Origin of the sequence: Pseudoxanthomonas koreensis (genome assembly GCF_041890415.1) — a bacterium.
Lineage (GTDB): Bacteria > Pseudomonadota > Gammaproteobacteria > Xanthomonadales > Xanthomonadaceae > Pseudoxanthomonas > Pseudoxanthomonas koreensis_A.
Window position 1 is genome coordinate 1,686,648 of sequence record NZ_CP169056.1, and the last position, 53,637, is coordinate 1,740,284.

Annotated in this window: 58 protein-coding genes (2 of these 58 running past the window's edge); 21 read left to right on the forward strand and 37 right to left on the reverse strand. The window is 70.7% G+C overall.

Annotated elements, in window-relative coordinates:
• The 3 genes in view from ACEJ41_RS07675 to ACEJ41_RS07685 are tightly spaced (at most 17 nt apart) and all read left to right on the forward strand, a layout consistent with a single transcriptional unit that may run on beyond the window.
• Positions 1–741: the 3' portion of an enoyl-CoA hydratase-related protein gene (locus ACEJ41_RS07675; protein ID WP_374011706.1), read on the forward strand. 81 nt of this gene lie to the left of the window's left edge; 741 of the gene's 822 nt are visible here — the last part of the coding sequence; the start codon falls outside the window, past its left edge; its stop codon occupies positions 739–741.
• Between the two features lie 17 nt (positions 742–758).
• Positions 759–2,789, forward strand: a complete 2,031-nt coding sequence (locus tag ACEJ41_RS07680; RefSeq protein ID WP_374011707.1) for a biotin carboxylase N-terminal domain-containing protein — start codon at positions 759–761, stop codon at positions 2,787–2,789.
• On the forward strand, positions 2,786–3,679 hold the full coding sequence (locus ACEJ41_RS07685) for a hydroxymethylglutaryl-CoA lyase (protein ID WP_374011708.1): 894 nt from the start codon (positions 2,786–2,788) through the stop codon (positions 3,677–3,679). The genes ACEJ41_RS07680 and ACEJ41_RS07685 overlap by 4 nt, the downstream gene beginning before the upstream one ends.
• 54 nt (positions 3,680–3,733) lie before the next feature.
• Here ACEJ41_RS07685 and ACEJ41_RS07690 read toward each other — a convergent pair whose 3' ends face one another.
• On the reverse strand, positions 3,734–4,927 hold the full coding sequence (locus tag ACEJ41_RS07690; RefSeq protein WP_374011709.1) for a PLP-dependent aminotransferase family protein: 1,194 nt from the start codon (positions 4,925–4,927) through the stop codon (positions 3,734–3,736).
• Positions 4,928–5,044: 117 nt separating this feature from the next.
• On the opposite strand from ACEJ41_RS07690, the gene ACEJ41_RS07695 reads away from it, so the two are divergent.
• A complete protein-coding gene (locus tag ACEJ41_RS07695; RefSeq protein ID WP_374011710.1) occupies positions 5,045–5,227 on the forward strand; it encodes a hypothetical protein in 183 nt (60 codons plus the stop codon).
• A gap of 18 nt (positions 5,228–5,245) precedes the next feature.
• Here ACEJ41_RS07695 and ACEJ41_RS07700 read toward each other — a convergent pair whose 3' ends face one another.
• From ACEJ41_RS07700 to hrcA, 6 genes are all read right to left on the reverse strand, one after another.
• Positions 5,246–6,382: a prephenate dehydrogenase gene (locus tag ACEJ41_RS07700; RefSeq protein WP_374011711.1), complete on the reverse strand. Its 1,137-nt coding sequence runs from the start codon at positions 6,380–6,382 to the stop codon at positions 5,246–5,248.
• Entirely contained in the window at positions 6,379–7,281 is a 903-nt protein-coding gene (gene pdxY / locus ACEJ41_RS07705; RefSeq protein WP_374011712.1) for a pyridoxal kinase, read from the reverse strand. Before pdxY ends, ACEJ41_RS07700 begins: the two co-directional genes overlap by 4 nt.
• A gap of 177 nt (positions 7,282–7,458) precedes the next feature.
• Positions 7,459–8,577 (reverse strand): molecular chaperone DnaJ, encoded by a 1,119-nt coding sequence (dnaJ, locus tag ACEJ41_RS07710; protein WP_374011713.1) that lies wholly within the window; start codon positions 8,575–8,577, stop codon positions 7,459–7,461.
• A gap of 109 nt (positions 8,578–8,686) precedes the next feature.
• Entirely contained in the window at positions 8,687–10,615 is a 1,929-nt protein-coding gene (gene dnaK / locus ACEJ41_RS07715; protein WP_374011714.1) for a molecular chaperone DnaK, read from the reverse strand.
• Between the two features lie 106 nt (positions 10,616–10,721).
• Positions 10,722–11,234, reverse strand: a complete 513-nt coding sequence (grpE, locus tag ACEJ41_RS07720) for a nucleotide exchange factor GrpE (RefSeq protein ID WP_374011715.1) — start codon at positions 11,232–11,234, stop codon at positions 10,722–10,724.
• 70 nt (positions 11,235–11,304) lie between these two features.
• On the reverse strand, positions 11,305–12,363 hold the full coding sequence (gene hrcA, locus ACEJ41_RS07725) for a heat-inducible transcriptional repressor HrcA (RefSeq protein ID WP_374011716.1): 1,059 nt from the start codon (positions 12,361–12,363) through the stop codon (positions 11,305–11,307).
• A gap of 120 nt (positions 12,364–12,483) precedes the next feature.
• On the opposite strand from hrcA, the gene recN reads away from it, so the two are divergent.
• Positions 12,484–14,217 (forward strand): DNA repair protein RecN, encoded by a 1,734-nt coding sequence (recN, locus tag ACEJ41_RS07730; protein ID WP_374011717.1) that lies wholly within the window; start codon positions 12,484–12,486, stop codon positions 14,215–14,217.
• Between the two features lie 24 nt (positions 14,218–14,241).
• Here recN and fur read toward each other — a convergent pair whose 3' ends face one another.
• Positions 14,242–14,649 carry a ferric iron uptake transcriptional regulator gene (fur, locus tag ACEJ41_RS07735; protein WP_374011718.1) on the reverse strand — a complete coding sequence of 136 codons (408 nt, stop codon included), beginning with the start codon at positions 14,647–14,649 and terminating at the stop codon, positions 14,242–14,244.
• Between the two features lie 161 nt (positions 14,650–14,810).
• Here fur and ACEJ41_RS07740 point away from each other — a divergent pair, with 161 nt between their 5' ends.
• Positions 14,811–15,212 carry an outer membrane protein assembly factor BamE gene (locus ACEJ41_RS07740; protein ID WP_374011719.1) on the forward strand — a complete coding sequence of 134 codons (402 nt, stop codon included), beginning with the start codon at positions 14,811–14,813 and terminating at the stop codon, positions 15,210–15,212.
• Between the two features lie 2 nt (positions 15,213–15,214).
• On the opposite strand, the gene ACEJ41_RS07745 is transcribed toward ACEJ41_RS07740, so the two are convergent.
• On the reverse strand, positions 15,215–15,475 hold the full coding sequence (locus ACEJ41_RS07745) for an RnfH family protein (protein WP_374014093.1): 261 nt from the start codon (positions 15,473–15,475) through the stop codon (positions 15,215–15,217).
• Positions 15,476–15,477: 2 nt separating this feature from the next.
• Entirely contained in the window at positions 15,478–15,906 is a 429-nt protein-coding gene (locus ACEJ41_RS07750) for a type II toxin-antitoxin system RatA family toxin (RefSeq protein ID WP_374011720.1), read from the reverse strand.
• A gap of 47 nt (positions 15,907–15,953) precedes the next feature.
• Between ACEJ41_RS07750 and smpB the strand changes: the two genes are divergently transcribed.
• The gene (smpB, locus tag ACEJ41_RS07755) at positions 15,954–16,469 is read left to right on the forward strand and encodes an SsrA-binding protein SmpB (protein WP_374011721.1); all 516 of its coding nucleotides are present in this window, start codon (positions 15,954–15,956) and stop codon (positions 16,467–16,469) included.
• Between the two features lie 31 nt (positions 16,470–16,500).
• Here the strand turns inward: smpB and hisIE are convergent, their stop codons facing one another.
• From hisIE to hisS, 10 genes are all read right to left on the reverse strand, one after another.
• Complete coding sequence (gene hisIE, locus ACEJ41_RS07760; protein ID WP_374011722.1) at positions 16,501–17,166, reverse strand: bifunctional phosphoribosyl-AMP cyclohydrolase/phosphoribosyl-ATP diphosphatase HisIE; 666 nt, start codon at positions 17,164–17,166, stop codon at positions 16,501–16,503.
• Positions 17,159–17,932, reverse strand: a complete 774-nt coding sequence (hisF, locus tag ACEJ41_RS07765) for an imidazole glycerol phosphate synthase subunit HisF (RefSeq protein ID WP_374011723.1) — start codon at positions 17,930–17,932, stop codon at positions 17,159–17,161. Before hisF ends, hisIE begins: the two co-directional genes overlap by 8 nt.
• Positions 17,926–18,681: a 1-(5-phosphoribosyl)-5-[(5-phosphoribosylamino)methylideneamino]imidazole-4-carboxamide isomerase gene (gene hisA / locus ACEJ41_RS07770; RefSeq protein WP_374011724.1), complete on the reverse strand. Its 756-nt coding sequence runs from the start codon at positions 18,679–18,681 to the stop codon at positions 17,926–17,928. The genes hisF and hisA overlap by 7 nt, the downstream gene beginning before the upstream one ends.
• A complete protein-coding gene (gene hisH / locus ACEJ41_RS07775; protein ID WP_374014094.1) occupies positions 18,681–19,277 on the reverse strand; it encodes an imidazole glycerol phosphate synthase subunit HisH in 597 nt (198 codons plus the stop codon). Before hisH ends, hisA begins: the two co-directional genes overlap by 1 nt.
• A 2-nt stretch (positions 19,278–19,279) precedes the next feature.
• On the reverse strand, positions 19,280–20,356 hold the full coding sequence (hisB, locus tag ACEJ41_RS07780; RefSeq protein ID WP_374011725.1) for a bifunctional histidinol-phosphatase/imidazoleglycerol-phosphate dehydratase HisB: 1,077 nt from the start codon (positions 20,354–20,356) through the stop codon (positions 19,280–19,282).
• A complete protein-coding gene (hisC, locus tag ACEJ41_RS07785; protein WP_374011726.1) occupies positions 20,353–21,459 on the reverse strand; it encodes a histidinol-phosphate transaminase in 1,107 nt (368 codons plus the stop codon). Before hisC ends, hisB begins: the two co-directional genes overlap by 4 nt.
• Positions 21,456–22,787, reverse strand: a complete 1,332-nt coding sequence (gene hisD / locus ACEJ41_RS07790) for a histidinol dehydrogenase (protein ID WP_374011727.1) — start codon at positions 22,785–22,787, stop codon at positions 21,456–21,458. Before hisD ends, hisC begins: the two co-directional genes overlap by 4 nt.
• On the reverse strand, positions 22,784–23,716 hold the full coding sequence (hisG, locus tag ACEJ41_RS07795) for an ATP phosphoribosyltransferase (RefSeq protein ID WP_374011728.1): 933 nt from the start codon (positions 23,714–23,716) through the stop codon (positions 22,784–22,786). The genes hisD and hisG overlap by 4 nt, the downstream gene beginning before the upstream one ends.
• Positions 23,713–24,039 carry a YerC/YecD family TrpR-related protein gene (locus tag ACEJ41_RS07800; protein WP_374011729.1) on the reverse strand — a complete coding sequence of 109 codons (327 nt, stop codon included), beginning with the start codon at positions 24,037–24,039 and terminating at the stop codon, positions 23,713–23,715. Before ACEJ41_RS07800 ends, hisG begins: the two co-directional genes overlap by 4 nt.
• A gap of 240 nt (positions 24,040–24,279) precedes the next feature.
• The gene (gene hisS, locus ACEJ41_RS07805) at positions 24,280–25,713 is read right to left on the reverse strand and encodes a histidine--tRNA ligase (RefSeq protein ID WP_374011730.1); all 1,434 of its coding nucleotides are present in this window, start codon (positions 25,711–25,713) and stop codon (positions 24,280–24,282) included.
• A 138-nt stretch (positions 25,714–25,851) separates the two neighbouring features.
• Between hisS and ACEJ41_RS07810 the strand changes: the two genes are divergently transcribed.
• Positions 25,852–26,595, forward strand: coding sequence for a Crp/Fnr family transcriptional regulator (locus ACEJ41_RS07810; protein WP_374011731.1), 744 nt, complete (start codon positions 25,852–25,854; stop codon positions 26,593–26,595).
• Positions 26,596–26,615: 20 nt separating this feature from the next.
• Here ACEJ41_RS07810 and cydC read toward each other — a convergent pair whose 3' ends face one another.
• The 10 genes from cydC to ACEJ41_RS07860 form a co-directional block, all read right to left on the reverse strand.
• Complete coding sequence (gene cydC / locus ACEJ41_RS07815) at positions 26,616–28,283, reverse strand: thiol reductant ABC exporter subunit CydC (RefSeq protein ID WP_374011732.1); 1,668 nt, start codon at positions 28,281–28,283, stop codon at positions 26,616–26,618.
• Entirely contained in the window at positions 28,280–30,184 is a 1,905-nt protein-coding gene (gene cydD, locus ACEJ41_RS07820) for a thiol reductant ABC exporter subunit CydD (RefSeq protein ID WP_374011733.1), read from the reverse strand. The genes cydC and cydD overlap by 4 nt, the downstream gene beginning before the upstream one ends.
• 82 nt (positions 30,185–30,266) lie before the next feature.
• Entirely contained in the window at positions 30,267–30,827 is a 561-nt protein-coding gene (locus tag ACEJ41_RS07825) for an MgtC/SapB family protein (protein ID WP_374011734.1), read from the reverse strand.
• 337 nt (positions 30,828–31,164) lie between these two features.
• Positions 31,165–31,854, reverse strand: coding sequence for an OmpA family protein (locus ACEJ41_RS07830; RefSeq protein WP_374011735.1), 690 nt, complete (start codon positions 31,852–31,854; stop codon positions 31,165–31,167).
• Between the two features lie 102 nt (positions 31,855–31,956).
• Positions 31,957–33,357: a replicative DNA helicase gene (locus tag ACEJ41_RS07835; protein WP_374011736.1), complete on the reverse strand. Its 1,401-nt coding sequence runs from the start codon at positions 33,355–33,357 to the stop codon at positions 31,957–31,959.
• Positions 33,358–33,553: 196 nt separating this feature from the next.
• Positions 33,554–34,003: a 50S ribosomal protein L9 gene (gene rplI, locus ACEJ41_RS07840; protein ID WP_374011737.1), complete on the reverse strand. Its 450-nt coding sequence runs from the start codon at positions 34,001–34,003 to the stop codon at positions 33,554–33,556.
• Between the two features lie 68 nt (positions 34,004–34,071).
• Positions 34,072–34,302 carry a 30S ribosomal protein S18 gene (gene rpsR, locus ACEJ41_RS07845; protein WP_374011738.1) on the reverse strand — a complete coding sequence of 77 codons (231 nt, stop codon included), beginning with the start codon at positions 34,300–34,302 and terminating at the stop codon, positions 34,072–34,074.
• Positions 34,303–34,313: 11 nt separating this feature from the next.
• Positions 34,314–34,760 (reverse strand): 30S ribosomal protein S6, encoded by a 447-nt coding sequence (gene rpsF / locus ACEJ41_RS07850; protein ID WP_374011739.1) that lies wholly within the window; start codon positions 34,758–34,760, stop codon positions 34,314–34,316.
• A gap of 158 nt (positions 34,761–34,918) precedes the next feature.
• Positions 34,919–36,718, reverse strand: a complete 1,800-nt coding sequence (locus ACEJ41_RS07855) for a DUF885 family protein (RefSeq protein ID WP_374011740.1) — start codon at positions 36,716–36,718, stop codon at positions 34,919–34,921.
• A 79-nt stretch (positions 36,719–36,797) separates the two neighbouring features.
• Positions 36,798–37,121 (reverse strand): HesB/IscA family protein, encoded by a 324-nt coding sequence (locus tag ACEJ41_RS07860; RefSeq protein ID WP_374011741.1) that lies wholly within the window; start codon positions 37,119–37,121, stop codon positions 36,798–36,800.
• A 180-nt stretch (positions 37,122–37,301) separates the two neighbouring features.
• Between ACEJ41_RS07860 and asnS the strand changes: the two genes are divergently transcribed.
• The 11 genes from asnS to ACEJ41_RS07915 are packed head-to-tail and all read left to right on the forward strand — an operon-like array spanning position 37,302 to position 46,737.
• The gene (gene asnS, locus ACEJ41_RS07865; protein WP_374011742.1) at positions 37,302–38,702 is read left to right on the forward strand and encodes an asparagine--tRNA ligase; all 1,401 of its coding nucleotides are present in this window, start codon (positions 37,302–37,304) and stop codon (positions 38,700–38,702) included.
• Positions 38,703–38,706: 4 nt separating this feature from the next.
• Positions 38,707–39,012 carry a hypothetical protein gene (locus ACEJ41_RS07870; protein ID WP_374011743.1) on the forward strand — a complete coding sequence of 102 codons (306 nt, stop codon included), beginning with the start codon at positions 38,707–38,709 and terminating at the stop codon, positions 39,010–39,012.
• Positions 39,009–39,314, forward strand: a complete 306-nt coding sequence (locus tag ACEJ41_RS07875) for a hypothetical protein (protein WP_374011744.1) — start codon at positions 39,009–39,011, stop codon at positions 39,312–39,314. Before ACEJ41_RS07870 ends, ACEJ41_RS07875 begins: the two co-directional genes overlap by 4 nt.
• Before the next feature lie 4 nt (positions 39,315–39,318).
• On the forward strand, positions 39,319–39,954 hold the full coding sequence (locus ACEJ41_RS07880) for an FMN-binding negative transcriptional regulator (protein ID WP_374011745.1): 636 nt from the start codon (positions 39,319–39,321) through the stop codon (positions 39,952–39,954).
• A gap of 47 nt (positions 39,955–40,001) precedes the next feature.
• A complete protein-coding gene (can, locus tag ACEJ41_RS07885; protein WP_374011746.1) occupies positions 40,002–40,667 on the forward strand; it encodes a carbonate dehydratase in 666 nt (221 codons plus the stop codon).
• 29 nt (positions 40,668–40,696) lie between these two features.
• The gene (locus tag ACEJ41_RS07890; protein WP_374011747.1) at positions 40,697–41,263 is read left to right on the forward strand and encodes a 3-hydroxyanthranilate 3,4-dioxygenase; all 567 of its coding nucleotides are present in this window, start codon (positions 40,697–40,699) and stop codon (positions 41,261–41,263) included.
• Positions 41,264–41,285: 22 nt separating this feature from the next.
• Positions 41,286–42,569 carry a kynureninase gene (kynU, locus tag ACEJ41_RS07895; protein ID WP_374011748.1) on the forward strand — a complete coding sequence of 428 codons (1,284 nt, stop codon included), beginning with the start codon at positions 41,286–41,288 and terminating at the stop codon, positions 42,567–42,569.
• Positions 42,570–42,618: 49 nt separating this feature from the next.
• Positions 42,619–44,034: an FAD-dependent oxidoreductase gene (locus tag ACEJ41_RS07900; RefSeq protein ID WP_374011749.1), complete on the forward strand. Its 1,416-nt coding sequence runs from the start codon at positions 42,619–42,621 to the stop codon at positions 44,032–44,034.
• Between the two features lie 14 nt (positions 44,035–44,048).
• Complete coding sequence (sbcB, locus tag ACEJ41_RS07905; protein ID WP_374011750.1) at positions 44,049–45,488, forward strand: exodeoxyribonuclease I; 1,440 nt, start codon at positions 44,049–44,051, stop codon at positions 45,486–45,488.
• Positions 45,485–46,171 (forward strand): DUF2461 domain-containing protein, encoded by a 687-nt coding sequence (locus ACEJ41_RS07910; protein ID WP_374011751.1) that lies wholly within the window; start codon positions 45,485–45,487, stop codon positions 46,169–46,171. The genes sbcB and ACEJ41_RS07910 overlap by 4 nt, the downstream gene beginning before the upstream one ends.
• Positions 46,171–46,737: a DUF2939 domain-containing protein gene (locus tag ACEJ41_RS07915; RefSeq protein WP_374011752.1), complete on the forward strand. Its 567-nt coding sequence runs from the start codon at positions 46,171–46,173 to the stop codon at positions 46,735–46,737. Before ACEJ41_RS07910 ends, ACEJ41_RS07915 begins: the two co-directional genes overlap by 1 nt.
• 57 nt (positions 46,738–46,794) lie before the next feature.
• Here ACEJ41_RS07915 and lolD read toward each other — a convergent pair whose 3' ends face one another.
• Genes lolD through ACEJ41_RS07935 form a run of 4 tightly spaced genes read right to left on the reverse strand, consistent with a single transcriptional unit; the run spans position 46,795 to position 49,471 of the window.
• Positions 46,795–47,514: a lipoprotein-releasing ABC transporter ATP-binding protein LolD gene (gene lolD / locus ACEJ41_RS07920; RefSeq protein ID WP_374011753.1), complete on the reverse strand. Its 720-nt coding sequence runs from the start codon at positions 47,512–47,514 to the stop codon at positions 46,795–46,797.
• On the reverse strand, positions 47,507–48,748 hold the full coding sequence (locus ACEJ41_RS07925) for a lipoprotein-releasing ABC transporter permease subunit (RefSeq protein ID WP_374011754.1): 1,242 nt from the start codon (positions 48,746–48,748) through the stop codon (positions 47,507–47,509). Before ACEJ41_RS07925 ends, lolD begins: the two co-directional genes overlap by 8 nt.
• Before the next feature lie 44 nt (positions 48,749–48,792).
• The gene (locus ACEJ41_RS07930) at positions 48,793–49,245 is read right to left on the reverse strand and encodes a hypothetical protein (RefSeq protein ID WP_374011755.1); all 453 of its coding nucleotides are present in this window, start codon (positions 49,243–49,245) and stop codon (positions 48,793–48,795) included.
• Entirely contained in the window at positions 49,196–49,471 is a 276-nt protein-coding gene (locus ACEJ41_RS07935) for a succinate dehydrogenase assembly factor 2 (protein WP_374011756.1), read from the reverse strand. The genes ACEJ41_RS07930 and ACEJ41_RS07935 overlap by 50 nt, the downstream gene beginning before the upstream one ends.
• A 99-nt stretch (positions 49,472–49,570) precedes the next feature.
• On the opposite strand from ACEJ41_RS07935, the gene ACEJ41_RS07940 reads away from it, so the two are divergent.
• Both ACEJ41_RS07940 and ACEJ41_RS07945 read left to right on the forward strand, forming a co-directional pair.
• A complete protein-coding gene (locus tag ACEJ41_RS07940) occupies positions 49,571–50,932 on the forward strand; it encodes an ATP-binding protein (protein ID WP_374011757.1) in 1,362 nt (453 codons plus the stop codon).
• Positions 50,929–51,507, forward strand: coding sequence for a response regulator transcription factor (locus ACEJ41_RS07945; protein ID WP_374011758.1), 579 nt, complete (start codon positions 50,929–50,931; stop codon positions 51,505–51,507). The genes ACEJ41_RS07940 and ACEJ41_RS07945 overlap by 4 nt, the downstream gene beginning before the upstream one ends.
• Here the strand turns inward: ACEJ41_RS07945 and ACEJ41_RS07950 are convergent.
• From ACEJ41_RS07950 to sdhA, 3 genes are all read right to left on the reverse strand, one after another.
• Positions 51,500–52,324, reverse strand: coding sequence for a YggS family pyridoxal phosphate-dependent enzyme (locus tag ACEJ41_RS07950; RefSeq protein WP_374011759.1), 825 nt, complete (start codon positions 52,322–52,324; stop codon positions 51,500–51,502). The genes ACEJ41_RS07945 and ACEJ41_RS07950 overlap by 8 nt on opposite strands.
• A 77-nt stretch (positions 52,325–52,401) precedes the next feature.
• The gene (locus ACEJ41_RS07955) at positions 52,402–53,184 is read right to left on the reverse strand and encodes a succinate dehydrogenase iron-sulfur subunit (RefSeq protein WP_374011760.1); all 783 of its coding nucleotides are present in this window, start codon (positions 53,182–53,184) and stop codon (positions 52,402–52,404) included.
• 95 nt (positions 53,185–53,279) lie between these two features.
• A protein-coding gene (gene sdhA / locus ACEJ41_RS07960) for a succinate dehydrogenase flavoprotein subunit (RefSeq protein ID WP_374011761.1) crosses the window boundary here: on the reverse strand, positions 53,280–53,637 show its final stretch. Its footprint extends 1,433 nt past the window's final position; the window shows 358 of its 1,791 coding nt (coding positions 1,434–1,791); its start codon lies beyond the right edge, outside the window; its stop codon occupies positions 53,280–53,282.

Consider the following 53,637-nt stretch of genomic DNA (forward strand, 5'->3'; position numbering starts at 1 on the left):
GATCCGGCATTGATCGCCGCGCTGACCGGCGCCCTTGACGCCGCGGCCACGGACACGGGCCTGCGCGCGGTGGTGCTGTGCGGCCTGGGCCCGTCGTTCTCGGCCGGCGCCGACCTGCAGTGGATGCGCGACATGGCGCAGGCCAGCGAGACGGCCAACCGCGAGGACGCGCTGCAACTGGCCCGGCTGATGCGCACCCTGGATACCTTGCCCAAGCCGACCATCGCCAAGGTCCACGGCCCGGCCTTCGGCGGCGGCGTGGGCCTGGTGGCCTGCTGCGACATCGCCATCGGCACGCCACAGGCGCGGTTCGGCCTCACCGAGGTCCGCCTGGGGCTGCTGCCGGCGGTGATCTCGCCCTACGTGGTGGATGCCATCGGCGCACGCCAGGCGCGGCGCTGGTTCACCACCGGCGAGTCGTTCGACGCCGATACCGCGCTGCAACTGGGCCTGCTGCACCGGGTGGTGCCGGCCGACGCGCTGGACGCGGCGGTGGACGCGCAACTGGCCCTGCTCGGCCGCGCCGCGCCCGCGGCGACCGCCGCTGCCAAGGCGCTGATCCGCGCCGCCGGCGATGACCTCGATGCCGATGCCCGGGACCGCAGCAACGCCGCGCTGATCGCGCGGCTGCGGGTATCGGCCGAGGGCCAGGAAGGGCTGGGCGCCTTCCTGGAAAAGCGCACGCCGGCATGGGCCGATCCGGACATCGACGGCGGCACCGGACCCGGCGGCCAGGCATGACGGCGGCGGCGGATGCCATGGCACGGCCTGGCCTGTTCCACACGGTGCTGGTCGCCAACCGCGGCGAAATTGCCTGCCGCGTGATCCGCACCTGCCGCCGGCTGGGCATCGCCACGGTGGCGGTGTACTCCGAAGCCGATGCCGGCGCCCTGCACGTGCGCATGGCCGACCAGGCCCGCTGCATCGGCGGCGCGGCCCCGGCCGACAGCTACCTGCGCGGCGATGCGGTGATCGCCGCGGCATTGCACAGCGGCGCACAGGCGATCCACCCGGGCTACGGCTTCCTGTCGGAGAACGCGGATTTCGCCGAGGCGGTGGAGGCGGCCGGGCTGGTCTTCATCGGTCCGCGCCCGGGCTCGATGCGGCGCATGGGCAGCAAGGCCGGGGCCAAGCAACTGATGGCGCAGGCGGGGGTACCGGTGGTGCCCGGCTACACCGGCGAGGACCAGGCGCCGGACACGCTTGCGCACGAGGCCGCGCGCACCGGCTTCCCGCTGATGATCAAGGCCGCCCACGGCGGCGGCGGCAAGGGCATGCGCGTGGTCCATCGCGCCGGGGCCTTCGCCGAGGCATTGGAGAGCTGCCGGCGCGAAGCGCGCAACGCCTTCGGTCGCGACCGGGTGTTGCTGGAGCGCTACCTGCCCCGGCCGCGGCATATCGAAGTGCAGGTGTTCGGCGACAGCCACGGCAACCTGGTCCACCTGGGCGAGCGCGAGTGCTCGGCCCAGCGGCGTTACCAGAAGGTGCTGGAGGAATCGCCCTCGCCCTACCCTACCGCGCCGCTGCGCCAGGCCATGGCCCGGGCCGCAGTGGATGCCGCGCGCGCGATCGACTACGTCAACGCCGGCACCGTGGAGTTCATCGTCGATGCCGACGGCACGTTCTACTTCATGGAGATCAACACCCGGCTGCAGGTCGAACATCCGGTCACCGAGATGGTCACCGGCCTGGACCTGGTGGAATGGCAATTGCGGGTGGCCGCCGGCCAGCCGTTGCCACTTACACAGGACGACATCCGCAGCCGCGGCCATGCCATCGAGGTGCGCCTGTACGCGGAGGATCCGGATGCCGGCTTCCTGCCTGCCTCCGGCCACCTGCGGGCGCTGGAGGTGCCCGGCGCCACGCCACAGGTCCGCATCGACGCGGGGGTCGAGGCCGGCGACACGGTCACCGTGTTCTACGACCCGATGATCGCCAAGCTCGTCGTCCACGCCGACGACCGTGCGCAGGCCCTGGCCCTGCTGCGCCAGTCACTGGCCCAGTGCCACGTGGCCGGGCCGAAGACCAACCTGGCGTTCCTGGAGGCACTGGCACGGCACCCGGCCGTGGTCGAAGGCCGGATCGACACCGGCTACCTGGACCGGCACCTGGATGAGTTCCTTGACCCTGGCGCGCCGGCGCAATCCACGCTGCTCGCCGCCGGCGCCACGGCCTGGCTGCTGCGCACGCAGGACCTCACCCACGCCAGCACCGGTGATCCCCATTCGCCGTGGGCATTGGCCGACGGCTGGCGACTGCATGGCCGTGCCGCGCGCCAGCTCCGGCTGCAGGTGGGTGAGACCGTCCACAGCCTGGCGGCACGCGGCCACGGCAACCAATGGCAGCTGGCGATCGACGACGCCGCGCCGCTGGACATTACCCACGCCCGCCTCACCGGCACCCGCCTGGACCTGTGCATCGATGGTCGCGCGCGCCGGCTGGCAGTGCGCTTCGACGGCCAGGCGCTGGAACTGCACGACGGCCAGCGGCGCGTGTGGATGCACCTGCTGCCGCCGGAGCAGGCCGGCGCCGGCACCGATGCGACCGGCGATGGCCGGGTACTGGCACCGATGCCGGGCAGGATTGCCATGCTCCAGGTCCAGCCAGGCCAGGTGGTGGCGGCCGGCGAGCCGCTGCTGGTGATGGAGGCCATGAAAATGGAGCTGGCGATCAAGGCGCCTCACCCGGGCACGGTGGCGGCACTGCACGCGGCCGTCGGCGACTTCGTCGAGGCCGACGCGTTGCTGGCCGTGGTCACACCGGCACCGCATGCGGACGGCACGCCGTGAGCGACTTCGTGCGCGTGGTCGAGGTTGCGCCCCGCGACGGGCTGCAGAACGAGGCCACGCCGGTGGCCACCGCCGACAAGATCGCGCTGGTGGACCGGCTCTCGGCCACCGGTCTGCGCAGCATCGAGGCCACCAGTTTCGTCAGCCCGCGCTGGGTGCCGCAACTGGCCGACGCCGCCGAGGTGATGGCCGGCATCGCCCGCCTCCCCGGCGTGTCGTATCCGGTGCTGGTCCCCAACGAACAGGGCTATGCGCGCGCCCGCGCCGCCGGCGCCACCGAGGTGGCGGTGTTCACAGCCGCATCCGAGGCCTTCGTCCAGCGCAACATCAACACCACCATCGACGCGTCGATCGAACGCTTCGCCCCGGTAATGGCGCGTGCCGCCAGCGACGGCGTGCGCGTGCGCGGCTACGTCTCCACCGTGCTCGGCTGCCCCTACCAGGGCGCGGTGCCGCTGGCCGACGTGGTGCGGGTGGCGCGCCGGCTGCACGCGCTGGGCTGCGACGAAATCTCGCTGGGCGACACCATCGGCGTAGGCACCCCGCGCCGGGCCCGGGAGATGCTGCTGGCAGTGGCCGCCGAGGTACCGATCGCGGCCCTGGCGGTGCATTTCCACGACACCTACGGGCAGGCACTGGCCAACGTGGCCGCCTGCGTCGAGGCGGGCGTGCGTGTGGCCGATGCGGCGGTGGCCGGCACCGGCGGCTGTCCGTATGCGCGCGGTGCCAGCGGCAACCTGGCCAGCGAGGACCTGGTGTACATGCTGCACGGCATGGGCATCGGCACCGGCGTGGACCTGGAGGCACTTGCAGCCACCGGCCGATGGCTCTGCGAGCGCCTGGGCCGTGCCAACGGAAGCAAGGTCGGCCAGGCCATGGCCGGCGCCTGAGCGACCTGCGGGACGCGCCGGCCCGCAAGCATCAGCGCCGCCGTGCGCCGGGGGTCAACCGGGCAGCGCGGCGATCGCGGCCTTGAGCAGCTCGCCGAGGACCTTGACCCCGGCGTCGATCTTCTCCCCCGGCACGGTCACGAACGACAGCCGCAGGGTGTTGGTGCGCGGCTCGATCGCATAGAACGGCGCACCCGGCACGAAGGCCACGTTGCGCTCCACCGCCTCTGCCAGCAGCGCGCCGGTGTCCAGGCCTTCGGGCAGCTCGACCCAGATGAACATGCCGCCCTCGGGACGGTTCCAGCGCGCCTGCGCGGGGAACTCCCGCGCCAGCGCGGCCAGCATCCGCTCGCACTGCTGTGCGTAGAGGCTGCGGATGGTGGGGATGTGGGTGTCGAGGAAGCCGTCCTGCACCGCTTCGTGGACCACGTACTGCGAGAACGACGGGGTATGCAGGTCGGCGGCCTGCTTGGCCTGGACCAGCTTGGCGTACACCGGCTCGGGTGCCACCACGTAGCCCAGGCGCAGGCCCGGGGCCAGCACCTTGGAAAACGAGCCCATGTACACCACGCCGTCGGGATTCATCGACAGCAGCGACGGCAGGGCTTCTCCGCCGTAGGACAGCTCGCCGTAGGGGTCGTCCTCCAGCAGCGGCACCCCTGCCTCGGCGGCCAGCGCCACCAGCGCCTGGCGACGTGCCAGCGGCATCCTGCGCCCGGTCGGGTTCTGGAAGTTGGGCAGGCAGTACAGGAAGCGCGCACCGGCCAGGCCATCGGCGTCCAGCGCATCGGTGACGATACCCTGCGCATCGCCCGGCAGGGCCTCGAAGCGCGGCGAAAACAGCGAGAACGCCTGCAGCGCGCCCAGGTAACTGGGGGTTTCCACCAGCACCTTGCTGCCCTCGTCGACCAGGACCTTCCCCAGCAGGTCCAGGCCCTGCTGGGAGCCGGTGGTGACCAGCACCCGCGAGGCCGGGATCGGCGCGCCGGGGCGGCTGAGCCGCTCGGCGATCCACTCGCGCAATGGGCCGTAGCCCTCGGTGGGCCCGTACTGCAGGGCCGCGTGCGGCGCGTCGCGCAGCACCTTTTCGGTGGCCTGGCGCATGCGCTCCACCGGAAAGGTGGCCGGCGACGGCAGCCCGCCGGCAAACGAGATGACCTCGGGTCGCTCGGTGACCTTGAGGATCTCGCGAATGGCAGAGCTGTTCAGCGCCCGGGCGCGCCCGGACAGGACGAATTGGGTAGGCATGGGGCGCATTGTACGGTCCCGCCCGGGGCCCGCCACCAAACTTTCACACTGATTCAACGTCCTTTTACCGCGCAACGGAAACAATCGGTTCCCGTGCACGCTCTCCAGGAGACCGCCATGTCCTTCCGCCAGTTCCCGGCCGTCGGCGACGACGGCAATTCCTACGTGATCATCGAGTTCCACGACGAGCGCGACGGCGAAGTCTCGTTGCGCTACGAGCTTGCAGACGGCCAGCGCCTGGTCCGCAAGGACAAGCGCTTTTCCAATGCCGATGGCACCCTGGTACTGACCTCGGCCTGAGTGGCGGCGCGGTAGCGGTTACGGGTTTCCGAGAACCCTGCCCAGCCCCTCGCCGTCGATCTGGCTGGCGGCCGCGCGCAGCGTTTCCACGTCCGCGTCGGCCTCAAAGCCGATCCGGAAGTGCACTTCGCCGGCCGGGGTGCGCGAGGAGTGGATCGAGGTCAGGCTGATCCCGTGCTGCTCGAACACGTTCAGCAGGCTGCGCAGCGAGCCGGGGCGATCGGCCGGCAGGTGCACGCTCAGGCACCGGGTCTCGGTCAGGTCGGCCAGCAGGTAGCCGACCCGCTCGAAGGTGTAGCTGCCGTCGGCCATCGCCGGCTCGCCCCAGGCCTGGCGGTTGTCTTCCAGGTAATGGCTGCGGAACTCGCTGCGCGCCGCCTCGTCGCCACGCTCCACCAGCCGCTGCAGGCGCCCGATCTGCGCGGCCAGGCGCGCGAGCATCTCGCCGGTGTGCGGGTTGCAGAACTGGATGTCCTCGTAGATCTCGGGGTTGAGCGAGAGGATCCGCGCGATCACCGCCGCATCCATCTCGAAGCCGATAGAGCGGTACGGCATCAGTGCGGACGGGCCGCCCAGTTCGTCGGCAAAGCTGCGCAGCACCCCCGCCTGGCCAAGCGCCGACGCATGGACCATGGCCTGCACCAGCGCCATCACCCGATCGTGGCGCTCCGGCGCGGCGTGCACGTATTCGCCCTGCAGTGCGTCCAGCAAGGTGTGCAGCCATGGCCGCCAGTGCTGCAGGCGCGCCTCGCACACCACCACCACCCGGCCGCGCAGGGTCGGCGTCTTCAACGGCGCGGTCATCGGGTGCAGGCCCACGACCTCGGCCTGCGAGGCCAGCATCGCCTCCACCGGCATCTGCTTGAGCGAGGTGATGTCCAGCCACAGGCGCCTGCGCTCGCGTCCGGCCGAGCGCGCCACATAGTCGGCGATCAACGCCGGGGTGTGCCGGATCGGGGTGGCGAACACCAGTACCTGGGCGCGATCCAGCAAGGCCTCGGGCAGGTCGCTGGCCGGGTCGGCCGGGTCATGGCCGAGCACCTGCAGGCCCATGCGCTGCTCGAAGAAGCGGCGCAGCCAGCGGCCGTAGGCGCCCGCGCTGCCGACGATGCCGACCACCGGCCGGGCAGCCGTGCGCGCATCGGCCGCGTTCAAAGCGCCACCGCCGGGAAACGCGCAGGACCATCGGCCAGCGCCGCGGCGGGAGCAGCCAGCACGTCCAGTTCTTCCCAGCCATGGGCCAGGGTCGATTCCAGCGCTGCATGCACCCCCGCCAGCGCGCGCTCGGCCGCACGCGGCGGTGCCTCGCCACGCAGCAGGAACGCGGCCACCAGCGCGGCCAGCACGTCTCCGGTGCCGGCCACGTCCAGGTCCAGGTGCGGCGAGCACAACCTCCATGCCTGGTGGTGGCCGACCAGCAGGGCGACCAGGCCCTCGCCGACCACGCTGTGTGCGAGCACCCACTCCGGCCCGCGCTGGAGCAGGATCCGCGCCGCGACCAGGGCATCGGCCTCGCGCAGCGCCGGATGCCCGCTCAGGCGCTCCAGTTCGAATGCATTGGGCGTGACCATCCACGCCAGCGGCAGCAGCCGGCGCGCAAACACGTCCTCCAGGCCAGGCTCCACGTAGGCGCCGGTATGGGTGTCGCCGATCACCGGATCGAGCAGATAGCGCGGCATGGTGCCGGCGGCATGGCAGGCCTCCAGCCAGTCGGCGAAGGCTTCGCCGTTAGCCACGCTGCCGAAATAGCCCGACACCAGCATCCGCGCGCGCGCGCTCACGGCGCGCTCGTCCAGGCCATGCAGCAGATCAGCCAGCCAGTCGGCCGGCAGCACCTTGCCGCGCATGCTCGGATAGAAGGGGGTGTTGCTGAGCAGCGTGGTCGGCACTTCGGCCACGCGCACGCCCAGCATGCGCAGCACCGGGACAGCGGCGCTGTTGCCGGCGTGGCCATAGGCCAGCTGCGACTGCACCGACACCAGGTCCACCGGCGTGGGCCCCGACGGGCGGTTGCCGCGCTCGTGGACCAGGCGGCTTTCCAGGGTCTGGCTCATGCGTTCGGCGAAGTCACGGGGCTGAGCATGCTAGCGCGTCGTGCCATTGCCGGCGCGCAGCGTTTCAGGTGGAACTGTCATCGGCATCGCCGCCACTGTCCTGGAGAAACCGGTGCAATGGTGGATGCCGGCGCGTGGCGCGGTTGATCGCGGCCTGGCGCAGCCAGTGCGCGGGCGTCAGGACGAGGTCATCCGGCCCCAGAAGGATTTCACCCCATCGAGGAAGGTGGCCGAGCGCGGCGAATGCCGGCGGCCTTCGTCACCGCTGAACGTGGCTTCGAACTTCTCCAGCAGGTCGCGCTGCTCGGCGGTGAGGTTGACCGGCGTCTCCACCGCCACCCTGCAGTACAGGTCGCCGGGGTTGCGGCTGCGCACCGAGCGCACGCCCTTGCCGCGCAGGCGGAATACCTTGCCGGCCTGGGTCTCGGCGGGAACGCGGATCTCCGCCTCGCCGTCGAGGGTCGGCACGTTGACCGTATCGCCCAGGGCCGCCTGCGAAATGCGGATCGGCACCTCGCAGTGCAGGTCATCGCCGTCGCGCCGGAAGATCGCGTGCTCGCGCACCCGCACTTCCACGTACAGGTCGCCAGGCGGCGTGCCCGGAGGCCCGGCCTCGCCCTCGCCCTGCAGGCGGATGCGGTCGCCGCTGTCCACCCCCGCGGGGATCTTCACCGACAGCACCTTCTCGTCCTCGATCCGGCCCGCCCCATGGCAGCCCTTGCACGGATTGCGGATCACCTGGCCGCGGCCGCCGCATTCCGGGCACGCCTGCTGCATGGTGAAGATGCCGCGCTGGAAGCGCACCTGGCCGCGGCCGCCGCAGGTCGCGCAAGCTTCGACCTTGCCATCCTCCGAACCGCTGCCGTGGCATCCGTCGCACTCGGCAAGGGTGGGGATCTCGATCCGCTTCTCGGTGCCGGCGACGGCCTCTTCCAGGTCCAGCTCCATCACGTAGCCGATGTCGGCACCGCGTCGTGCCGCGCGCGCGCCGCCGGCGCCACCGAAGATGGTGCCGAAGATGTCGCCGAAGATGTCGCCCATGTCCGGGCCGCCACTGCCGCCCCCCATGCCCTGCTCGAACGCGGCATGGCCATGGGTGTCGTAGGCGCGGCGCTTGGCCGCGTCGGACAGTACCTCGTAGGCCTCCTTGCATTCCTTGAAGGATGCCTCGGCCGCCGCGTCACCCGGGTTGCGGTCGGGGTGGTACTTCATCGCGCAGCGGCGATAGGCCTTCTTCAGCTCTTCGTCGCTGGCGGTGCGTTGCACGCCGAGCACTTCGTAGTAGTCGCGTTTCATCTGGCCGGATCGTGGTTCTGGGGTGGGGATGCGCCGCAGCGCGGGAGGCGTGCCTGGACCGTACACGGAAAGGCGGAGCCGCAGCCCCGCCCTTCCGCGTCACCCCGGATCACGCATCCCGGTTCTTGTCGTCCTTGACCTCGGTGAACTCGGCATCGACCACGTCGTCCTGCGCGCCGCCCGGGGCCGCACCGGCGCCATCGGCATCCGCCTGCGCGCCGGCTGCCGCTGCAGCCGCGTACAGCGACTGCCCGGCCTCCTCCACCGCCTTGGCCTTGGCCTCGATCTGGGCCTTGTCGTCGCCCTTGAGCGCGGTCTCCAGCTCGGCCAGCGCGCCCTCGACCCGGCCGATGACGTCGCCCGGCACCTTGCTGCCGTGCTCGGCCACCGCGCTGCGGGTCGCGTGGACCAGGCCGTCGGCCTGGTTGCGAGCCTGGACCAGGTCGTGGAACTTCTTGTCCTCCTCGCGGTTGGCCTCGGCGTCGGCCACCATCCGCGCGATCTCGTCCTCGCTCAGGCCCGAGCCGGCCTTGATCTCGACCTTCTGCTCCTTGCCGGTCTTCTTGTCCCTGGCCGACACGTGCAGGATGCCGTTGGCGTCGATGTCGAAGCTCACTTCCACCTGCGGCATGCCGCGCGGTGCCGAGTCGATGCCGGTCAGGTCGAACTTGGCCAGCGACTTGTTGAAGCGGGCCTGTTCACGCTCGCCCTGCAGCACGTGCACGGTCACCGCCGACTGGTTGTCCTCGGCGGTGGAGAACACCTGCGAGGCCTTGGTCGGGATGGTGGTGTTCTTCTCGATGATCTTGGTCATCACCCCGCCCAGGGTCTCGATGCCCAGGCTCAGCGGGGTCACGTCCAGCAGCAGCACGTCCTTGACGTCGCCGGCCAGCACGCCGCCCTGGATCGCCGCGCCCATGGCCACGGCCTCGTCCGGGTTGACGTCCTTGCGCGGCTCCTTGCCGAAGAACTCGGCCACGGCCGCCTGCACCTTGGGCATGCGGGTCTGGCCGCCGACCAGGATCACCTCGCCGATGTCGCTGGCGCGCAGGCCGGCGTCCTTCAGCGCGATCCGGCACGGCTCGATCGAGCGCTTGACCAGCTCATCGACCAGGGCTTCCAGCTTGGCCCGGGTCAGCTTGATGGCCAGGTGCTTGGGGCCGCTGGCATCGGCGGTGATGTACGGCAGGTTGACCTCGGTCTGCTGCGCGGACGACAGCTCGATCTTGGCGCGCTCGGCGGCGTCCTTCAGGCGCTGCAGGGCCAGCGGATCCTTGCGCAGGTCGATGCCCTGGTCCTTCTGGAACTCCTCGACCAGGTAGTCGATGACGCGCGCGTCGAAGTCCTCGCCGCCCAGGAAGGTGTCGCCGTTGGTGGCCAGCACCTCGAACTGCTTCTCGCCATCGACCTCGGCGATTTCGATGATCGACACGTCGAAGGTGCCGCCGCCCAGGTCGTACACGACGATCTTGCGGTCACCGCCGGCCTTGTCCAGGCCATAGGCCAGGGCCGCGGCGGTGGGCTCGTTGATGATCCGCTTGACGTCCAGGCCGGCGATGCGGCCGGCATCCTTGGTGGCCTGGCGCTGGCTGTCGTTGAAGTACGCCGGCACGGTGATCACCGCCTCGGTGACCGTCTCGCCCAGGTAGGCCTCGGCGGTCTTCTTCATCTTCTCCAGGGTCTGCGCGGAGATTTCCTGCGGGGCCATCCTGCGGCCGTCCGCGGTGGCTACCCAGGCATCGCCGTTGTCGTGCTGGTTGATCGCGTACGGCACCAGGCCCAGGTCCTTCTGGACCTCGGCATCGGTGAACTTGCGGCCGATCAGGCGCTTGACCGCGTAAAAGGTGTTCTTGGGGTTGGTGACGGCCTGGCGCTTGGCCGGCGCACCGACCAGCACTTCGCCGTCCTTGGTGTAGGCGACGATGGACGGGGTGGTGCGATCGCCCTCGGCGTTTTCGATCACGCGGGCCTTGCCGCCATCCATGATCGCCACGCACGAGTTGGTCGTGCCCAGGTCGATGCCGATGATCTTGCTCATGTGTGGGTGCTCCCTCGGGGAATGTGGTGTGGCCGCCTGATGCATCGGCCTTGAGCGCTAGATGAGGTCGCGCCGGCGGCGTTCAAGGGTCGCGGCGCGTGTCGATTCAGTCGTGGCGGGCCACCACCACCAGCGCCGGCCGCAGCAGGCGCTCGTTCAGGCGGTATCCCTTCTGGAACACCTGGACCACGCTGCCCGGGGCGGCCTGGCCCGGGTCGGCCTGGCTGATGGCCTGGTGCAGCTCCGGGTCGAACGGCTGGCCCAGCGGGTCGACCACGGCCAGGCCATGGTCGCCGGCTACTTTCAGCAACTGGCGGTAGGTGAGGTCAAGGCCTTCCTTGAGCGGGCCGTCGTGCCCGTTGGCCGCGGCCAGCCCGGCGTCCAGGCTGTCGAACACCGGCAGCAGTTCGCCCAGCAGGCGCTCGTTGGCGAACTTGCGTGCACTTTCGATGTCGCGGGCCACGCGCTTGCGCTGGTTCTCCAGGTCGGCGCGCTCGCGCAGCGAGTCCATGCGCAACTGCTCGATCTCCGCGCGCAGCGCTTCGATCTCGTCGCGCAGCTGGGACTCGAGCACGGGCTCGTCGTCGTGGCCGGGGGAAGGGGTTTCGTTGTGGGTCATCACGCATCGGCTCCGTGGCGGCGCTCCCGGCCGCCCATCCCGCCCCCTATGGGGATCGCCCCGCAGTGATTCAAGTCGGCGGGCGTTCGCCTCCCGGGGGGCGCAGGGCCTCGCCAAGCAGGTCGGCGGCGGCCTGGACCACCGGGATCACCCGGTCATAGGCCATCCGGGTCGGCCCGATCACCCCCAGCACGCCCAGCACGTGGCCGTCGGCGGCATACGGCGCGGTGACCAGGGAAACTCCGTCCAGCGGCGCCAGCCCGGTCTCCTCGCCGATGAAGATGCGCACCCCCGGCGCACGCTGGGTGCGTTCGAGCAGTTGCAGGATCTCGCGCTTGCGGGCGAACGCCTCGAACAGCTCGCGCAGGCGCTCCACATCGGACAGGTCCTGCAAGCCCATCAGCCGGGTCTGCCCGGCCAGGACCATGTCGTCGCCCGGCGGCTCCAGCGCCTGCTCGGCCAGGTCCACCGACTGGGCCAGCAGCTGCGCCATCTCGTCGCGGGCCTGGCGCAGCTCGTGCAGCAGGGTGGCGCGGATCTGCGCCAGCGGCCGCCCGGCGCAATGGGTGTTGAGGTAGTTGGCGACCCGCTCCAGTTCTGCCGGATCGAAGCTGCGCTGCGGCTCCACCACCCGGTTCTGCACCTCGCCATCGGCAAACACCACGATGGCCAGGATCCGGCGGCCGTCCAGCGGCACGAAGTCGATCTGGCGGAACGCGAACTGCTCGCGCCGCGGCGCGCTGACCACGCCCACGAAGCGGGTCATCGCCGACAGCAGCTCCGAAGCATTGCCCAGCAGCGCCTGGGTACCGGCACCGGCGTTGAGCTCGGCGCGCAGGCGGGCGACCTCGCGCTCGCCCAGCGAGCGCACCTGCAACAGGCTGTCCACGAACACCCGGTAGCCCTGCGCGGTGGGCACCCGCCCGGCCGACGTATGCGGCGAACTGAGCAGCCCGCTGTCCTCCAGGTCGGCCAGGATGTTGCGGATGGTGGCCGGGCTCACGTCCAGTCCGGCGTGCCGGGCCAGGGTCTGCGAGCCAACCGGCTCGCCATCGCGGATGTAACGGCCGATAAGCGCCCGCAACAGCTGCCGCGCACGGGGGTCCAGCGGCGGCAGGGCGGTGTTCATGAGTCGATATAGATAGCCCTACGCGGCCATCGCCGCAAGCCGGCCGCATCGTTCCCGTCGCGCGGCCTGCGACGCGGCGCGGCCAGCATCCGGCCACGCGCCCGCCCCTACAATACGCCCATGCTCACCCACCTGACCCTCAAGGACTTCGCCGTGGTCCGCGCCGCCGAACTGGAGTTCGGGCCGGGCATGACCGTGATCTCGGGCGAGACCGGCGCCGGCAAGTCGCTGCTGGTGGACGCGCTGGGATTCCTGTCCGGCCAGCGCGCCGACAGCGGCGTGGTGCGGCACGGAGCCGCACGTGCCGAACTGTCGGCCGAGTTCGTGCCGGGTGCCGGCGCCGCGGCGCTGGCGTGGCTGCAGGCCAACGAGCTGGACGAGGATGGCCAGTGCCAGTTGCGCCGGGTGATCCGCGCCGACGGCGGCTCGCGCGCCTGGATCAACGGCCGTCCCGCCACCCTGGCCCAATTGACCGAGCTGGCCGGCCTGCTGGTGGAAATCCACGGCCAGCATGAGCACCAGTCCCTGCTGTCGCGCGCCAGCCAGCTGGCGCTGCTGGATGCGCATGCCGGCAACGAGGCTGCGTGCGCGGCGGTGCGCCAGGCTGCTGCCGCCTGGCAGGTGCTGTCGGGCGAACGCGAACAACTGCTGGCCCGCGGCGATGTCGGCGACCGCATCGGCTGGCTGCAGCACCAGCTCGACGAACTGGAGCGCGAGGACCTGGAGCCGGCGGCGCTGGCCGAACTGGATGCCGCCCATCGCCGCCATGCCCACGCCGCCAGCCTGATCGCCACCTGCGACGAGGCCCTGGCCGGCCTCGGCGGCGAGGATGCACCCTCGGTGACCCGCCAGTTGCAGCAGATCCGCACCCAACTGGCGCGCGCAGCTGGGCACGAACCTCGCCTGGGCGAGGTCGACGCCCTGCTGGAGGGCGCTGGCCTGCAACTGGAGGAGGCGCTGGTCCAGCTTGACCGGGTCCGCGCCGACCTGGACCTGGACCCGGCCCGCCTGGAACTGCTGGAGCGGCGCCTGGGACGGATCCACGACCTGGCGCGCAAGCACCGGCTGAGCCCTTCGGAGCTGGCCACGCATCGTGACGGCATCGCCACCGAGCTGGCCGCCCTGCACGACGCCGACGCGCGACTGGAGCGGCTGGACGCCGAGATCGACGCCGCCGCAGCCACCTGGCGCCAGGCCGCTGCCGCCCTCAGCGCCACCCGCGCGCAGGCGGCGCAGGCGCTGTCGGCAGCCACGTCCGCATTGATCGCCGAGCTGGGCATGGGTGGCGGCAGCTTCGAAGTCGGGCTGGAACCGGCACCCGGCGGCGACGGGCGCCCCGATCCGCTGGGCGCCGAACGGGTCGAGTTCCTGGTCGCCGCCAACGCCGGGCAGCCACCGCGGCCGCTGCGCAAGGTCGCCTCGGGCGGCGAACTGTCACGCATCTCGCTGGCCATCGAGGTCGCCGCGCTGGGCTCGGACGCAGTTCCCACCATGGTGTTCGACGAGGTCGACTCGGGCATCGGCGGCGCGGTGGCCGAGATTGTCGGCCGCAAGCTGCGTGCGCTGGGCCGTGCCCGCCAGGTGCTGTGCGTGACCCACTTGCCGCAGGTCGCCGCGCAGGGCCATGCGCATTACCGGGTCAGCAAGGCACCGGTCGAAGGCATCACCCGCAGTTCGGTGGAACGGCTGGACCCGGAAGGGCGCGAGGCCGAGCTGGCGCGCATGCTGGGCGGCGTGGCGATCGGGCCGGAGGCCCATGCCGCCGCCCGGCGCCTGCTGGACGGCGCCATCGATCACGACGTGGATGCGCCCGGCCAGCCACGCGGCACGCGCCGGCGCGGTGGCGCGCGCTGAGGCAGCAGGCGTTTTCCGGCGCGGTCAGCGGCGCTTCTTGCGCACGTACAGCACCAGCGAATGCTCTTCCAGCTCGTAGCCGTGCTGGGCGGCGATTTCGCGCTGCAGCTTTTCGATCTCGGCGCTTTCGAACTCGATGATCCTGCCGGTGTCCACGTCGACCATGTGGTCGTGGTGGCCGCCGCGGTCCAGTTCGTACATCGCCTGGCCGCCCTCGAAGTTGTGCTTGAGCACCAGGCCGGCCGCTTCGAACTGGGTGAGCACCCGGTACACGGTGGCCAGGCCGATCTCATCGCCGCGGTCGAGCAGCTGGCGGTAGATGTCCTCGGCGGTCATGTGGTGTTCGGGCTTGTGCTGCTCCAGCAACTGCAGGATGCGCATCCGCGGGTGCGTCACCTTGAGGCCGACGCGACGCAGTTCATTCGATTCCATGGGCACTCCTCCATTCACTTCCGGTTGCCGCAGCCCCGCATGGGGACACCGGCATCGCGCCACGGCGCCGCTGGGTTTGGCCTTGGCGGCCGCGTACTGCAGGCGGCCGCGGGAGGCGCCGGGAGTGTATCATCGGGCCACTCCCCGTCTCCCTCGCCCGCATGCCCAGCTTTCGTCGCCTGCTGCTGATCGCCCCCCTTACGCTCGCCGTTGCCGGCTGCGGTGTCCTGTACAAGCAACCCATCTACCAGGGCAACCTGATGGAGAAGGAAGCGGTGGACCAGTTGCGTCCCGGGTTGAGCAAGCAGCAGGTCGCCGGCCTGCTCGGCACGCCCTCGCTGACCGACCCGTTCCACGCCCAGCGCTGGGACTATGCGTCCAGCCAGCGCATCAACCGCCGTGGCACGGTCGAGATCAAGACCCTGACCCTGTATTTCGAGAACGATGAACTGGCGCGCTGGGAAGGCGACTACTTCCCCGAGCAGGACGCGGAACTTGCCCGCAACTCGCTGCGCCAGTTCGGCCCGAACCTGGCCAAGGACAAGGACAAGCCGCGTCGCTGAGTTCAGCGTGCGCGGGTTGCCGCGCGCCTGCGCCGCGCCTCTTTCGGGTCGACCTGCAACGGCCTGAGCAGCTCCACCCGGTCACCATCGCACAGCGGTTGCGCGGGCTGCGCGCCGATCCCGAACACCGCATAGCCGGCCACCGGCGCCGCCGCCAGCCCGGCCAGGCGCACCGCATCGGCCACCGTGGCGCCCTCTTCCAGCAGCAACTCGCGCTGCAGGTGCCGGTGCGGCCAGGCAGCCACCACCTGTACCCGCAGCATCGTCATTGGCCCCGGTCGGCCACGCGCACGAAGTCATCGACCATGCGGTCGGCCAGCCCCTGGAAGCCCAGCGTGAACACCGGCCCGAGCAGGCGCGAGGACGGTTCGAAATCCAGGGTCAGGGTCACCTTGCACGCCGATTCGTCCAGCCGGTCGAAGGTCCACACCCCGTGCAGGCGCTTGAACGGGCCGTCGCGCAGTTGCATGTCGATCCGCGCCGGGCGCTCCAGGCGGTTCTCGGTGGTGAACCAGGTGCGCAATGCGCCCAGTCCGAGATCCAGCCGCGCCAGCACCCTGTCCTCGTCCTGCTCCAGCACCTGGGCGTCCTCGCACCAGGAGAACCGGCCCGGATAAGCGGCCACGTCGTTGACCAGGTCGAACATGCGGGAGGCCGGATGCGCGACCAGGGCGCTGCGCTGGATGCTTGGCATGGAGCGGAATACGTCTGCGGGCGCGCGAATTGGGAGACAATGGGCCGATGAGCAAGAAGCCCGCCCATGATAAGGCAAAGACCAAGGCGAAGGCCGGACCGACCCAGCGCACGATCGCGCTGAACAAGCGCGCGCGCTACGAATACCACCTGGTGGACCGGTTCGAGGCCGGGCTGGCGCTGCAGGGCTGGGAGGTCAAGGCGATCCGTGGCGGACGCGCCAACCTCACCGACGGTTACGCCTACGTCCAGGATGGCGAGATCTACCTGATCGGCGCCCAGATCACCCCGCTGATCCAGGCCTCCACCCACGTGGTGGCCAATGACCGCCGCACCCGCAAGCTGCTGCTGCACCGGCACGAGATCGACAAGCTGATCGGCCGGGTCGAGCGCGACGGCTACACCCTGGTGCCCACCGCGATGTACTGGAGCGGCAACAAGGTCAAGCTGGAGATTGCCCTGGCCAAGGGCAAGAAGGAGCACGACAAGCGCGACACCGCCAAGGATCGCGACTGGCAACGCGAGAAGCAGCGGGCCATGCGCCACCGCAACAAGGACGCCTGATCCGGAAGGACGCTGCTCCGGCGGCGCGCGCCTACTGCCTGTGGCGCTGCGCCAGCACCTGCACTGCATCGGCCAGCGACAACCCGCGCGAATGCAGCAGCACCACCAGGTGATAGATCAGGTCGGCCGACTCGCCCAGCAGTTGTTCGTCGTTCTGGGCGACGCCGGCCAGCGCCGTTTCCACGCCCTCCTCGCCCACCTTCTGCGCGATGCGGCGCACCCCGGCCTCGAACAGGCGCGTGGTGTAGCTGCCTTCCGGGCGCTGGCTGGCGCGCACGGCGACCAGCGCGTCCAGCTCGGCGAGGAAGCCGACTTCGCCATGCGGCACCGCGGTGGCCGACACCGCCGGTGCGGACGGGAAGCAGCTTGCGCGCTGCAGGTGGCAGGTCGGGCCACGTGGCCGGGCCAGCACCAGCAACGCGTCGCTGTCGCAATCGGCCTGCATGCCCACCAGTTCCAGCACATGGCCGGAGCTCTCGCCCTTGGTCCACAGCCGCTGCTTGCTGCGGCTGAAGAACGTGACCAGCCCGGTGCCCTGGGTCACGCGCAGCGCTTCGCGGTCCATGTAGCCGACCATCAGCACGCGCAGGCTGTCCGCATCCTGGACGATTGCCGGCAGCAGGCCATCGGTCTTGTCCCAGTCCAGCGACTCGGCGGACACCTGGCCGATGGCGGCATTCGGGCTGGGGCTAGACATGACGCACCTCGATCTGGCGCTCCCGCAGGAAACGCTTGAGTTCCGGAATGGGGATGGCGCCGCTGTGGAACACGCTGGCGGCCAGCGCACCGTCCACGTCGGCCTGTTCGAACACGTCGGCAAAGTGCGCCATCTCGCCCGCACCCCCGGACGCCACCAGTGGCACCCGGCACAGCGCACGCGCCTGGCGCAGCTGTTCCACGTCGTAACCGCGACGCACGCCGTCGTTGTCCATGCAGTTGAGCACGATCTCGCCCGCGCCCAGGCGCTGGGCCTCGGCAATCCAGTCCAGGGTGCGCGCGCCCGGGGCGCGGGTGCGGGTGGGATCGCCGGTATTGGTGCGCACCCGCCACTGGCCGTCGTCCTCGCGGATCGAATCGATGCCCACCACCACGCATTGCACGCCGAAGGCGTCGGCCAGCTCGGACACCAGCGCCGGCCGCTCCAGCGCCGGCGAGTTGACCGAGATCTTGTCGGCGCCGGCATGCAGCACGCGACGCGCGGTTTCCACCTCGCGGATGCCACCGGCCACGCAGAACGGAATGTCGATCAGGCGCGCCACCCGCTCCACCCAGGCGTAATCCACCGAGCGCCCTTCCGGGCTGGCGCCGATGTCGTAGAACACCAGTTCGTCGGCGCCCTGGTCGCGGTAACGCAGGGCCAGCTCGACGATGTCACCCATGTCCACGTGGTCGCGGAAGCGCACGCCCTTGACCACGCGCCCGTCGCGCACGTCCAGGCACGGGATGATGCGCCGGCTCAGCATGGTGCGCCCTGCTCTTCGGCCAGCGCGTCGGCCAGCGCCAGGCGGCCCTCGAGCAGGGCGCGGCCGAGCACCGCGCCGGCGCAGCCCGCCTCGCGCGCGCCGCGCACGTCGGCCGCGTCACGCACGCCGCCCGAGGCCTGCACCGCCACACCCGGGGCACGCCCGCGCAGGTGTGCGTACAGCTCCAGGTTGGGGCCGGACAGCATGCCGTCGCGGGCGATGTCGGTGCACAGCAGGTGGCGCAGGCCGGCATCGAGGTAACGCGGCAGCAGCTCATCCAGGGTGGCGCCCGCATCCTCGGTCCAGCCGTGCACCGGCAACTTCCACACGCCGGCCGCGTCCTGGCGCGTATCCAGCGCCACGGTGATCCGCTCGCCGCCGAACTCGGCCAGCCAGGCAGTCACTGCCTCCGGTTCGCGCACCGCAAGCGACCCGACCACGACCCGTGCCGCTCCGGCATCGAGGATCCGGGCCACGTCATCGCGCGAGCGCACGCCGCCACCGGTCTGCACCTGCAGGCCGGTCTGGCCTGCGATGTCGCCCAGCAGCGGACCCAGGGTGTAGCCGCCGGCCTTGGCCGCATCCAGGTCGACCAGGTGCATCCAGCGTGCACCGGCGCTGGCAAAGGCAGCCGCACGCGGCAACGGATCATCGCCGTACTGCGTCTCGCGCGCATAGTCGCCCTGGGCCAGCCGCACGACACGGCCGCCGCGGATGTCCAGTGCGGGATAGAGCGTGAATACACCCATCAGAATTCCATCTCCAGGAAGTTGCGGAGGATGCGCGCGCCGGTGGTGGCCGAGCGCTCGGGGTGGAACTGGGCGCCGCAGTGGCGGCCATGCTGGACCACCGCGGTAAACAGGCCGCCGTGGTCGCTGGCGGCAACCGTGTCGGCAGTCAGCGGTGCGGCATAGCTGTGCACGAAGTAGGCGCTGGCGCCCTCGCCCACGCCATCGAGCAGCGGCGAAGGACGCATTTGACGCAGCACGTTCCAGCCCATGTGCGGCACCCGGATACCCGGCGCCGCAGGCAGCTTGCGCACCGTCCCCGACACCAGGCCCAGGCATTCGACATCGCCTTCCTGCGAGTGCTCGTACAGCAGTTGCATGCCCAGGCAGATGCCCAGCAGCGGTGCCTGCAGTGCGCGCAACGGCTGCACCAGCCCCTGCGCATGCAGCCGGCGCATGGCCTCGGGGGCGGCACCGACGCCGGGCAGGATCACCCGGCCGGCACCTTCCAGCCCGGCCGCGTCGGCCACCACGCGCGGCTGCACGCCCAGGCGTTCGAGTGCATAGCAGACCGAGCCCAGGTTGGCCCCGCCGGCGTCGATCACCGCGACATCCAGGCTCACAGCACGCCCTTGGTGGAGGGCAACACGTTGCCCTCGATGCGGATCGCCTGGCGCAGGGTCCTGGCCAGCGCCTTGAAGCTGGCTTCGACCTTGTGGTGGTCGTTGTCGCCGGTGACGGTGATGTGCAGGTTCATGCCCGCCGCATCGCACAGCGAGCGGAAGAAATGCTGAACCAGTTCGGTGGGCATGTCCCCCACCCGCTCGCGGCTGAAGCTGCCTTCGAACACCAGGTAGGGCCGGCCGCTGAAATCCAGCGCCGCGCTGGCGCAGGTCTCGTCCATCGGCAGGGTGAAACCGTAGCGGCCGATGCCGCGCTTGTCGCCCAGCGCCTCGCGCAGCGCCTGGCCCAGCGCCAGGGCGGTGTCCTCGATGGTGTGGTGCTCGTCGATGTGCAGATCGCCGTCGGTGCGGATCTTCAGTTCGAAGCCGCCGTGCTTGCCGATCTGGTCGAGCATGTGGTCGTAGAACGACAGCCCGGTGTGGACCTGCGGGTCGGCCACCCGGTCCAGGTCCACCTCGACCCGGATCCGGGTCTCGCGGGTATTGCGCTCCACTACCGCCCGGCGCGGCGCGGCAACCAGTTCGTGGGCGATGCCGGCCCAATCCCATTCACCGCCGAACTGCGCGGTCTTGAGCTGGAACGCGCGGATGCCCAGGTTGGCGGCGAACTCATTGTCGGTGGGACGATCGCCGACCATCGCCGAGCGCTTCCAGTCGATGCCGCGGTCCTGGATGTAGGGCAGCACCAGACCGATGCCGGGCTTGCGCGTGGGCTTGTTCTCGTGCGGCCAGCTGCAGTCGATCAGCACGTCGCGGAAGCTGATGCCCTGGCTCTGGAATACCTGCATCATCAGCTCGTGCGGGCCGTCGAAACTGGCTTGCGGATAGCCCTCCGTGCCCAGCCCGTCCTGGTTGGAGACCATCACGAACTGCCAGCCGGCATCGCGCAGGCGCAGCAGCGCCGGGATCACGCCGGGGACGAAGCGCAGCTTCGCGTAGGCGTCGATCTGGAAATCTTCCGGCTCCTCGATCAGGGTGCCGTCGCGGTCGACGAACAGGATGGGAGTGCTCATGCGATGGTTTCCTTCGCGCCCAGTGCAGCCAGGACGCGGTCGTTCTCTTCGGGGGTGCCCACGGTGATGCGCAGTGCATCGTGGAGTTGCGGTGCGGCGCGCTGGTCGCGGACCACCACGCCGGCGGCCAGTAGCCGCTCGAACGCGGTGCCGGCATCGGCCAGGCGCACCAGCAGGTAGTTGCCGTCGGACGGGTAGACCCGGGTCACGCCGTCCATGGCCGCCAGCGCGGTGGCCAGGCGCGCGCGCTCGCTTCGGACCTGCTCGACACCTGCTGCGGTCCGGGCCAGGGCCTCGGGCGACAGCCCCGCGGTGGCCAGCTGCGCGCACGGCGTGGGCACCGGATACGGGGCCTGGCAGGCACGCAGCACCCGCACCAGCGCCGGATCGGCCACCAGCACCCCGATCCGCGCGGCCGCCAGTGCGTGCGCCTTGGACAAGGTCCGCAGCACGGCGAGGTTGCGATGCGCTTCCATCAGGCTGATCGCCGACGGCTGCGCGGAGAATTCGCCATAGGCTTCGTCCACCACCACCAGCGCGCGGCCTTCCAGGCGTGCGGCCAGGGCGGCGATGCCGTCCAGCGGCACGCTGGCGCCGGTCGGGTTGGAAGGCGAGCACAGGAACACCAGCTTGGCCGCACCGCGCTCGGCGGCAGCGGCCACGGCCTCGAGGTCGGCGCTGAAGCCGGCCGGCCCGTCGACCAGGGGCACTTCCAGCAGCGGTGCATTCTGCAGGCGGGCACTGACCGCATACATGCCGAACACCGGCGGCGTGCTCAGCACCGCGTCGCGGCCGGGCGTGCACAGCACCCGCACCAGCAGGTCGATGGCCTCGTCGCTGCCACGTCCGATCAGCAGCTGTTCCTGGCTGCAGGCATAGACCCGGGCCAGCGCCTCGCGCAGGCCCGGTGGCTGCGGATCCGGATAGCGGCGGCTGCTGCCGGCCGTGTCGGCTGGATTGGCCCACGGGCTTTCGTTGGCGTTGAGCCATACCTCGCCGCGCACGTCGCAGGTGCGCGCAGAGGCGTAGCCGCCGAAGCCGCGCAGATCCTCGCGCACCAGCGACAGCAGCGGGTCGCTCGCCGCCGGTCCAGGCGCGTTCATGCCGAGGCTTCCTGCATGCGCAGCACCACTGCATTGGCGTGTGCATCCAGTTGCTCGGCGCGGGCCAGGGTCACCGCGCAGGCACCGATGGCGAGCAGGCCTTCGCGGCTGGCGGCCTGCACGCTGACCGCATTCTGGAAGCTGCCCACGCTCACCCCGCTCCATGCCCGGGCCGCGCCATTGGTCGGCAACACGTGGTTGGTGCCACTGCAGTAATCGCCCAGTGCCTCCGGGGTCCAGTCGCCGAGGAATACCGAGCCGGCCGCCTCCACCCGCTCCAGCCAGGCGCGCGGCTCGCGCAGGGCCAGGATCAGGTGCTCGGGCGCGTAGTCGTTGCTGATCGCAAACGCTTCCTCCAGCGACTCCACCCGGATCAGGCGCGACGCCGACAGCGCCTTGCGCGCGATCTCCACGCGCGGCAGCGCGGCCAGCTGCACCGCCAGTTCCTGTTCCACCTGGTCGATCAGCGCTGCACTGTCGGACAGCAGCAGCACCTGGGAATCGGGGCCGTGTTCGGCCTGTGACAGCAGGTCGGCGGCGACGAAGGCCGGGTTTGCGCCCTGGTCGGCGATCACCAGCACTTCGGACGGACCGGCCGGCATGTCGATGGCCGCCGCACCGCCCTGCACCACCTGGCGCTTGGCCTCGTCCACGTAACTGTTGCCCGGGCCGAAGATCTTGTCGACCTTGGGCACGCTGGCGGTGCCGTAGGCCAGCGCGGCCACGGCCTGGGCGCCACCGAGCTTGAATACCCGGCCGACGCCGGCCAGGCGCGCGGCCACCAGCACCGCCGGATCGGCGCTGCCATCGGCGCGCGGCGGCGTGCACACCACCACCTCGCGGCAGCCGGCCAGGCGCGCGGGCACGCACAGCATCAATGCGGTGGACGGCAACGGCGCGCTGCCGGCGGGCACGTACAGCCCCACCCGCGGCACCGGCCGGATCATGCGCTCGCAGCGCACGCCCGGCGCGGTATCGACCACATAGCCCTGGCTCATGCCGGCGCGGTGGAAGGCCTCGATCCGCTGCATCGCCTCGACCATGGCCTGGCGCAGTTCCGGTGCCACCGCGGCCTCGGCGGCGGCGAATTCGGCGGCATCGACTTCGAAACGCTGCAGTTCCACCCGGTCAAAGCGCGCGGTCAGCGCGCGCAGCGCTTCGTCGCCATGCTCGCGCACGGCATCGAGCACGCTGGCCACGGCGCGGCGCGTGTCCTGGGCCACGGCCTGCACCGGGCGGGTCAGCGCACGGGCGCGGGCGCCGGCATCCAGCGCGCTCCATTCCAGTCGGTTCCAGGCGGCGACATCCCCGGCGGCGGCAGCGTTCATGCCAGCGACCTCTCCACGGTCAACACCATCAACCCGCGCGCACCTGCGCGCTCCAGGTCCTCCAGTTGCTGCCAGCTCACCGTGCCCTCGCACATGGTCTGCAGGGCCAGGGTGCCGTTGCCGCCGGGCCGGCCCTGGTCGGGCACGACCACCAGCGGGCCAGCATCCTGCAGCAACTGCTCCAGTGCGGGCAGCGCTTCGCGCGCGGCGTTGAACATCAGCAGCTTGCGGTCCTTGAGCTGGAGCACGCCGTCCACCCGCCGCAGCAGCATCTGCGCCAGGCCGGCACGGGCATCATCGAAACTGCCTGCCGGACCGGCCAGCACCGCCTCGCTGTCGAGCAGGTTTTCCACCGGCTTGAGCTGGTTGGCGACCAGGGTGGCGCCGCTGGAGACCAGGTCGCAGATCAGTTCGGCCGTGCCCAGGCGCGGGGCGATCTCGACCGAGCCGGACAGTTCCACCACCTGCGCGTCGATGCCCTCGCGCGCCAGCCACTGGCCGAGGATGGCCGGGTAGCTGGTGGCGATGCGCAGGCCCTTGTCCTTGATCTGCCCGGGTCCGGTCCAGTCCCAGTCCTCCGGCACCGCCAGCATCAGCCGGCACTGGCCGAAGCCAAGCCCGCGCAACTCGCGGTAGGCCGGCGCCAGGCCGTTGCGCAGGCGCGTGCCGGCCTGCTCCTCCAGTTCGTTGCGGCCGACCACGCCCAGGTCGCAGACGCCATCGGCGATCAAGCCGGGGATGTCGTCGTCACGAACCAGCAGCAGGTCCACCGGCAGCGTTTCGCCGTAGCAGAACAGCTTGTCGCGGCTTTCGCGCCAGCTCAGGCCGCAGGCCGCCAGCAGCTTGCGTGCCGGCTCGGCCAGGCGGCCGCTCTTCTGGATGGCGATGCGCAGGCGGTCGCGGGTGGCGGTGCCCAGGGTAAGCGTCATGATGCGTTTCTCGCGCTGGCGGTACGGGAGCGGCGGCGCAGGGCCAGCGCATAACCACCGGTGCCGCGCTCCAGCGTGCGCGCAACCCGGCCAATGGTGGTGACGCTGACCTGGGTCAGCTCATGGATCTCTCGGTACGGCACGCCCTGCTCCAGCAACGGCACCACCCGCCAGCGGTCGCTCATCGCTTCCAGTTCGGCGGGGGTGCACAGGTCTTCCAGGAAGGCACGCACGTGGCCGGGCTCGCGCAGCGCGGCCAGGGCCTGGGCCAGCAGCTCCAGCTTGCGCTCCTCGCTCGGGTTGTCGTCGCCGCGGCGTTTCATGCCGATCCAGTACTGCCAATGTATTAACGTGCTATCACATTGGAACAGAGCCGGGCCACCATGGTCAAGCACGCGCTGCCGGCCGCAGTGCCCTGCACGGGCTGGCGCTGGCGCAGGATTACTGGCTTGGATCGTGGCCGGGGCCGCTCCTGCAGGACGCGAACCCGTGCCAATCGCGTGCCCCGGCGTGCCCCGGCGTGCCCCGGCATACACGGGCACGCGCCGGGGCCTGGTGCCGCGCTAGCGTCCGGCCAGGGCCCGGGCCTGCTCCAGCTCCACCCGCAGGGTGCCGGCCAGTTCATCGCGCGGTACCTCGAACTGCTGCTCGCGCGCCAGGTCCTTGACCGCGACCACGCCGCGCGCCAGCTCGTCCTCGCCGGCCAGCACCACGAACCGGATGCCGGCGCGCGCGGCGTACTGGAACTGCTTGGCGACCTTGCGCGCCTCCATCTGCACTTCGGTGTTGATGCCGCCTGCGCGCAGATGGCGGGCAAGGTCCAGGGCCTGGTCCAGCCGCGCCTCATCCATCAGCGCCACCATCGCCTGCACGCTGCTCTCGGCGATGCCCGCGATCAGGCCGGCCTCGCGCAATTGCCAGAACAGCCGGGTCAGGCCGATGGAGATGCCCACGCCGGGCAACTTCGACTTCGTGTAGTGGCTGGCCAGGTCCTCGTAGCGGCCGCCGGAGCAGATCGAGCCGATTTCCGGGTGCTCGACCAGCTGGGTCTCGTAGACGGTACCGGTGTAGTAGTCCAGGCCGCGGGCGATGGAGAAGTTGAGGCAGTAGGCCGACTCGGGCACGCCCAGCGCCTTGACCAGGGCCAGCACGTCGCGCAGCTCGGCGGCACCGGCGCGCAGGGCGTCGTTGGCGGCATCGCCGGCCTGGGCAAGGACCGCGTCGATCCGGGCCAGGGCATCGGCGTGCGAGGTCGAACGCACCGCCACGAACTCCAGGATCCGGGCCACGGACGTCGCCGGCAGGCCGAACTCCGGGCCGGCCAGGGTGTCGCGCACGTAGTCGGCGCCGCGCTTGTCGATCTTGTCCACCTCGCGCAGCACCAGCGCCTGCTGCTGCGGGTCGTCCACGCCCTGGGCCTGGAAGAACCCGCGCATCAGCTTGCGGTTGTTCACCTGCACCCGGAATGCGCCGATCCCCAGCTCGGAGAACACCGAGTGGATCACCGCCAGCACCTCGGCGTCATAACGGATGCTCAGGGTGTCCTTGCCGATCACGTCGATGTCGCACTGGTAGAACTCGCGGAAGCGCCCGCGCTGGGCGCGCTCGCCGCGGTATACCCGCTGCACCTGGTAACGGCGGAACGGGAAGGTCAGCGCGTGTTCGTGCTCGGCCACGTAGCGCGCCAGCGGCACGGTCAGGTCGAAGCGCAGGGCCAGTTCCGGCAGCGCGGCAGCCTCGCCCTCGTCCCTGCCCGACCCGGCCGCGGCGGCCGCATTGGCCAGGGCGCCGGTGGACTGGACGAAATACACCTGGCGCTCGGTCTCGCCGCCGGTCTTGGTCAGCAGCACCTCGGACAGTTCGAACACCGGCGTTTCCACCGGCAGGAAGCCGAAGCGCTCGTAGTTGCGGCGGATGACGTCGAGCATGCGCTGGAAGGCGATCTGCTCGCGCGGCAGCAGCTCCATGATGCCGGGTGGGGTGCGGGGCTTGATCAAGCGGAAAACTCCTGCGTGACGCACGATCGGGAGCTGCGATTCTACCGCGCCGGGCGCGGCGGCCGCGCCCTCGGATGCGCGCGGCCGGCCTGCCACTTGCCGGTATCATGCGCAACTCTTTCGCCACCTGCCGCCCGCATGTCCTGGCCCCCATTCGACAGCCCCTGTCTGACGCCCCCACCCGCCGACAGCGGCCCGCTGGGGCCGTGCATGCATTGCAGGGTGCGCCACCTGGCGGTGTGCTCGGTGCTGGCCGGCGAGGAGGTCCAGGCACTGGACGCGCTGGCCGGTGCACAGGTACTGGCGCCCGGCACGGTGCTGGCGCGCCAGGGCGAGCCGCGGCGCCATGTGTACACGGTCACCCGCGGCGCGCTGCGCCTGGTGCGGCTGTCGGCCGGCGGCCGCCGCCAGGTCGCCGGCTTCGCCTTGCCCGGCGACTTCGTCGGCCTCAGCGGCGCGGCCGTGCACCAGCACGACATCGAGGCACTGGGCGAAACCGAACTGTGCCGCTTCGGGGTGGAGGCGATGCAGCGCCTGGGCACGCGCTTCCCGCACCTGCAACGCAAGCTGCTCGAGCGCGCATGCATGGAACTGGATTCGGCGCGCGACCAGCTGATGGCGCTGGCGCGCATGACTCCCACCGAGCGCATCGCCGACTTCCTGCTCAGGCTGGCCGCGCAGCAGGCACGCAGCGGAGAACCTGCCGCCTCGCTGGCCCTGCCGATGCCGCGCGCCGACATCGCCGACCACCTGGGCCTGACCGTGGAGACGGTCAGCCGCTGCCTGACCACCCTGCGCACCCGCGGGTTGATCGCGCTGCCGGAAATCTACCGGGTCGAGATCCTCGATTTCGCCGGCCTGGAAGCGCTCAACCCGGCCTGAGCCGGCACCCGCTGCGCGGGTCAGGGGGCAGCCTGGAGGCGACCGTCCTGCAACCGCAACCGGCGCCAGGGCAGCGCATCGGGCACCGGGCCGTGGCTGATCAGCAGCAGGCTGCGTGCGCCCAGCGCGCGCTCCAGGTCCAGCAGCAAGGCGGCCGCAGCATCCACGTCCAGGCCCTCGGTGGGTTCGTCCAGCACCAGCAGCGGTGCAGGACGCAGCAGCGCGCGGGCCAATGCCAGCCGCCGTGCCTGCCCGGCCGACAGCAGCGCGCCACCCTCGCCCACCTCGCCGTCCAGCCCGCCGCACGCGCGCACCCGCCCGTCCAGGCCAAGCGCGGACAGCACCCGCCACATCGATGCCTCGTCCGCATCCGGGTGGCCCATGCGCAGGTTCTCGCGCACGCTGCCGGCGAATACCGGCGCGTCCTGCGGCATCCACGCCACCCGCGCATGCCAGTCGCCCTGGGCCACATCACGCAGGTCCACACCGCCCCAGCTCACCGTGCCCGCCGCTGGATCATGGATCCGCATCGCCAGCGCGGCCAGGGTGCTCTTGCCGCCGCCACTGTCGCCACCGATGGCCACCCGTTGACCCGGTGCAACGGCCAGTTCCACGCCGTCCAGCACGCGCCGGCCGCCGGGATGGGCGAACACCACGCCCTGCATGCACAACGTGTCCGTGCCCGGTACCGGCACCGGCCGCGCCGGATCGCGCACCGTCACCGGCTGTTCGACCACGGCGCGCAGGCGCCGGGCCGATGCCCGCCCGCCCTGCAGCGCTTGCCACGCCAGGCCCATGCCCGCCCACGTCTCCAGCAGCGCAAGGGTGAGGAACACCAGGGCAGCGGCATGCGCCGCTGGCACCTGGCCGCGATGCACGGCCGAGGCGGCCAGCGCGGTCATCGCCAGCAGCGCGGCCATGCCGCACAGCGCGTGCAGCAGGTCGGCAACCGCCAGCCGGCGCCGACGCTGGCGGCCGCTGGCGGCCAGTGCAGCGGCTGCCGTATCCACGCGACCAGCCCAACGCCCGCTGGCCGCCATCGCCGCCAACTCGGTGGCGCCCTCGATGCCTTCGTGCACGCGCATGCGCAACCTGGCCTGCAACGCGGCGTGCCGGCGCTCGCGCGCACGCCCGCGCCACGCGGCCACGGCCGGCACGCCGCCGCCCACCGCCAGCGCCGCCACAGCCAGCAGCAAGCCGGCGCGCAGGTCGACCCATGCGGCCCATCCGATTCCCAGCAGGCCCGCCCCGGCCATGGCCGCCAGCGGACCGAGCGCGCGCACGAACAGTCCATCGACGCGGCCGATGTCGTCCATCAGCCGGGCCAGCAGCTCACCGGTGCGCAGCACGCCCAGTCGCGCCGGCGCCAGCGGCAGCGCCCGCCGGAAGAACCAGCCGCGCAGGTCGCGTGCAACCCGCAAGGTCGCGTCGTGCCCGGCCAGTTTTTCCGCATAACGCGATGCGATGCGCGCCAGCGCCAGCGCACGCACCCCTGCCGATGGCGAAAAATAGTTGAAGCCGGCGGCCGTGCCGGCGGCCAGCGCGGCGGCAGTGATGAAGCCGCCAGCCAGGCCAAGCAGGGCAATGCCGGCCAGCATCGTCGCCAGCAGCAACGCCGCGGCGGCAAGCATGCGTGTGCGATGGCGGGCGAATACCGCGCGCAGTCCGTCGTCGGGCAACTGCTTCACCGGCCCCCTCCTTCGGCCGCATGCACCGCGCCGCCGGGCAACTCCAGGCAGCGACCGGCCCAGCGCATCACCGCCGGGCTGTGGGTGGCGACCAGCACCGCGCGTCCGGCGGCGTAGGCGGACAGCGCCTCCAGCAGCGCCATCTCGGTTTCGGCATCAAGGAAGGCGGTGGGCTCATCGAGCAACAGCAGGTGCGGGTTGCCCAGCAGCGCACGCGCCAGCCCGACCCGGCGCGCCTCGCCGCCGGACAGGCCGAAGCCGCGCTCGCCGATCACCGTGTCCAGCCCTTGTGGCAGGCCCTGCGCGAAACGCATCACCTGGGCGGTCCGCGCAGCCGCCAGCAGCCGTTCGGGATCGGCAACTTGATCGGCATTGGCGCAGGCCAGCCGCAGGTTGTCGGCGAGGCTGCCATGGAACAGGTACGGACGCTGCCCGGCATGGGCCACGATGGCTCCGGGCCGAAGCTCGACAGTACCCTGCGCCGGCTGCAGCCAGCCGGCGACTGCCTCCAGCAAGGTGCTCTTGCCGCAGCCACTGGGCCCGACCAGTGCCAGCCGGTCGCCCGGCGCCAGGGCGAAGGACACCGGCGCGAACAACGGGTCCGCACCCGGTGCCACTCGCAGCGCGAGGTCGCGCACCTGCAGCAGCGGGGACGCGGCACCGGCATCGGGGGCGACGCGACGAGGGCGTCCACTGCTTGCCCGGTCCGGCAGGCGGTCGCCGGCATCGGCGCGGTCGCCGGCAGCGGCCACTTCCGCGCCGCTGGCCGGGCTGTTGCCAGTCTGCGCAGCACCGGGCACGTGCACGGGTGCGGCGTGCGCACGCGGCGATGGCAAGGCGCCGGGCAGTTCGCCCAGCGCCGATTCGATCTCGGCCGCGGCGGCCAGGGCCGCGGCGCGGTCGTGGTAATGCGCGGCCAGGCGCCGCAGCGGCGCAAAGAACTCCGGCGCCAGCAGCAGGCAGAACAGGCCGGCACCAAGCTCCGGTGCGGCATCGCCGAGCAGGCCCAGGTAGCCCAGGCCGAAGTACAGCGCCACCGCCGCCACGCTGAGCGATGCGAAGAACTCCAGCACGGTCGATGACAGGAACGCGATGCGCAACACGCGCATGCTGCGTTCGCGCACGCCTTCGGCCGCCGCCACGATGCCGTCCAGTTCCGCCGGCCCGCGCCCGTACAGGCGGATCAGGCCCAGGCCCTTGAGCCGGTCGGCGAAGTGCCCGCCCATGCGCGCCAGCTCGGCCAGTTGCTCGCGGCTGGCGGCTTCGGCACCCATTCCCACCAGCGCCATGAACAACGGCACCAGCGGCGCAGCCACCAGCAGGACCAAGGCCGGCAACCAGTCCACGGCAAACACCGCCAGCACCAGCACCGGCGGCACCCAGGCCACTTCGGCGCGCACCGGCAGGTAGCCGGCGCAGAAACCATCGAGTGCGTCCACGTGGGCAAGCGGCAGTTCGCCCAGGGCGCCACTGCGGCGGGCGCGCAACCAGCGCGGGCCGCGGGCCTGGAGCTGGCGGTACAGGCGGGCGCGCAGTTCCAGCTTGGCCGCCTCGGCCACCTCGCCTGCCGCGTCCCGGGCCACCCAGCCAAGCAACGCCCGCACCAGCAACACCACCGCCAGCAGCGCAAACCAGCCGCTCCAGCGCAGCGGCGGATCGGCATCCACCAGCACGCCCTGCAGCAGCACGGCCAGTGCCCAGGCCTGCGGCAGCAACAACCATCCTGCCGCCACGGTACACACCGCGGCCAGCCGCCGGCGGCCTCGCGCAGCGGCGGTGAGCGACAACAGCCATTGCTGGCGACGCTTGCGCAGCACGCGCTCCTGCGCCGGGGCGGCCGGATGTTCGGTTTCGATGATGTCGGCCAATCCGTGCCCGGCGGGAACTGAAGTGGCGGCCATTGTAGGCAGCGGGCACGACACCGTCGTGGCGCAGTGCGCGCCGGAGCATCGGCTCAGGGATGCAGGCTGCGCTGCCGGCGGGTCACGGCTGCCGGGTATCGCCGTCGGTGCTGCGCACCGGTGCCGGCACCCCGGGTCGGGGCTGCGGGACCTTCGCCGCAGCCGGCGGCCGTCCACTCGCGTCCTGGCCGGCGACGGCGAGCGCGCGCCGCTCCAGCGCCCGCAGCACGGTCAGCACCACCAGGGTCAGCAGGGTGACCGCCAGCGCCAGCACGTAGTAGCCAAAACCCACGGTGATGCCGATGGCCGCCACCGTCAGCAGCGAAGCGGCAGTGGTGATGCCTTCCACACCGTGACCGTTGCGGCTGGCGAAGATGGTGCCGGCACCGATGAAGGAAATACCGGCCACCACCGCCTCCACCAGGCGCAGCGGATCGATCCGCAGGCCGGTGCCAGCGTAGTGCGCGTCCTCCAGCACCATCGTGCTCAGGCCCAGCAGCAACGCGGCCGTGCCCGCCACCAGCATGTGCGTGCGGAATCCGGCTGGGCGGTCCTTGAGCTCGCGTTCCAGGCCGATGGCACCGCCCAGCGCCATCGCATACAGCACGCCGGGCAGCACCCGGAGTTGTTCGATCCATTCCATGCCGGCACGATGGCGCAGGCGTCGCCCAGGCGCCGTGAAGACGCCCAGCCATGGTGGTCGCCGGCAAGGCCGGCTCCTGCCTGCAGCGGCCGATGAACGTGACACGGCGTGGTGCGATGCCTGCTGACGGGAAGTCAAGGAGGAGGCTGCGGCCGCAGGCCGCAGCCGGGGGACATGAGCGGCAGCAGGCATCGTGCCGCACCGCCGCGATCAACCTCCCGCCTCGCTGCATCCCGACGGCAAGGTGGTGCACATCCCCGCCCCGGGTACAGAGCCACAAAAAAGCGGGCCGCTTGCGCGGCCCGCTCGACGTGACGGCTGGCAGGAACTGGCAGGCTCAGGAACGCACCGGCACCAGGGTGATCTCGACCCGGCGGTTGGCCGCGCGGCCGGCCTCGGTGTCGTTGCTGGCCACCGGATGACGCTTGCCGGCACCGATGGTGATGAAGCGCTGCGGGTTCAGGCCCTGCGCGACCAGGTACTGGGTGACCGCGTTGGCACGCTGTTCGGACAGGCGCTGGTTGACCTCGTCGCTGCCCACGCTGTCGGTATGGCCGGCGACCTCGACCACGGTCTGGTCGTATTCCTTCATCACCCCGGCCACGTTGTTGAGCACCGGATAGAACTCGGACGCCAGGTTGGAACTGTTGAAGGCGAAGGTGATGTTGCCGGGCATGTTGAGGGTGATGTTGTCGCCGGTGCGGCTGACATCCACCCCGGTGCCCTGCAGCCTGTCGCGCAGCGCCGCCTGCTGGCGGTCCTGGTAGGCGCCCACCGCGCCACCGGCCAGGCCACCGACGCCGGCACCGATCAGGGCGTGCTGGCGGCGCTCCACCGCGCTGTCGCCGGTCAGCAGGCCGGCGGCCACGCCGATGCCGGCGCCGATCAGGGCGTTGCGACTGGTCCGGTTCATCTGCTGCTGGCCGGTGTAGGGGTCGGTCGTCTGGCAGCCGGCGACCACCATGGTGGCCATGGCAATGGCCAGCAGCATCGGGGCCTGCTGGCGGGTCTGCTTGCGGATATTCATGACACGCTCCTTTGCATGGACGGGCCGCTGCACGCCGCAGCGGCCACGGACGCCCGGATGCTACGTCGCCATGCGTGAACGCCGGATGTTGCCCGCCCGGAGCTACTCGAACACCCCGACCGCGTCGTGGCTGAGGTTGTCGAAACGGGTGTACTCGCCGAAGAACTTCAGCTTGACCGACCCGGTCGGGCCGTTTCGCTGCTTGCCGATGATCACCTCGGCCAGGCCCTTGTCGGGCGAGTTCTCGCGGTTGTAGTAGTCGTCGCGGTAGATGAACACGATCACGTCCGCGTCCTGCTCGATGGCGCCGGACTCGCGCAGGTCGGCCATCACCGGGCGCTTGTCGGTGCGCGTTTCCAGCGAGCGGTTGAGCTGGGACAGCGCGACCACCGGCACGTTGAGCTCCTTGGCCAGGGCCTTGAGCGAGCGGCTGATCTCGGAGATCTCGGTGGCGCGGTTCTCGCTGTTGCCCGGCACCTGCATCAGCTGCAGGTAGTCGATCACGATCAGGCCCAGGCCATGCTCGCGCTTGAGCCGCCGCGCCTTGGAGCGCAGCACGTCCGGGGAGAGCGCCGGGGTATCGTCGATGAAGATCCGGGCGTCGCGCAGCAGCTTGATCGCGCTGGTCACCCGGCTCCAGTCCTCGTCCTCGAGCTGGCCGGTGCGCAGGCGGGTGGCGTTGACCCGCCCGATCGACGAGATCAGGCGCAGGGCCAGCTGGGAGGCGGACATTTCCATCGAGAACACCGCCACCGGCTTCTTCGACTTCATCGCCGCGTACTCGGCCATGTTCAGCGCCAGGGTGGTCTTGCCCATGGCCGGGCGCGCGGCAAGGATGATCAGGTCGGTCGGCTGCAGGCCGGCGGTCATCTCGTCGAAATCGGTATAGCCGGTGGCCAGCCCGGTGACGCCGCCGCCGCTGTTGTAGCGGCTCTGCAGCACCTCGAAGGCTTCGGTCAGGGCGCGGTTGACCGGGGTGAAATCCTGGCGCCCGCGCGAGCCGGCCTCGGCGATGGCGAACACTTCCTGCTCGGCCTTGGCCAGCAGCGCGGCGCTGTCGCGCCCTTCGGGCTGGAAGCCGTCGTTGACGATGCCGGTGCCGATCTCGATCAGCTGGCGCAACACCGCCTTGTCGCGCACGATCTCGGCATAGGCGCGGATGTTGGCTGCCGAGGGCGTGGTGGTGGCCAGCTCGACCAGGTACGCGCCGCCGCCGATCTGTTCGGAAAACCCCTGCGAGTCGAACCACTCGCCCAGGGTCACCGCGTCGAACGGGCGGCTCTTCTCGGCCAGCTCGCGGATGGCGCGGTAGATGAGCAGGTGGTCGCGCCGGTAGAAGTCGCCTTCCACCAGGATGTCGCCGACGCTGTCATAGGCCTCCGGCGCCAGCATCAACCCGCCCAGCACTGCCTGCTCGGCCTCCACCGAGTGCGGTGGCACCCGGAGCTGTTCGATGCGGGCCTCGCTGCTGCGGTCGTTGCGGAAGCCGGGGCGGGCGGACATGGGCGAAACTCCAGCGGTAGCGTCGGGCGCGGCCGGGCGCGGGCCGGCGAGCCATCCTAGGGATGCCGGCGGCGCGGCGCCACGCACAACCCTGTGCATAACCGGTGGGCATCTCACCGGAGGCGACAGTCGGCAACCCCGGAAATGCCGAGGGCGCCCTGGGGCGCCCTCGACGGTACAGCGTGCAGGTGAGCGCTCAGGCTTCCTGCTCAACCACCACCTTGACCGTGGTCTGCACGTCGGTGTGCAGTTGCAGTTGCACCTCGAACTCGCCCACGTGGCGGATCGGGCCATCGACCATCACCACCTCGCTCTTTTCCACCGGCAGGCCGGCGGCAACGAAGGCATCGGCGATGTCGCGCGGGCCGACCGAGCCATACAGCTTGCCTTCGGTGGAGGCGTTGGCCTTGACCGTGACGCTGGCATCCTCGAAGCGGGCCAGGCGGCCATTGGCCTCGTCGAGCTGGGCCTTGGCCTTGGCCTCGTAGTCGGCGCGCTTGGCCTCGAACTCGGCCAGGTTGGCGGCCGTTGCCGGCGCGGCCTTGCCCTGCGGGACCAGGAAGTTGCGGCCATAGCCTGGCTTGACGGTGACCTTGTCACCCAGGTTGCCCAGGTTGGTCACCTTCTGCAGAAGGATCAGTTCCATCGTATTGCTCCTTTATCCGTTAGCGACGCCATGCAAGGCGCCGCAACGATCGCTGTCCGGATTGGACGTCAGATGTCGTGGTTGTCGGTGTACGGGATCAGGGCCAGGAAGCGCGCGCGCTTGACCGCGGTCGACAGCTGGCGCTGGTAGCGCGACTTGGTGCCGGTGACGCGGCTGGGGACGATCTTGCCGTTCTCGGTGAGGTACTGGCGCAGGGTGTTGAGATCCTTGTAGTCGATCTCCTTGACACCCTCGGCGGTGAACTTGCAGAACTTGCGACGGCGGAAGAACTTGGACATGTGGGTATTCCTCAGGCTGCTTCGGCGTCGGCGTTGTTGCCGTCGGTATCGGTGTCGGCATCGGCGGAGGCGGAGCTGCCTTCGCCATCCTCGTCGCGACGGCGGCGCTCGCTACGCTCGGGCTTGTCGCTCTTCTCGTCCTTGCTCTTCATGATCAGCGACTGCTCGGTATCCGGGCCGTCGCGACGGATGACCAGGTGGCGCAGGATCGCGTCGTTGAAGCGGAACGTCTCGACCAGCTCGTCCAGCACGGCCTGGTCGGTTTCCACGTTGAACAGCACGTAGTGGGCCTTGACCAGGTTCTGGATCGGATAGGCCAGCTGGCGGCGGCCCCAGTCTTCCAGGCGGTGGACGGTGCCCTGGCCATTCTCGATCGCCGTCTTGTAGCGTTCGATCATGGCCGGCACCTGCTCGCTCTGGTCCGGGTGGACCAGGAACACGATTTCGTAATGGCGCATTGTCATTCCTCGTGGATGAGGCCCTGTGCGGGCCTGGCAGCCCCCCGTCGACCGGAACGGAAGCGGTGGGGCAAGGGTTCCCACGCCAGGCAACGGCGCAGGAAGCCGGAAAGTATGCCGGGCGGCGGACCCGGGTGCAAATGGGCCGGTCGGGAGGCTCAGCCCCCGGCCGCGCCGCGCCTGCGCTGCGTGATCCAGGCCTGGATGTGGGCCTCCAGGGTTTCCAGCGGCACCGAGCCGGTTTCCAGCACCGCGTCGTGGAAGGCGCGCAGGTCGAAGGCCGGCCCCAGCTCGCGCGCGGCCTGCTCGCGCAGCTGCGAGATCTTCAGCTGGCCGATCTTGTAGGCCAGGGCCTGCCCCGGCCAGGCGATGTAGCGGTCGATCTCGTTGACCACGTCCTGTTCGGTCTTGGGCGCGTTGTCCATGAAGTAGTCGATCGCCTGCTGCCTGCTCCAGCCCTTGGCATGCATGCCGGTGTCCACCACCAGGCGCACCGCGCGCCACATGTCGTAGGCCAGCTGGCCCATGCGGTCGTAGGGGTCCGCGTACAGGCCCATGTCGTAGCCCAGGCGTTCGGCGTACAGGCCCCAGCCCTCGCCGTAGGCCACGAAGTAGGCGGTGCGGCGGAACAGCGGCAGGTCCGGCAGCTCGGCGCCACGGGCGAACTGGAAATGGTGGCCGGGCACGGCCTCGTGCAGGGTCAGGGCCAGCATTTCCCACTTCGGCCGGGTCTGCGGCTTGTACAGGTTGACGTAGTAGTAGCCGGCGCGGCTGCCGTCCACGGCGCCGGGTTGGTAGTAGGCGGTGGTGGTGTCCGGGGCGATGGTGTCCGGGATCGGGCGCACCCCGTAGGGCAGCCGCGGGATGGTGCCGAATACCTTCACCAGCTCCGGGTCGACCCGCTTGGACATGGCCTGGTAGGCCTCCAGCAGTTGCGCCGGCTCCTGGTAGAAGAACTTCGGGTCGCTGCGCAGGTGCTCGAAGAATGCGTGCAGGTCGCCCTCGAAGCCGACCTCGCGGCGCACCTGCTCCATCTCGGCGCGGATCCGCGCCACCTCCTGCAGGCCGATTTCATGGATCCGCCCGGCGTCCAGGTCGGTGGTGGTGTACCAGCCAGCCAGGAAATCGTAGAAGGCCGGTCCGTCCGGCAGCTCGGTGACCGCGATGCCGGCCCGGGCCTGCGGCAGGTACTGCTGCTCGAAGAACCGCCCGAACGCGCGATAGGCCGGGACCACCCGCTCGGCGATGGCCGCGCGCGCCTGCTTCCGCAGCGCCTCCTGTTCGGCGGCCGGAATCGAAGCGGGCATGTCGCGCAACGGCTTGTAGAACGGGCTGGCGGCCGGGTCGTCCACCAGTTGCGCGCGGATCTGCGCCGGCACCCGCTGCATCAGCACCTTCGGCGGCATGCTGCCGGCCTCCATGCCGGCCCGCATCAGCGTCGTGGTCTGCTCCAGCAGCAGCGGCAGCGCCTGCAACCGCGCGATCCAGTTGCGGTAGTCCTGCGCATCGGCAAACGGCAGCAGCTCGGCGATGCCATCGGCGGTCTGCACCCCGCCCTGGTGGCCCACCGGCTGCAGGTGCTCGCCGAAGCGCTGGCGCTGCACCGCCCGTTCCTGCAACCAGGCAAAGGTGTCGTAGTTGAGCTGGTCGGCGGGCGACAGCACGGCCCGGTCGATCCGCCGCAAGGCGGCCAGCGCCTCACGCTCGGCGGCGTGGCGCCGGGCGATGGCGGCCAGGCTCATGTCGGCCCAGCGGTCGTCGAAACGGTGGTCGCCCTGGTAGGCCGCATTCTCTGGGGATTCGCGCAGGCCCCGCTCCCACTCGGCATCGAACAGGCGGTGCAGCGCGGCGGCCGCATCGGCGCGGGCAGCGGACGCGGTGGCCGGCGCGGCCGCCGGCGCGCACAGCGCGGGAACCCAGCAGGCCGCCAGGACCATGGCAACGAGGGTACGGCGCATCGGAATCTCCCGCAGTGGCCAACGCGCAGCCTAGCGCGGACGCCCGCGGCACGGACCTGCCGGAAGTCCCGGCGGCCGGTCAGGTGGTGAAACTCTCCCCGCAGCCGCACTCGGCGGTGGCATTGGGATTGCGGAAGACGAAGGTCTCGCCCAGGCCCTGGCGGGCGAAGTCGATCTCGGTGCCATCCACCAGCGGCAGGCTCTTGGCGTCGACGAAGATGCGCACGCCGTCCTGTTCGAACACCGCATCGTCGGCGCGCCGGTCATGGGCCAGGTCGGCCACGTGGCCCCAGCCCGAACAGCCGGTGCGGGCCACGCCGAAGCGCAGGCCCAGGGCGGTGGTGTCGCGCTGCAGGAAGCGCTGCACGCGGTCCAGGGCGACGGGTGTGAGGGTGACGGCCATGCTGCGGGACCTCCACGGATGCAGGACAATTATAGGCGCGGACGGCGGCGGCCTGGTGCATGGGCGTGCGCCCCGCGCGCCGATGCACGGCCGCGCCGGCGCGGCCCGTCTCGCGCCCATGCGGCCGCAGCCGCTACACTTCCGCTCCCATATGGGCCCCACGCCAGAAGGATTCAAGCCATGACGTTGGTCAGCGTCGAACATGCGCTCGCGGGCAGGATCCCTGCCGGCGGCGAGGTCACGGTGCGCGGCTGGGTGCGTACCCGGCGCGACTCCAAGGCCGGGCTGAGCTTCGTCAACGTCAGCGATGGCTCCTGCTTCGCCGCGATCCAGGTGGTGGCGCCGTCCACCCTGGGCAATTACGAGTCGGAGGTCAGGCACCTGACTGCCGGCTGCTCGGTCATCGCCACCGGCACCCTGGTGCCTTCCCAGGGGCAGGGCCAGGCGTTCGAGATCCAGGCCTCGCAGGTGGAGGTGGTGGGCTGGGTGGACGACCCCCTCACCTACCCGATGCAGCCAAAGCAGCACTCGCTGGAGTACCTGCGCGAATTCGCCCACCTGCGCCCGCGCACCAACCTGTTCGGCGCGGTCACCCGCCTGCGCCACTGCCTGGCCCAGGCCGTGCACCGCTTCTTCCACGAGCGCGGCTTCTACTGGATCAGCACCCCGATCATCACCACCTCCGATGCCGAAGGCGCCGGCCAGATGTTCCGGGTCTCGACCCTGGACCTGGCCAACCTGCCGCGCACCAAGGACGGCGCGGTGGACTTCTCGCGCGACTTCTTCGGCAAGGAAACCTTCCTCACCGTGTCCGGGCAGCTCAACGTCGAGGCCCATTGCCTGGCACTGAGCAAGGTCTACACCTTCGGCCCCACCTTCCGTGCCGAGAACTCCAACACCACCCGGCACCTGGCCGAGTTCTGGATGATCGAACCGGAGATCGCCTTCGCCGACCTGGCCGCCGATGCGGACCTGGCCGAGGAGTTCCTCAAGTACCTGTTCCGCGCGGTGCTGGCCGAGCGCGCCGACGACATGGCCTTCATCGCCGAGCGCGTGCAGAAGGACGCGATCACCCGCCTCGAAGCCTTCGTCAACGCACCATTCGAGCGGATCGACTACACCGATGCGATCACCCTGCTGCAGAAGTCCGGCAGGAAGTTCGACTTCCCGGTCGAATGGGGCCTGGACCTGCAGACCGAGCACGAGCGCTGGCTGACCGAGGAACACGTCGGCCGCCCGGTGGTGGTGATGAACTACCCCGAGCACATCAAGGCGTTCTACATGCGCCTGAACGACGACGGCCGCACCGTGGCGGCGATGGACGTGCTGGCCCCGGGCATCGGCGAGATCATCGGCGGCAGCCAGCGCGAGGAGCGCCTGGACGTGCTCGACGCGCGCATGGCGCAGTTCGGGCTGGATCCGGAACACTACGGCTGGTACCGCGACTTCCGCCGCTACGGCGGGGTCCCGCATGCCGGCTTCGGCCTGGGCTTCGAGCGGCTGGTGGTCTACGTGTGCGGCCTGTCCAACATCCGCGATGCCATCGCCTACCCGCGCTCCCCGGGCAACGCGGAGTTCTAGCGGCATGATCCTGTTCTTCGCCTTGTGCTTCGTCGGCGTGGCCATCGCCGGGTTCACCGCGTTCGTGATCTTCTGGCCGCTGACCCTGGTCCACATCCGCGACCGGCACGCCGGCACCGATGCCGACTTCGGCCCTGGCGCATTCCTGGCACCGGCCGCCCTGCGCTGGCTGCTCACCGGCGGCTATCGCGCCACCGGGGACGGTTCGCTCAGCGGCCTGGCCACGCCGGCCCGGATCGCGCTGGTCACCATCATCACCGGCCTGTCCCTGGCCGGCCTGCTCTGGCTGGTGTCCGAGGTGGTGCTGTGAGCGCCGCCACCCCCACCTGGTGGCTGGCCGTGCTTGGCCACACCCTGCACTGGGCGCGCCTGGACGAGCGCGAGGCCGGCACCGCGCAGGTGTTCGACCACGACGGCCAGTACCACGCCTACGACAGCCTCGACACCGCACGCGCGATGCTGCTGGACGCCGGCTACGTCCAGTTCGACGGGCTGGACGAGGACGATGCCCTCGAACACGGCTTCTCCCTGGACGAGGTGGCACCGCCGCGCGCGCGCGGCGATGCCGAACTGGTCGCCCTGATGTCGATCAGCCTGGGCCGGCGGGCCTGAGCCGGTGTACCTGCCACGCGCCTTCGCCGAGGACGACCTTGCGGGGCTGGACTGGCTGCTGGCGCGCGACCCCTTCGTCACCCTGGTGAGCAGCGGCACGGACGGCCTGCCCTTCGCCTCGCACCTGCCGGTGCTGCATTCCCGCCAGGACGGCAGCGTGCTGCTGGAGGGCCACTGGGCCCGTCCCAATCCCCAGGCCGCCCATGCCGGCCCCGCGCTGGCCATCGTCCACGGCCCGCACCACTACATCTCGCCGGAGTGGTACCCGGACAAGGCGCAGGCCGCGCGGGTGCCGACCTGGAACTACGCGGTGGCCCACCTGTACGGAACCCTCGAGCCGTTTGACGACGAGGATGCGCTGGGCTCGATCGTCGAGCGCCTGGGCGTGCGTTTCGAAGCGCAGGTCGGCGGGTCATGGCGCTACGACCACGCCGATCCGCGCGAGCGCAGCCAGTTGCGCGGCATCGTCGGCTTCCGTTTCCAGGCCGGGCGCATCGAACTGAAGTTCAAGCTCAACCAGCACCATCCGGACGCCACCCTCGCCGGCGCGGTCGCCGGCCTGCAGCGCCAGCCAGGCGAGCGCGCCAGCGAGGTCGCCGCGCTGATGGCCGCGCGCCTGGCCGCGCGCGCGCCCGGCTGAAGCGCGGTGCGCGTGCCGCCATCCATTCCTCCCGTGACGATACCTCCATGCCACATACCCTCAACGAGCTGATCCGCCGCAACCGGGACTGGTCCGAACGCATCCGTGCCGAGAACCCGGACTTCTTCGCCCAGCTTTCCCAGCAGCAGGCACCCGAGTACCTGTGGATCGGCTGCTCCGATTCGCGGGTCCCGGCCAACCAGATCATCGACATGGCCCCGGGCGAGGTGTTCGTCCACCGCAACGTGGCCAACGTGGTGGTCCACACCGACCTCAACTGCCTGTCGGTGGTGCAGTACGCGATCGACGTGCTCAAGGTGAAGCACATCCTGGTGGTCGGCCACTACGGCTGCGGCGGCGTGCAGGCCGCGCTGACCGGGATGCGCCTGGGCCTGGTGGACAACTGGATCCGCCATGTGGGCGACGTGGCCGAGCGCCACAGCGGCTGCCTGCACGCCGCCGGCGATGCGCAGGCCCAGCACGCGCGCCTGTGCGAGCTCAACGCGCTGGAACAGGTGATCAACCTCAGCCGCACCACCATCGTGCGCGATGCCTGGGCGCGCGGGCAGCCGCTGGCGCTGCACGGCTGGGTCTACGGCCTCAGTGATGGCCGGGTCCACGACCTGGGCATCGACCTGGATTCACAGGACACCCTGAGCAGCCGCTACCAGTCCGCACTGGCGCGGATCTGCCAGGACGACCCGGCGCCCTGAGCGCCACGCCACATACGCGAGGATCCGCCATGTCCCTGCCCGTCCCGCTCAACCTGCAGGCCTGGATCGACGAGCACCGCCACCTGCTCAAGCCGCCGGTGGGCAACAAGTGCATCTACGACGGCGACTTCATCGTGATGGTGGTCGGCGGCCCCAACGCACGCACCGACTTCCACTGGGACGAGGGCCCGGAGTGGTTCTACCAGCTGGAAGGGGAAATGGTGCTGCGGGTGCAGGACAACCGCGACGGTGGCCCCGGTGCGGTACGCGACATCCCGATCCGCGCCGGCGAGATCTTCCTGCTGCCGGCGCGGGTGCCGCATTCGCCGCAGCGCATGCCCGGCAGCGTCGGCCTGGTGATCGAGCGCCGGCGCCTGGCGCACGAGGAGGATGGCCTGCTGTGGTACTGCGAGCGCTGCAACCACAAGCTGTACGAGGAATACTTCCACCTGCACGACATCGAGCAGGACCTGCCGCCGGTGTTCGAGCGCTTCTACCGCTCCACCGAGTCGCGCACGTGCGGCCAGTGCGGCCACCTCAACCCGCGCCCGGCGCGCTACGACGCCGATCCCGATTCGCTGGCCGACATCACCTGAGCCGATCCTGCACCAGGCACCCATGAACCACGCCCGCACCCACGCCGCCGCCCTGGACGCCGCCGACCCGCTGCGCGGATTCCGCGACGAGTTCCTGGTGCCCGCGCATGGCGACGGCGAGCAGGTGTACTTCGTGGGCAACTCGCTGGGCCTGCAGCCGCGCGCGGCGCGCGCGCAGGTGCTGGAGGTGCTGGACAAGTGGGGCGCCGAGGCGGTGGAAGGCCATTTCACTGGCGATACCCGCTGGATGGACTACCACGCCCTGGTACGCGATCCGCTGGCGCGGCTGGTCGGCGCGCAGCGGTGCGAAGTGGTGGCGATGAACACCCTGACCGTCAACCTGCACCTGATGCTGGCCAGTTTCTACCGGCCGGCACGGGACCGCACGGTGGTGTTGATGGAGGCCGGCGCGTTCCCGTCCGACCGCCACGCGGTGGAATCGCAGATCCGCCTGCACGGGCTGGACCCGGCCACCGCGCTTGTCGAAGTGGAGGCCGACGAGCCCGGCGGCACGCTGTCGATGCAGGCCATCGAACGCGCGATCGCCAGCCACGGCCCGCGCCTGGCGCTGGTGCTGTGGCCGGGCGTGCAATACCGCACCGGCCAGGCATTCGACCTGGCCCGGATCACCGCGCTGGCGCATGCGCAGGGTGCGGCGGCCGGGTTCGACCTGGCACACGCCGTCGGCAACCTGCCGTTGTCGCTGCACGCCGATGACGCCGACTTCGCGGTGTGGTGCCACTACAAGTACCTCAACGCCGGGCCCGGCGCGGTGGGCGGCTGCTTCGTGCACCAGCGCCACGGCGACGCGGCGCTGCCGCGCATGGCCGGCTGGTGGGGCCACGAAGCGGCCACCCGCTTCCGCATGGATCCGCAGTTCGTGCCTGCGCGCGGGGCCGAGGGCTGGCAGCTTTCCAATCCGCCGGTGCTGGCGCTTGCACCGCTGCGCGCCAGCCTGGACCAGTTCGAGCGCGCCGGTGGCATGGCGTCGCTGCGGGCCAAGTCCGAGGCGCTGACCGGCCTGCTGGACGCGCTGGTGCGCGAACGCCTTGGCGATACCCTGCAGATCCTCACCCCGGCCGAACCGGCGCGACGCGGCTGCCAGCTCTCGCTGCGCGTGGCCGGCGCCGGCAGCCAATCCGCGCCAGGCGGTGGCCGCGCCCTGTTCGAGCACCTGCGCGGCGCCGGCATCCTGGGCGACTGGCGCGAGCCGGACGTGATCCGGATCGCCCCGGTGCCGCTGTACAACCGCTACGCGGACGTGGTGCGCCTGGTGGAGGAAGTGGAGCGCTGGCGTGGCCGGTGACGATGTTGCAGGCGCCGGCCGGCGCGATGACCTGGATGGGATGCCGAACATGGATACCGGCGACACGCGCGCACTGACCCTGATCGGTGCCGGCCTGGCCGGCTCGCTGCTGGCGATCCTGCTGTCGCAGCGCGGCTGGAAGGTGACCGTCTACGAACGGCGAGGCGATCCGCGGGTAAAGGGCTACGAGCGCGGGCGCTCGATCAACCTGGCGCTGGCCGAGCGCGGCCGCCTTGCCCTGCGTGCAGCCGGGGTCGAGGACGCGGTGATGGCCCAGGCGGTGATGATGCGCGGGCGCATGATCCACGGCCTGGACGGCACGCTGCAGTTGCAGCGCTACGGCCGCGACGATTCGGAGGTCATCTGGTCGGTGCACCGCGCCGACCTCAATGTCACCCTGCTGGAGGCGGCCGAGCGCGCCGGCGCGACCATCCATTTCCATCGCCGCCTGCACACGGTGGACTTCGATGCCGGCACCGCGCGCCTGATCGACGACCGCGACGACCAGCCCCAGGACATCCGCTTCGGCACCCTCATCGGCAGCGATGGGGCCGGCTCGGCCCTGCGCGCGGAGATGGTGCGCCGCGGCGGCTTCGAAGAAGTGACCGAGTTCCTCGACCACTCCTACAAGGAACTGACCATCCCGCCGGGGCCGGACGGCGGTTTCCTGATCGAACCCAATGCCCTGCACATCTGGCCGCGCGGCCGCTACATGTGCATTGCACTGCCCAACGACGAAGGCACCTTCACCGTCACCCTGTTTCTGCCCAACCTGCCCGCGCCCGACAGTGACGACCCGAGTTTCGCCAGCGTGCGCAGCGGCGCCGAGGTGCGCGCCCTGTTCGCGCGCGACTTCCCCGACGCACTGGCGCTGATCCCCGACCTTGAACGCGACTGGGAGCATCATCCACCCGGCCTGCTGGGCACCCTGTACCTGGACCGCTGGCACCTGGACGGGCGCGCGGTGCTGCTGGGCGACGCCGCGCACGCGATGGTGCCGTTCCACGGGCAAGGCATGAACTGCGCCTTCGAGGACTGCGTGGCGCTGGCCGAAGCGCTGGACCGCCACGTGCCGGTCACGGTGCCGCCAGGCCTGGCGCGACGCGCGCTGGAGCGGGCGTTCGCCGCGTTCCAGGCCGAGCGCAAGCCCAATGCCGCCGCGATCCAGGCCATGGCCCTGGACAACTACATCGAGATGCGCGACCGGGTAGACGATGCCGACTTCCTGCTCCAGCGCGAGCTCGAACGCGCACTGCAGCGGCGGCACCCGCAACGCTTCGTGCCGCACTACACGATGGTCACGTTCATGCACATCCCCTACGCACAGGCACTGGCGCGCAGCCAGGTCCAGCACGCGATCCTGGTGGAGGCCACCACCGGCCGCCGCGACCTGGACGGCATCGACTGGGATACGCTGGCCCGTACCATCGAGCAGCAGTTGCCGGAACTGGAACAGGCCCGCTAGGGCCGCCATCGACCATGGCCGACACCTTCCTGTTCTACGACCTGGAGACCTTCGGCGCCGACCCGCGACGCAGCCGCATCGCCCAGTTCGCCGCGTTGCGCACCGATCCGGAACTGAACCCGGTGGAAGCACCGGTCAGCCTGTTCGTGCAGCCGGCGCAGGACCTGCTGCCATCTCCGCAGGCCACCCTCATTACCGGCATCACTCCACAGCATGCGCTGCGCGAGGGCGTGCCCGAGGCCGAGGCAGCGGCGCGCATCGTCGAGGAAATGGCCCGGCCCGGCACCTGCACCCTGGGCTACAACTCGCTGCGCTTCGACGACGAGTTCGTGCGCCATACCCTGTTCCGCAATTTCTTCGACCCCTACGAGCGCGAGTGGCGCGGCGGCAACTCGCGCTGGGACCTGCTGGACGTGCTGCGCCTGGCCCATGCCCTGCGCCCGGACGGGATCGCCTGGCCGCGGCGCGAGGATGGCGCCACCTCGTTCAAGCTCGAACACCTGGCCATCGCCAACGACGTGCGCGATGGCGACGCGCACGAAGCGCTGTCGGACGTGTACGCCACCGTCGGCCTGGCCCGGCTGTTCAAGCGCGCCCAGCCGCGGCTGTGGGATTACGCCCTGAAGCTGCGCGACAAGCGCCATGCCGCCAGCCTGCTCGATACCTTCGCCATGCAGCCGGTGCTGCACGTCTCCCAGCGCTATCCGGCCAGCCGGATGTGCGCGGCCGTGGTCCTGCCGCTGGCCGCGCATCCGTCCATCGGCAACCGGGTGATCGTGTTCGACCTGGACGGCGACATTGACGCCTTGCTGGAGCAGGATGCGGCGGAGATCGCCGACCGGCTCTACACCCCGGCTGCGGACCTGCCACCGGGCGTGGCCCGGGTGCCGCTGAAGGAAGTGCACCTGAACCGTTCGCCGATGCTGGTGCCGTGGGCGCACCTGCGCGCGGATGATTTCCAGCGCCTGGGCCTGGAGCCGGACGCCCTGCAGGCGCGTGCCGAACGCCTGCGCGCGCACGGCCCGGCACTGGCCGAAAAGGCCCGCCAGGTATTCGCCGGCAACCGCGCACCAGTCCAGGGTGACGTGGATGGCGCGCTCTACGCCGGCTTCTGCGGCGACGGCGACCGCCGCCTGTGCACCCAGGTGCGTGCCACCCCGGCCACGGAACTGGGCACGCGGGTGTTCGACTTCCGCGATGCGCGCCTGCCCGAACTGCTGTTCCGCTACCGGGCCCGCAACTGGCCGGACACGCTCGCGCCCACCGAGCGCGAACGCTGGGACGACTACCGCCGCCATCGCCTCGGCGACGACAGCGGCCTGTCCGAATACGGCTTGTCCGGCTACTTCGCCGAGATCGCCGCGCTGCGCGCCAGCCATGCCGGCGACGGCGGAAAACAGGTCTTGCTCGACCAGCTCGAACAGTGGGGCCGCGACCTGCAGGACGGGCTATGAGCAGCTACTTCGGCGCCGCCACGTTCAAGTTCCTGCGCAGCCTGGCGCGGCACAACAACAAGGACTGGTTCCACGCGCACCGTGCCGACTACGAACTGCACGTGCGCCAGCCATTCCTGCGCCTGGTCGCCGACCTGCAGCCGGCACTGGCCGCGATCAGCCCGCACTACCGCGCCGATCCGCGCCCGGTCGGTGGCTCGCTGTTCCGCATCCATCGCGACACGCGCTATTCCAACGACAAGTCGCCGTACAAGCCGTGGCAGGGTGCGCGCCTGTTCCACGAGCGCCGGCGCGAAGTGGCTGCGCCCTCGTTCTACCTGCACCTGCAGCCGGGCAACAGCTTCGTCGGCGCCGGGCTGTGGCATCCGGAAACCCACACCCAGCGCCGCGTGCGCCAGTTCATCTTCGACAATCCCGGCGCCTGGCAGGCCGCCGCGCATGCACCCGCCGTGCGCCGGCGTTACGCGCTGGAGTCGAGCGACATGCTGGTGCGGCCGCCGCGCGGCTTTCCGCCCGACTTCGCCTTCATCGACGACCTGCGCCACCGCAACTGGACCCTGCTGCGGCCGCTGGACGACGCCACCATGTCCGGCCCGCGCCTGCGCAAGGCGCTGGAGGCCGACCTGGCGGCGCTGGCGCCATTGGTGGACTATCTGTGCGCGGCACTGGACCTGGAGTTCTGATGATGCGGCGATCCCCACTGCATCGGGCCGGCGCGGCCGTGATCGTCGCGCTGCTGCTGTTGACCGCCTGGCTAGCGGTCGGGCCGTGGCTGACCGTGCGCGGCATCGAGCGCGCGCTGGAGCGGCGCGACACGGCTGCGCTGGATCGCTACGTGGACTTCCCGATGTTGCGCGCCAACCTCAAGGCACAACTGGACGACCGCCTGGTCCGCGCCGCCGGCCCGGACGCGGGCGCGAGCATGCTGGGCGCATTTGCGCTTGCAGCCCTGGGCGGTGCCAGCGGCATGGCGGTGGACACCCTGGCCACGCCAACCGGGATCACCCTGCTGCTGCAGGGCCACGCGGTATGGCAGCGCGCGCACGGCCGCACCGTCGGCGGCGACGCCTGGGCCGCCACCGAGCCGGCGCGCCCGTTGCGCAACGCGCAGCTGCGCTACGCATCACTGTCGCGCTTCACCGCCACGGTGGAACATGCCGATGGCCGCCAGACCGTGTTCGTGCTCCAGCGCCGCGGCCTGCGCTGGAAACTGGTCGACATCCGCCTGCCGGCGATCGCGCCGTCGTAGTGTCCGCTGCGCGACAGGCCTGCCCTGCGCGTCACCGCATTGCAGCCAGGGCCACTGCTACCCGGCAACCTCGTGCAGGCGGCCCTGCTGCAGTTCCAGCACCCGGTCCAGGCGCCGCGCCAGGCGCCGGTCGTGGGTCACCAGGACCAGGCTGGTGCGCTGGGCGCGGTTGAGTTCCAGCATCAGCTCGAACACGTGCGCGGCAGTCTTCTCGTCCAGGTTGCCGGTAGGCTCGTCGCCCAGCACGCACGCCGGCCGGTTGACCAGGGCCCGTGCCACCGCCGCGCGCTGGCGCTCGCCGCCGGACAGCTCGCCGGGCTTGTGTTCCAGGCGTGCGCCCAGGCCCACCGACTCCAGCAGCGCGCGCGCCTGCTGCGCGGCCAGGGCCGGCGCACCGCCGGCCAGAAGCACCGGCATCATCACGTTCTCCAGCGCGGTGAACTCCGGCAGCAGGTGGTGGAACTGGTAGACGAAGCCCAGCGCGCGGTTGCGCAGGCGGCCGCGTTCGCCATCGGACAACGCCGACATCTTCTTCCCGGCCACGTAGACCTCGCCGGCACTGGGCGTATCCAGGCCGCCCAGCAGGTGCAGCAGGGTGCTCTTGCCGGCGCCGGAGGCCCCGACAATGGCCACCGTCTCGCCGGCGGCCACGCGCAGGTCCAGGCCGTCGAACACATGGGTCTTCAACCGCCCTTCCGCATAGGTCTTGGCCAGCGCCTCGGCACGGATCGCCTCGCCGTCATGCGCTGTGGTCACGGGCTCGCGGACATCATTCATAACGCAGCGCCTCCGCCGGCTGGGTACGTGCCGCGCGCCAGGCCGGGTACAGCGTGGCCAGGAAACTCATCACCAGGGCCACCACCAGGGTGGTCACCACGTCGCCGGCCTGCATGTCGGTGGGCAGGCCGGTGATGTAGTACACGTCCTCCGGCAGCAGGGTGACGCCGAACAGGGCCTCGATGCCGTCCAGGATGCGCTCCAGGTTCCAGGTCAGGGTGACGCCGCCGGCCAGGCCCAGCACCGTGCCGATCACCCCGATCAGGGTGCCCTGGACCATGAACACCTGCATCACCCCGCCGGGCGTGAGCCCCAGGGTGCGCAGGATGGCGATGTCGGCCTGCTTGTCGGTCACCAGCATCACCTGCGAGTTCACCAGGGTGAAGGCGCCCATCAGGATGATCAGCGACAGCAGGATGCCCATCACCGTCTTCTCCATCTTCAGCGACTGGTAGAGGTTGGCGTTTTCCTGGGTCCAGTCGCTGACCCGGTAGAACCCGGGCAGTTGCAGGGCCAGGTCGCGCGCGACCTCGAACGAGCGGTTCATGTCGTGCAGCTTCAGGCGCACGCCGGTCACCCCGTCCATGCGCAGCACGCGCTGCAGGTCGGTCATCTCCACCAGCGCCAGGCCACGGTCGACCTCGTTGTGGCCGGCGGCGAAGATCCCGCTGACGGTGAAGCGCTTGACCCTCGGCATCGCCCCCACCGGCGAACCCTGGAACTCGCCCAGCAGCAGCACCACGCTGTCGCCCATGTCCACGCCCAGCCACAGCGCCAGCTCCTCGCCCAGCAGGATGTTGTAGCTGCCGGGGGTGAGCGAGGCGGCCGTGCCGTGCTTCATCTTCCGCGCCAGCACCGACACCTGGTCTTCCAGCGCCGGCTCCACCCCGCGCACCATCGCCGGCTGCCGGCGGGTGCCGGTCAGCAGGCCCTGGGTTTCGATGTAGGGCGCCGCGCCCGCCACCCGCGGGTCGCGCCCGGCCACGTCCAGGGCATGGCGCCAGTCCTGCAGCGGCACGCCATCGGCCACCACCGTGGCGTGGGCGGCAAACTCCAGCAAACGGTCGCGGATTTCCTTCTGGAAGCCGCTCATCACCGCCATGGTGGTGATCAGCACGGTCACGCCCAGGGCGATGCCGAGGATGGAGGCCATCGAGATGAAGGAGATGAATCCGTTGCGGCGCTTGGCGCGCAGGTAGCGCAGGCCGATGGCCACGGGCACGGGTTTGAACATGGGCCGGACAATCCACTGCCGGCACATTCCGGCGTTCTTCGCGCCTATGGTGCCATCGACCGCGTTGGGCGCGAAGCAGCGCGAAGCGCGGCCACCAGGCGCAGTTCACGACGCCGTGGCGGCGGCAGGGTATCGGGCCACCACACCAGGCGATGGCTGCGGCCATGCGCGTCGAGCGCATGGATGAAGGCCAGCGGCCCGCGCCAGGCCAGCTCGCAGGCCTGCAGGGGCTGCCCGTCCAGCACATCGGGGCCACTGCCCGTGCCCAGCACCAGCTGGCGCGGTGCCCTGCCCGCCTCGCGCCATGCGCGCACGCCTCCGCCGATGGCCGCGGCCAGGGCCAGCGGCCAGGCCAGCAGGCGCGGCAGCCCGGACCCCAGCACCGCCAGTGGCGCCAGCAGCGAGAGCGTCAACAGCGCGGCCAGCAGCCAGCGCGAGGGGCGCCACTCAAGGCGGCAGGGCGCGGATCCGTGCGATGAGCGCGGCGAGGTCGGCATCCGGACAGGCCTCATGCTCCATGAACCAGCGCCAGAGCCTATCGTCCTCGCAATCGAGCAGGGATAGGAAAACCCCGCGCTCGGCATCGGAAGCGGATGCATGCGCGCGGAACAGCCAGCGCTCGAGCAACTGGTCCAGTTCGCGCATGCCGCGGCGGCAGCGCCAGCGCAGGCGGCCCAGCTCGGACCCGGCGAGCACGGAGCTGGCAGGCGGCGGCGTGGTCATGGGCGATACTGCAGGCAGTTGCGCATGCCGGCATTCTGCCGGCGCCCATTGCATGCAACAAGCGGCGCCACCGGCGGGCGCGCCACATGGAGCTTCCCGATGCAGTCCTCAGCGACACCGGCCACGGCCACCGACCTGCGACCGGCGATCCAATCCGCACGCAACGACACCACTGCCGGCGCCGGGATGCGCAACATGCAGCAGCTGATCCAGCTGCGCTGGATCGCCATCGTCGGCCAGCTGGCCACGATCGTGTTCGTGCATTCCGTCCTGGGTATTGGCTTGCCGCTGGCGATGATGCTGTCAGTGGCCGGCTGCCTGGCCCTGTTCAACCTGGGCAGCCAGCTGTTCTGGCGCGCGCGCACCGACGCGGGTGACCTGGCGCTGCTGCTGGCGCTGCTGGTGGACGTGGCCGCACTGACCGCGCAACTGCACCTGAGCGGCGGCATCACCAATCCGTTCGTGTTCCTGTACCTGCTGCAGGTGACGCTTGGCGCGGTGCTGCTGCCGGCCTGGGCCGGATGGGTGGTGGTGGCGGCCGGTTGCGCCGGGGTCCTGGCGCTGGTGGCGTGCCCGGGCCCGGTGCGCATCGATGCCGAGCCCGCGCTGGGCATCGCCGACCACTACGTGCAAGGCCTGCTGCTGTGCTTCCTGCTGACCGCAGTGCTGGCGGCATTGTTCATCGGCCGGATCGCGCGGATCCTGCGCGATCGCGACGCGCGCCTGGCCGACCTGCGCCAGCAGGCGGTGGAGGAGGAACACATCGTGCGCATGGGCCTGCTGGCCTCCGGCGCCGCGCACGAACTGGGGACGCCGCTGGCGATCCTGTCGGTGCTGCTGGGCGACTGGCGGCGGATGGCGCCGTTCGAGGGGCATCCGGAGCTGCAGCAGGACCTGGACGAGATGCAGACCCAGCTCCAGCGCTGCAAGTCCATCGTCACCGGGATCCTGCTGTCGGCCGGCGACGCGCGCGGCGAGGCGCCGGCGCAGACCAGCCTGGCGGCGTTCCTGGACGAGGTCGTCGAGGCCTGGTCGGCCACCCGCCCGGTGAACCGGCTCGACTATCACCTGCACCTGGACGAGGATATCCAGATCGTGTCCGATTCCGGGCTCAGGCAGATGATCGACAACATCCTCGACAACGCGCTGGAAGCTTCGCCGGACTGGGTCGGGCTGGAAGCGTGGCGGGTGGGCCCCGACGGCCAGTCGCTGCGGCTGCAGGTCAGCGATGCCGGACCCGGTTTTTCCGCGCAGGCGCTGGCCGATTTCGGCAAGCCCTACAACTCGAGCAAGGGTCGCCCCGGTGGCGGCCTCGGGCTGTTCCTCTCGCTCAACGTGGCGCGCAGTTTCGGCGGCCGCCTGCATGCGGCCAACCGCAGCCCGCGTGGCGCCGAGGTGGTGCTGGAACTGCCGCTGTCCTCGCTGGCCCTGGACGCGCGCGCGCCGGCCCCGCAGCCATGAACACCACGCCCACCAGCCCCACGTCCGCCAACCCCGCGTCCGCCAGCCCGCGCCGCCTGCTGATCGTCGAGGACGATGCGGCGTTTGCGCGCACCCTCGGCCGCTCCTTCGAGCGCCGCGGCTACGAGGTGCGCCACGCCGCCAGCCAGGCCGACCTGGAGCCGCTCCTGCAGGAGTACTCGCCGCGCTATGCGGTGGTCGACCTGAAACTGGCCGGCGGCAGTTCCGGCTTGTCCTGCGTGCAGGCCCTGCACGCCCATGACCCGCAGATGCTGATCGTGGTGCTGACCGGCTACGCCAGCATCGCCACCGCGGTGGAGGCGATCAAGCTGGGCGCATGCCACTACCTGGCCAAGCCATCCAACACCGACGACATCGAGGCCGCGTTCGGCAAGGCCGAAGGCAATGCCCAGGTCGGCCTGGGCGAGCGCCCGACCTCGATCAAGACCCTGGAATGGGAGCGCATCCACGAAGTACTGGCCGAAACCGGGTTCAACGTGTCCGAGACCGCGCGCCGGCTGGGCATGCATCGGCGCACGCTGGCGCGCAAGCTGGGCAAGCAGCAGGTCAAGTAGGCCCGGTTGCGCCGGCGGGCCAGTAGTGGCTGTCCGGCAAGGCACGTGCGCCGAAGATGGCCTGGCCCACCCGGACCACGGTGGCGCCCTCCTCCACCGCGATCTCGTAGTCGCCGGACATGCCCATCGACAGCCCGTCCAGGTCCATGCCGGCGGGCGTGTCCTGGCGCAGGCCATCGCGCAGGTTGCGCAGCGCGATGAAGCATTCGCGCACCCGCGTCGGGTCCGGCGAAAACAGCGCCAGCGTCATCAGTCCGCGCACCTTCAACGAGGCGAACGCGGGCAGCCCGCGCAGGAAGCCGGCCACCGCCTCCGGCGCCAGCCCGTACTTGCTCGCCTCGCCCGAGGTGTTGACCTGCACGAACACGTCCAGCGAGCGCCCTTCGGCCTGCAGGCGGCGGTCCAGCGCCTCGGCCACGCGCAGGCTGTCCAGCGCCTGGAACTCGTGCGCGAAGCGCGCCACGTAGCGGGCCTTGTTGGTCTGCAGGTGGCCGATCAGCGACCAGCGCAGGTCGGCCAGGTCGGCCATCGCCTCCCACTTGGCGAATGCCTCCTGCACCTTGTTCTCGCCCAGCATCGTGCAACCGGCGGCATGCGCCAGGCGGATGCGCGCAGGGTCCACGGTCTTGCTGACCGGCAGCAGGCGCACCTGGCCCGGGTCGCGCCCGGCACGCTGGCAGGCGGCGTCGATGCGCGCCTGCACCGCGGCCAGGTTGTGGCAGAAATCCTCGACCGTGGCGGCCCGGGGGTACTCGCCATGGAGATCGTGACGGGTCTGGGTTCCGGCGCCTGCGGCCGGGTCTGGCGGGTCTTGCACGTCCACCTCCAGTTGCAGCGCCGGCGACGCGAAAAGGCCCGGTCGCCCGGGGCCTTGGACGTGGCCGCCAGCGGCGGTCAGGCCCGCCGCGCCATCATCAGCTTCTTGATCTCGGCGATGGCCAGGGCCGGGTTCAGGCCCTTGGGACAGGTCCGCGTGCAATTCATGATGGTGTGGCAGCGGTACAGCTTGAACGGGTCTTCCAGGTCGTCCAGGCGCGCGCCGGTGTCCTCGTCGCGCGAATCGATGATCCAGCGATAGGCCTGCAGCAGGATCGCCGGGCCCAGGTAGCGCTCGCCGTTCCACCAGTAGCTCGGGCAACTGGTCGAACAGCACGCGCACAGGATGCATTCGTACAGGCCGTCCAGCTTCTTGCGGTCCTCCGGCGACTGCAGCCGCTCGCGGTCCGGCGGCGCCGGGGTCTGGGTGCGGATCCACGGCTTGATCGAGGCGTACTGGGCGTAGAAGTGGGTCAGGTCCGGGACCAGGTCCTTGACCACCTCCATGTGCGGCAGCGGATAGACCGGCACATCGCTCTTGCGGCAGTCGCCGATGGCCTTGGTGCAGGCCAGGGTGTTGGTGCCGTCGATGTTCATCGCGCACGAGCCGCAGATGCCCTCGCGGCAGGAACGGCGGAAGGTGAGCGTGGGGTCGATCTCGTTCTTGATCTTGATCAGCGCGTCCAGGACCATCGGCCCGCACGCGTCCAGGTCCACCTCGTAGGTGTCGGTGCGCGGGCTGGCGCCGTCTTCCGGGTTCCAGCGGTAGATCTTGAACACGCGCGGGTTCTTCGCGCCCGGGGCGGGGAAATGCTGCCCCTTGGTGATGCGTGAATTCTTCGGAAGGCTGAACTCTGCCATGGCTGTTCTCGTTGGCTCAGGCGGCCCGCGGTGCGGGCGTGGCGTGCACCGGGTGCGCGCCGTGGAAACGGAAGGTCGGGGGCGCCATCACGGCCTCAGTACACCCGCGGCTTGGGCGGTACCACCGCCACGTCGTCGGTGAGGGTGTACATGTGCACGGGACGGTAGTCGAAGCTGCAGCCGCCCTTCTCGTCCACCGTCACCAGCGTGTGCTTCTGCCAGTTGGCGTCGTCGCGGTCCGGGTAATCCTCGCGCGCGTGGGCGCCGCGGCTTTCCTTGCGCTGCTCGGCCGAGTTGATGGTCGCCACCGCATTGAGCAGCAGGTTGTTCAACTCGTAGGTCTCGATCAGGTCCGAGTTCCACACCAGCGAGCGGTCGGTGACCTTCACGTCCTCGAAGCTGGCGAAGATCTCGGCCATCCTGGTGCAGCCTTCCTGCAGGGTTTGGCTGGTG

Bases quoted from the DNA above. Each gene is read 5' to 3' on its own strand.
- ACEJ41_RS07680 (WP_374011707.1), top strand. From the start codon at position 759: ATGGCACGGCCTGGCCTGTTCCACACGGTGCTGGTCGCCAACCGCGGC.
- ACEJ41_RS07690 (WP_374011709.1), bottom strand. From the start codon at position 4,927: ATGCCTACCCAATTCGTCCTGTCCGGGCGCGCCCGGGCGCTGAACAGC.
- ACEJ41_RS07695 (WP_374011710.1), top strand. From the start codon at position 5,045: ATGTCCTTCCGCCAGTTCCCGGCCGTCGGCGACGACGGCAATTCCTAC.
- pdxY (WP_374011712.1), bottom strand. From the start codon at position 7,281: ATGAGCCAGACCCTGGAAAGCCGCCTGGTCCACGAGCGCGGCAACCGC.
- dnaJ (WP_374011713.1), bottom strand. From the start codon at position 8,577: ATGAAACGCGACTACTACGAAGTGCTCGGCGTGCAACGCACCGCCAGC.
- dnaK (WP_374011714.1), bottom strand. From the start codon at position 10,615: ATGAGCAAGATCATCGGCATCGACCTGGGCACGACCAACTCGTGCGTG.
- grpE (WP_374011715.1), bottom strand. From the start codon at position 11,234: ATGACCCACAACGAAACCCCTTCCCCCGGCCACGACGACGAGCCCGTG.
- hrcA (WP_374011716.1), bottom strand. From the start codon at position 12,363: ATGAACACCGCCCTGCCGCCGCTGGACCCCCGTGCGCGGCAGCTGTTG.
- recN (WP_374011717.1), top strand. From the start codon at position 12,484: ATGCTCACCCACCTGACCCTCAAGGACTTCGCCGTGGTCCGCGCCGCC.
- fur (WP_374011718.1), bottom strand. From the start codon at position 14,649: ATGGAATCGAATGAACTGCGTCGCGTCGGCCTCAAGGTGACGCACCCG.
- ACEJ41_RS07740 (WP_374011719.1), top strand. From the start codon at position 14,811: ATGCCCAGCTTTCGTCGCCTGCTGCTGATCGCCCCCCTTACGCTCGCC.
- ACEJ41_RS07745 (WP_374014093.1), bottom strand. From the start codon at position 15,475: ATGCTGCGGGTACAGGTGGTGGCTGCCTGGCCGCACCGGCACCTGCAG.
- ACEJ41_RS07750 (WP_374011720.1), bottom strand. From the start codon at position 15,906: ATGCCAAGCATCCAGCGCAGCGCCCTGGTCGCGCATCCGGCCTCCCGC.
- smpB (WP_374011721.1), top strand. From the start codon at position 15,954: ATGAGCAAGAAGCCCGCCCATGATAAGGCAAAGACCAAGGCGAAGGCC.
- hisIE (WP_374011722.1), bottom strand. From the start codon at position 17,166: ATGTCTAGCCCCAGCCCGAATGCCGCCATCGGCCAGGTGTCCGCCGAG.
- hisF (WP_374011723.1), bottom strand. From the start codon at position 17,932: ATGCTGAGCCGGCGCATCATCCCGTGCCTGGACGTGCGCGACGGGCGC.
- hisA (WP_374011724.1), bottom strand. From the start codon at position 18,681: ATGGGTGTATTCACGCTCTATCCCGCACTGGACATCCGCGGCGGCCGT.
- hisB (WP_374011725.1), bottom strand. From the start codon at position 20,356: ATGAGCACTCCCATCCTGTTCGTCGACCGCGACGGCACCCTGATCGAG.
- hisC (WP_374011726.1), bottom strand. From the start codon at position 21,459: ATGAACGCGCCTGGACCGGCGGCGAGCGACCCGCTGCTGTCGCTGGTG.
- hisD (WP_374011727.1), bottom strand. From the start codon at position 22,787: ATGAACGCTGCCGCCGCCGGGGATGTCGCCGCCTGGAACCGACTGGAA.
- hisG (WP_374011728.1), bottom strand. From the start codon at position 23,716: ATGACGCTTACCCTGGGCACCGCCACCCGCGACCGCCTGCGCATCGCC.
- ACEJ41_RS07800 (WP_374011729.1), bottom strand. From the start codon at position 24,039: ATGAAACGCCGCGGCGACGACAACCCGAGCGAGGAGCGCAAGCTGGAG.
- ACEJ41_RS07810 (WP_374011731.1), top strand. From the start codon at position 25,852: ATGTCCTGGCCCCCATTCGACAGCCCCTGTCTGACGCCCCCACCCGCC.
- cydD (WP_374011733.1), bottom strand. From the start codon at position 30,184: ATGGCCGCCACTTCAGTTCCCGCCGGGCACGGATTGGCCGACATCATC.
- ACEJ41_RS07825 (WP_374011734.1), bottom strand. From the start codon at position 30,827: ATGGAATGGATCGAACAACTCCGGGTGCTGCCCGGCGTGCTGTATGCG.
- ACEJ41_RS07830 (WP_374011735.1), bottom strand. From the start codon at position 31,854: ATGAATATCCGCAAGCAGACCCGCCAGCAGGCCCCGATGCTGCTGGCC.
- ACEJ41_RS07835 (WP_374011736.1), bottom strand. From the start codon at position 33,357: ATGTCCGCCCGCCCCGGCTTCCGCAACGACCGCAGCAGCGAGGCCCGC.
- rplI (WP_374011737.1), bottom strand. From the start codon at position 34,003: ATGGAACTGATCCTTCTGCAGAAGGTGACCAACCTGGGCAACCTGGGT.
- rpsR (WP_374011738.1), bottom strand. From the start codon at position 34,302: ATGTCCAAGTTCTTCCGCCGTCGCAAGTTCTGCAAGTTCACCGCCGAG.
- rpsF (WP_374011739.1), bottom strand. From the start codon at position 34,760: ATGCGCCATTACGAAATCGTGTTCCTGGTCCACCCGGACCAGAGCGAG.
- ACEJ41_RS07855 (WP_374011740.1), bottom strand. From the start codon at position 36,718: ATGCGCCGTACCCTCGTTGCCATGGTCCTGGCGGCCTGCTGGGTTCCC.
- ACEJ41_RS07860 (WP_374011741.1), bottom strand. From the start codon at position 37,121: ATGGCCGTCACCCTCACACCCGTCGCCCTGGACCGCGTGCAGCGCTTC.
- asnS (WP_374011742.1), top strand. From the start codon at position 37,302: ATGACGTTGGTCAGCGTCGAACATGCGCTCGCGGGCAGGATCCCTGCC.
- ACEJ41_RS07870 (WP_374011743.1), top strand. From the start codon at position 38,707: ATGATCCTGTTCTTCGCCTTGTGCTTCGTCGGCGTGGCCATCGCCGGG.
- can (WP_374011746.1), top strand. From the start codon at position 40,002: ATGCCACATACCCTCAACGAGCTGATCCGCCGCAACCGGGACTGGTCC.
- ACEJ41_RS07890 (WP_374011747.1), top strand. From the start codon at position 40,697: ATGTCCCTGCCCGTCCCGCTCAACCTGCAGGCCTGGATCGACGAGCAC.
- kynU (WP_374011748.1), top strand. From the start codon at position 41,286: ATGAACCACGCCCGCACCCACGCCGCCGCCCTGGACGCCGCCGACCCG.
- ACEJ41_RS07900 (WP_374011749.1), top strand. From the start codon at position 42,619: ATGGATACCGGCGACACGCGCGCACTGACCCTGATCGGTGCCGGCCTG.
- sbcB (WP_374011750.1), top strand. From the start codon at position 44,049: ATGGCCGACACCTTCCTGTTCTACGACCTGGAGACCTTCGGCGCCGAC.
- ACEJ41_RS07910 (WP_374011751.1), top strand. From the start codon at position 45,485: ATGAGCAGCTACTTCGGCGCCGCCACGTTCAAGTTCCTGCGCAGCCTG.
- ACEJ41_RS07915 (WP_374011752.1), top strand. From the start codon at position 46,171: ATGATGCGGCGATCCCCACTGCATCGGGCCGGCGCGGCCGTGATCGTC.
- lolD (WP_374011753.1), bottom strand. From the start codon at position 47,514: ATGAATGATGTCCGCGAGCCCGTGACCACAGCGCATGACGGCGAGGCG.
- ACEJ41_RS07925 (WP_374011754.1), bottom strand. From the start codon at position 48,748: ATGTTCAAACCCGTGCCCGTGGCCATCGGCCTGCGCTACCTGCGCGCC.
- ACEJ41_RS07930 (WP_374011755.1), bottom strand. From the start codon at position 49,245: ATGCCGACCTCGCCGCGCTCATCGCACGGATCCGCGCCCTGCCGCCTT.
- ACEJ41_RS07935 (WP_374011756.1), bottom strand. From the start codon at position 49,471: ATGACCACGCCGCCGCCTGCCAGCTCCGTGCTCGCCGGGTCCGAGCTG.
- ACEJ41_RS07940 (WP_374011757.1), top strand. From the start codon at position 49,571: ATGCAGTCCTCAGCGACACCGGCCACGGCCACCGACCTGCGACCGGCG.
- ACEJ41_RS07945 (WP_374011758.1), top strand. From the start codon at position 50,929: ATGAACACCACGCCCACCAGCCCCACGTCCGCCAACCCCGCGTCCGCC.
- ACEJ41_RS07955 (WP_374011760.1), bottom strand. From the start codon at position 53,184: ATGGCAGAGTTCAGCCTTCCGAAGAATTCACGCATCACCAAGGGGCAG.